Below are 54871 nucleotides of genomic sequence, written 5' to 3'. Positions count from 1 at the left end.
AATAATTCCCTCCGCGTACGTTAAGCAAAACTTATTTTACCATCTATTAAAAATGTTTTCCACAAGTGCACAAAAAGAATTCAGAATTAACAAGCTGTGGATATAATTTACAGGAAAATACACAAAAAAGTGAGTTATTTTGGGCTATTTTTGCTTATTTACAATTTTAACTGTGGAAATCTTTTGCTTTAATAGCAGTAAATTTCACGGAGCGTGAAACATATTATCCACATAGTGTGCAAAACTTTTTTAACAAGCTGTAGATTGTGGATAAACTTGTGTAAAATGCTGTGAGTTAGGAACATGTGGATAAGTTAAAGGCTGCTATTTTAAACAAATAAAACGAAGTTTAAATGGAAAGTTGCCTTTTGTCTTAACATAAAATAAAAGCTAATATCTAATATAATTAACAATTGTGACTTTTAAAATTCTTACTGCTAATAATATAAAGCTTATACTTGCTTGGTTATGAACCAGCGGATAGTTTTATGAATAATTTTGAAGAGATTTTCTAAGTCTATTAAAACTTGTAAATGAATAAAAAGCGTCTCTACTAAAATAAATTAGTAAAAACGCTTTTTACAATTTTCTAAAAATTAGTTTTTTAATATTCTGATGAACCGGTTGTTACATCAGTTTCTGCAGGCGTATCATTGACTTCTTCTACTAAACCGGAGAGGACTCTGCCGACTCTGCGGCCTGAATGCATTCCCTCGGCTAAGGCAGTACCTGATGATGGGTAATAATTTGCATTCCAGCCACCAGAGTTGCAGCCGACAGCATACAGGTGAGCAATCTTTCGGTCATCTTGATCAACTACTTCATAATTAGTAGTTACTTTTAAGCCGCCAATTGCACCAAAATTGCTGTCCTTGTGAGCATAAGCATAGAATGGAGCATGTAATTCTTGCAGGCCTTCTTTACGACCAAACTCTTTGTCCGCACCATTTGCGGCGTTTTTATTCCAGGTCTCTAGTTGCTGCGTTAAGTTTTCAGCTGGTACGTTGATTTTAGCAGCTAATTCTGCAATTGAGTCTGCTTTAAACATTTGTCTGGAATTAATATCCTTCTCCGTGTCTGCAGCAGATTTCCAAGGTGTAAATGGAGCAGAGAAAGTCGATGAATCGAAGATCTGCCAAGTCGGCTTATTCCAAATTAATTCTTGCTGATAGGTAGCACGGGTTAGGTAGCCGTAAGTAGTATCTTCGTTAACATAACGTTTACCATTGCCATTTACGTAAAACATTGGTGGCGTCGGCAAATTATCTGCTGCACCTACATTGCTCTTAAAATCAACATCCATAGAGCCGCCCAAACCTTCAGTTGCAGCGTTAAGTGCTAATCCCATCAAAATACCGTCGCCGGTATCATATTTAGAATTAGTCAAGGCATGATTTTTAATGTCACGATATTGCTGAGGCGCAAATTCTTTAGCTAATTTTTCGTTATAGTCAATACTTGCAGTAGCCAAGACTACACCTTTATTAGCGCGATAATAACTAGTTTTGCCTTTGCAATTTGTTACTACGCCAACAACTGATTTGTCAGTATAGCTGGTAGTTACTAAATTAATTACAGGAGTATCAAAGAAAATCTTTATTCCCAAACGGTCAGCTTCTTTTCTTACAGCGTCAATCATTACGCAGCCACTGCCTAAACCGCCACCGTGTTCATAAACGTGAATTCTTTGCGCAAAGTAATCTTTGTTTTCATAAGGAATGACTCTGTGGCCATAGACAGAGGTCCATTTTATTCCTAAACTTGCCAGCCATTCGATGTTATTAGCAGAATCCTCGGCTAATTCTTTTATTATTTGAGGATTTACTCTGCCTTCACCGGCTTGAATTAACTCTTGAGCATGTAGTTCAGGATTGTCATTTTGGTAGCTTGTAAATTCTTTTTGATATTTATCGCCAGAACCCTGAATAACGCCAGCGGAATAATTACTAGTTCCGCCGACCATACCAGTTTTTTCAAAAATAACTACGTTGTTGCCATGCTTTTTAGCTTCAATAGCAGCTGATAATCCGGAGATACCTGAACCAACGACAATCACGTCATAGGTATCATTAAATTGCACTTGAGAAGCGATATACTTGTTACTGTTTACTTTGGCATAAACCGGATAGTTTGGCTTCTTACTTGGTTTTACTTTAGGATTAACAGCATCGTCTGCAGTTAATTTTCCCTGGGCAACTTCCAAGGCTTTATTTACGCCATTAACAACTGCTGAAGTACTTACTGAAGCGGATGTAACAACATCAACATCGGTATTGCCTGCTTTTTCAATTCTGTTAATCATCGTTGGAATTGCATAGGATCCAACTGTATATGGCTGGACACCGTCAACTGCAACTTTGATTATTTTACCGTCCTTTAATGTAACGTTACTGGTTAATAAGCTGTGAAAGCCTTGAGCAGCACCTTTAAAAACACCACTTACCATAAAAATCTCCTTTTTTATATCAAAATTATTTAAAGCACTATGGAAAGCACTTGTCTACAAAGTCAATTTTATCATTAATAAGTAATAGAATGATTAAAAAAGTGTAAAGAATGTGAAATACTGAGTAAATCAAATTGATCTTAAAATAATGTTATTGCGGCAAGTAAGAGCATTCTTTGAAAAAGGTTTCAAAATCAATACCATGATATTATTTAGAGCAATTTGTGAAAGGTAAAACAAAACTCATAATTAAATTGGATAGTAAAGTTATGAGCAAGCTTTTTTTTGATACAATTAACAGTGCAGAATAATCTAATTATAAGCAACTGAAAATATTTCTTTTTATGAGGCACCAATATGAATTATCAAGATTATGTTGAACAAGGTTTAAAAGATGACGGCAATTTAAAGCTGATTCTTAAAGGAAATATAGAAAATAACGGCCATAATAAGATAGGGGTCGTCAGCGTTGTATACATTACAAAGGATGTTGAAAAAGCTAAACAAAGGATAAGTGAATTAAATGCTAGTAAAAAAGAAGAAGACTATTACATGGTTTATAGCTGCCCTTTAGATAAATATTTACCAGGTCTCGGGCACTATCCGTCAATTGAAATTACGCAAGATGACTTGTCCTAGGGTATATCTTTAGATATGAACGGGATAAAATTAAAATCAGGTCACATCTTTGAATAAGGAAAATGGAGATTATAAAGTTAGCCAAGCGCTTTAATGAAAAAGGTCAAGTCCTATTAGAACGAGACCGTATATTTAGGTGATAAATTCGCATTTTTTTGTCTTTTTACTTGGTTTTTTACTTTAATCATGGTATTCTAGGTATTAAATTGTGCAGTCTGCATACAAAAAATTGGAGGTGTAGTTTAATGACAACTAAAAGAACTTACCAACCTAAAAAGCGTCACCGTTCAAGAGTTCATGGCTTTATGAAACGGATGAGTACATCTAATGGCCGTAAGGTTTTGGCTAGACGCCGTGCAAAGGGTAGAAAAGTCTTATCTGCTTAAACCACTGAAATCCCAGTGGTTTTTTTAATTTATAAGAGTGGAATGAAACGTTTTGAGAAAGTCTTATCGCGTTAAAACAGAAAATGATTTTCAAACAGTTTTTAAATCAGGTAATTCAGTAGCAAACCGGGCTTTTGTTATTTATCAACTGGATAAACCAGAAAACAAGCATTTTCGCGTTGGTATTTCTGTTGGTAAAAAAGTCGGGCATACTGCTGTAGTTCGTAATCGCCTCAAACGTTATATTCGTGCAGTTCTTACGGAAAATAAACCTTTAATTAAGCCACATGTTGATTTTCTAGTCATTGCTAGACCGTATGCGCGTAATTTTAGATGGGATGATGTTCGTAAGAACCTCTTGCATGCACTCTTTTTAGCCAATATAATTGAAGAGATACCGAATAAAGTTGAGGAAAATTAGAGTGAAAGACATTTTAACTAAAAAGAATGTCAAGCGTCTACTTGTACTGCTGACAGTGGTTGCATTAGCAGTTGTTTTAACAGGATGTGCATCCACTGGCACGCTAAAACCAGTTTCACATACAAGTGGCAGCTGGTGGGATCGCTGGGTCATTTATTATATGTCCACGTTTTTGTTGTGGCTGTCGAAACTGATTGGCAACAATTACGGCTGGGCAATTATTATCTTTACAATCATTGTACGGCTAATTTTGTACCCGCTTAGTGCAATTCAGATTAAGAGCACTACTAAGATGCAAAAAATTCAGCCGGAAATGGACGCTTTGCGTAAGAAATATCCTGGCAGCGATACAGAGTCGCGTACTTTACTTTCGCAAGAAACAAATAAGCTCTATAAAGAAGCTGGGGTTAATCCCTATGCCGGCTGTTTGCCTTTAATTATTCAGATGCCAGTTATGCTTGCATTATACGGAGCGATTGCGCAAACTCCCCAGCTCATGACTGGCCACTTTATGTGGATGGATTTAGGTAAGCCTGACCCATACTTTATTATGCCGATTTTATCAATGATTTTGACATTTGCGTCAACATACATTAGTCAACTTTCAATGCCAAAGGAATCACAGACTTTGTCATCAAAAATTATGACTTACGGGATGTCAATTATGGTTGGTGTAATGGGGATTTACTTCCAGTCAGCTATTGTAGTTTACTGGGTAATTTCTAATTTATTCCAGGTAGTTCAGACTTTTATTCTGCAGAACCCAATTAAATATCGGCGTGAGCAGGAAGAAAAAGAGCGCCAGGAGCGTGAACGTAAACGGCAACTGAGAAGAACGTATAAACGGTTAAAACGCAGAAAATAATATTAATCTAAATTAATGATTTAGATAAAGTAGTCAAAGTGCTTTATCCATCATGATTATTCATGGTGGAATAATGCGCTTTTTTTATTGAAAAGGAGAAAATCATGGCACAAACTTTAACGGAGTTTGATACAATTGCAGCGATTTCAACGCCAATTGGTGAAGGTGGGATTTCTATTGTCCGCATGTCTGGTGAAGAAGCAGTTAAAATTGCCAATCAGGTTTTCAAGGGTGCGAATTTAACTAAAGTGCCAACGCATACTATTCATTATGGACATATAGTTGATCCTGCAAGTGAGCAGGTGATTGACGAAGTTATGGTATCTGTAATGCTGGCACCTAAGACTTTTACCAGGGAAGATATTGTTGAGATTAATTGTCATGGCGGCATTGTTGTTACTAATCGTATTTTGCAATTATTATTAAAAACTGGTGCGCGCATGGCCGATCCTGGTGAATTTACTAAAAGGGCGTTTGTTAATGGTCGCATTGACTTAACTCAGGCTGAAAGCGTAATGGATATTGTGCGCGCTAAAACTGATAAGGCCCGGCAAGTGGCTGAAAATCAGCTGCAAGGCGGCCTACTTGAGAAAATTAGGGTAATGCGGCAGGAAATTTTAGATACACTAGCCAATGTCGAAGTTAATATTGATTATCCTGAGTATGATGCAGATACTGTCACGGGCAAGCAGATGACCAGTGTTTCCCAGGCAGTTATTGCTAAAATAGATAAATTGCTCAAAACGGCAAGTGAAGGAACGGCGTTACGTAACGGTTTAGCTACTGCAATCATTGGGCAACCTAATGTCGGGAAATCATCTTTACTTAATTATCTGACTCAAAGTGATACAGCAATCGTGACAGATGTTGCCGGCACGACGCGTGACACATTAGAAGAATATGTCTCGGTTAAAGGTGTCCCCTTAAAATTAATTGATACTGCCGGCATCAGACATACTGATAATAAGGTAGAAAAAATTGGGGTTGAACGTTCCAAAAAAGCACTAGCAAAGGCAGATTTGGTTCTACTCTTGTTTGATTCAAGTAAGGAATTAACTCAAGAAGACTATGCCTTAATTGCTGCTACTAGTGGGAAAAAGCGAATTGCCATTTTGAACAAAACGGATTTGGGGCAAAAAGTTTCTGCTGCTCAGGTTAAACAGCTGACTGAAAGTCCAGTAATCGCCATTTCAATTTTAAAGGAGCAAAATCTTGCTCAGTTAGAAGATGCAATTAAGGAACTGTTTTTCCAGGGTATTGAGAATTCTAACGATCAAGTAATGGTAACCAACCAGAGACAAGTAGGCCTGCTGGAAAAGGCCAAAAAGCAGCTGCAAGATGTCGTTCAGGCGTTAAAAGACGAAGTACCTTTAGATATTGCCCAAATTGATTTCAACGGTGCTTGGGATACATTAGGCCAGATTACAGGAGAAAGTAGTCCGGATGAATTAGTTAATGAGTTATTTAGTCAATTTTGTTTAGGAAAATAGGTGGAAGTTAATGATTAAGAGTTATGACTCAAATGATTATGATGTCATTGTAGTTGGGGCTGGTCACGCTGGCAGTGAGGCTGCTTTAGCTAGTGCCAGAATGGGCCAAAAAACACTGCTGTTAACGATTAGTCTTGATATGGTAGCATTTATGCCCTGCAATCCATCAGTAGGTGGCCCAGCAAAGGGTACGGTAGTGCGAGAAATTGATGCTTTAGGCGGCCAAATGGGTAAAAATATTGATGCAACCTATATTCAGATGCGCATGTTAAATACGGGTAAAGGACCAGCTGTACGGGCCTTGCGGGCACAAGCTGATAAATGGCAATACCATGAGCAGATGAAAAAAGTGATTGAAGAAACGCCTAATTTGACTTTAAGGCAGGCGACAGTTGATGAACTGATTGTCGAAGATGGGGTCTGCAAAGGCTTAATTACTAATACTGGGGCTAAATATCACGCTAAAAGTGTTGTTTTAACCACTGGTACGTCAGCTCGCGGGCGCATTTTTATTGGTGAATTGAATTATTCATCTGGTCCTAACAATACTGTTCCAGCAATTAAATTATCAGAAAATCTGGAGAAATTAGGCTTCAAACTGCGCCGTTTTAAAACGGGCACGCCTCCACGTGTTAACAGCAACACCATCGATTACTCTAAAACTGAGGAAGAACCTGGTGATAAAGTTCCGCGTCATTTTTCTTATGAAACTAAAGATGAAGATTACCTCAAAAATCAGGTTTCCTGCTGGATGACATATACTAATAAGACTACACATAAAATAATCAACCAAAACCTGACCCGGTCTCCAATGTTTTCAGGAGAAATTAAGGGAGTGGGACCACGTTATTGTCCCTCAATTGAAACCAAAGTAGTTCGTTTTGCGGACAAGCCGCGTCATCAGATTTTTTTAGAGCCAGAAGGTAAAAATACTAAAGAAGTTTATGTTGGTGATTTTTCAACTTCAATGCCGGAAGAAATTCAGTTAAAAATGCTGCATTCGGTTGCCGGCCTTGAAAACGCGGAATTGATGCGGCCAGGCTACGCCATTGAATACGATGTAATCGATCCCTGGCAGTTAAAACATACCTTGGAAACTAAAAATATCAAAAATTTATTCACTGCGGGCCAAATGAATGGCACATCCGGCTATGAAGAAGCGGCAGGACAAGGTCTGATTGCTGGTATTAATGCCGCTTTGCGAGCTGCCGGTCAGCCGGGCTTTACCTTAGGCCGTGATGAAGCTTATATCGGTGTTTTAATCGATGATTTAGTAACTAAGGGGACAGAAGAGCCTTATCGTTTACTAACTTCACGTGCAGAGTACCGTTTGATTTTGCGTCATGACAATGCTGATTTGCGTTTGACGGATTACGGTTTTCAACTGGGCTTAATCTCTGAAGAGCGCTATTCCCAGTTTTTAGCAAAGAAAGAACAAATTGCGCAGGCTGCTAATGCTGTTAAAAAGATTACTGTTCACCCCACTAAAGAGGTACAAGACTACCTTGCAAGTATTGGGGAAGACAAGCTTAAAGCTGGAGTTAAAGCAGATGTTTTCTTAAGAAGGCCCAAAGTTAGGGTAGCGGATATCGAACGCTTGACGGGGATGCCTATTTCGAATGAACGTTATGTCAGAGAGCAGATTGAAATCAACGTTAAGTATGCTGGCTATATCAAAAAGGAGCAGCAGCAAATTAATAAATTACACCGTCAGGAAGCAAAGAAAATTCCTGCAGACATCGACTATAATGTAATTGATGGTTTAGCAACGGAAGCGCGCGAAAAATTTGCCAAAATCAGGCCAGAAACAATTGCGCAGGCTGAACGGATTTCGGGAGTTAATCCGGCAGACATGGCAATTCTAAGCGTTTACGTGCAAAATGGTCGCTACGCTAAAATTCATAAATAAATTTAGTAAAAACTTAAAACTTATAAAAAATATTTTTCTTTAAATAATGCACACAAAAGAATACACAAATTTTGTGGTAATGATCAGGTAATCACAAATATGATTATTGCTATTATCTAAAAGTTATAAATTAATTGCTTAACTTTGTGAAAATAATATTTTTACAAAGCGCTTACATCTTGTGATAATCGTTAATTTTGGTCACTTGAAATTGTGAAATTATATGTTTTAATACAATATGTAAGTAAACATGTATTTAAGGAGATGCACTTTAAAATGGCAAAAATTAATGGCGCAAATGCCATGCTCCAAGTTCTATTGGACTGGCATATTGATCATATTTATGGTTTTCCGGGTGGCTCATTTGATTCAACAATGAATGCTATCCATGACTTTAAGGGTAAGATGAAGTATATTGAGGTTCGGCATGAAGAAGCCGGTGCTTTAGCTGCTTCAGCTGAATATAAATTTACTGGCAAGGTCGGCGTATGCTTTGGTTCAGCCGGTCCTGGTGCTGTTCACTTGATGAACGGTTTGTATGACGCAAAATACGACAAGGTACCTATGGTTGCTATCGTAGCTAACGTCCCAACTGGTCGTCAGGATATGGATTTCTTCCAAGCTTTTGATGAAAAGCCTTGGTTTGATCCGGTTGCTGTTTGGGATCACCAAATTAAGCGTGCAGAGCAAATTCCTGCAATGATGGATGAAGCAATCCGTCAAGCATATGCTAAGAAGGGTCCAGCTGTCTTAATTCTTCCTAAGGACTTTGGCTGGGACAAGATTGATGATAATTTCCGTGTAAATTACAATGCATTGCAAGCAATTCCTAATTATGCAGCTCCAAGAAAAGACGAAGTTGAAGCAGCTGTAAAGGTTCTTGAAGAAGCAAAGAACCCAGTTGTTTACTTCGGTTTAGGTATGAAGGGTCATGGCGATGTCTTAGAAAAATTCGCTGAAAAATTCAAGACTCCATTGATGTCTTCAGTTATGGCTAAGGGTGTTGTTGAAGATAAATGCCCAGCTTACATGGGTTCAATTGGTCGTGTTGCTCCTAAGCCAAGTGACGATATTCAAACTCATGCAGATGCTGTTATCTGGGTAGGTAATGACTCACCATTCTCATTGTTCTTCTTTGACCCTAAGGCTAAAGTTGTACAAATTGATGTTGACTCAGAAAAATTAGGTAAGCGTCACGCAGTTGATGTTCCAATTTTGGCTGACGGTGCTAAGACTTTACAAGCTATTATTGATGCTGGTCAAGCTCGTGAAGAATCACCACTTTATAAGGCTGCTATTGCAGATCGTCAAAACTGGGAAGAATGGGAGCACAGCTTTGATGATTCTGACGAAATGCCAATTCGCCGTGAGCCAATCTTTGACATCATTAACAAATATGCTGATGATGATGCACAATTTGCTATTGATGTTGGTAACATCAACATTGACTTCCAACGTTTAGTAAACTTGCATGATGACCAAACTTGGGCAACTTCAGGCTTGTACGCAACTATGGGCTTTGGTTCACCAGCTGCACTTGCTGCTGCAACTGCTCACCCAGAACGCGAAGTTTGGAACTTGAGTGGTGATGGTGGTTTTGCCATGATGAGCCAAGAATTGTTGACTGAAGCTCGCTACAACATGCATATCTTAAACGTTGTCTTTACAAATGAAACTTTAGGTTACATTGAAGCTGAGCAAGTTGATGAATCACACCAACCATTATCAGGTGTTATTATGCCTAATAACGACTGGGCTAAGGTTGCTGAAGGTATGAACGTGAAGGGTGTAACTGTACGCACTAAGAAGGAATTCGAAGACGCAGTTAAGGAATTCAAGCAAATGGATGGACCAATGTTGGTTGACATTAAGTTCACTCATGACATGCCTTACTCAAGTGAATTGAATGCTCTTGATGATCCAGAATTTGTTAAGAAGTATCAAGCAGAAGCATTGAAACCATTTAGCTACTTTGCTGACAAGTACGGTGTAGTAGCAGATGTTGCTTCAGGTGCTTCAGAAGCTGAAGAAGAGGAGCCGGAGCCAGAACCAGAGCCTGACACAACTTCAGGTGCTTCAGCTCACTAATAGCCCTATATATTGGTTTGAAAAAAGCGAAACTTTTTGAAAGTTTCGCTTTTTTGCGGTCTTACAAGTATAATGATAGAGTATGAAACTTAAAAGATGGAGGACTATAAATGCAACAGTTCGGAATTATAGGCTTATCAGTAATGGGTAAGAACCTTGCTTTGAATGTAAGAAATAATGGCTTTTCCGTTTCTGGTTTTTCTATTGATAAACCAGAAGTAGATGCTTTTGCTAAATATGAAGATGATAAGTTGAAACCAACATATTCATGGGAAGAATTTGTTGATTCTTTGGAAAAACCACGTAAGATTTTAATCCAAATTGCGGCTGGTAAACCAGTTGATGAAACTTTACAAAAATTATTACCACTTTTGGATAAAGGCGATATTTTACTTGACGGTGGAAATTCAAACTTTCATGACACTAACCGGCGCTATCATGAAATGGAACAACATGGTATTCACTTTATTGGCATGGGTGTTTCAGGCGGTGAAGAGGGTGCTTTAAATGGTCCAGCTTTGATGCCGGGTGGAGATGAAGATGCTTATAAGAAAGTCGCTCCGATTTTAGAAGCAATTGCAGCTAAAAACTCTGAAGGTCATCCATGCGTCAGCTTTATTGGGCCTGAAGGCAGCGGTCACTATGTTAAGATGGTACATAACGGGATCGAATATGGCATTATGCAGGAATTTTCTGAAGTTTATGATATCCTACGTAAAGTTGCTGGCAAAACAAATGATGAAATGTCAGCTATTTTTGCTCACTGGAACGAGGGGCTGGTTAAAGCCTATCTAAGTGAGATTACGGCTGAGGTTTTAAAGCAAAAAGATAACCTAACCCCTGACCATGTAATTGATCATATCTTAAACGTGGCTTCTTATAAGGGTACTGGGAACTGGATGTTGGAAGACGGTGTTCATCTGGGAGCTCCAATCAGCGTTATTGCAGAAGCAGTTATTAGTCGCTTCATGTCTAAGGCCACTACTCGTGAAGGTAAAGAAATAAAGTGGAATGGTGAAGTCCCTCAAGATTTGATTGATAATTTGGGTAAAGCACTACAATTATGCCAAGCTGTTGCTTACGCCCAAGGCTTCCAACAACTAAAAATGGCTGCTGATGCATATAACTGGGATTTACGCTATCCTGCAATTGCTCAATCTTGGGAAGCAGGCTGCATTATTCGCTCATCAATGCTAAAAGATATTGAAAAGGCATTTGCTGAGGGTAAAAAACTCGATAACATGTTCCAAGATCCTTACTTTAAAGACTTAATGGATAAAAATATCCCAGCATTACGTAATGTAATTGTGCTGGCAACTAAAGCTGGTATTCCAACCCCAACATTAAGTGCATCATTGAACTACTTGGAATCAATTTTCAATCCTAGTCTACCTGCAAACTTAATTCAGGGTCAACGTGATTACTTTGGTGCTCACACTTACTTTAGAAACGACCGTGATGGTGTTTATCACACAGAATGGTATGAAGAAAAATAATGTTACACGTGTAACAACTAAAACCAGTTAAGTCGCGACTTTAACTGGTTTTTTGCTAGTGTTAAATAAAGAAAGTGGAGGTAAAATGAGAGATAAAAAAGTACAGATAAAACTCTTAGTAGAAGCGATACTAGTAGGGCTTGCTAGTGGCTTTGTCGTGGGAATTTTTCGCTTTGGCATTGCCAAGATGACAAAATTGTGGCTTACTCTGTTTCACGTGGCACATCAAAGTGCATTGTGGTTCATCCCAATTATATTTGGCCTTATTTTAGTTGGATTAATCGCAGGTTATTTTGTTAAGCAATATCCCCATGTTGGCGGCTCTGGTATCCCGGAAGTTAAATTGCAACTTGAAGGAAATTTAACCTTACAATGGTGGCCCACATTATGGCGTAAAGTTATTGGGGGTATTTTAGTAATCAGTACAGGCCTGTTTTTAGGCCCTGAGGGACCTTCTTTACAAATAGGCTCAACTATCGGTCAAGGTGTTGGCGAAGGCACTAAGGAGTCGAAAACTAATGCTCGAGTACTATTAGCTACTGGAGCGGCCAGTGGATTAGCTGCAGCTTTTGGAGCACCATTAAGTGGTGCGTTGTTTGTACTTGAAGAAGTTTTTCATAATTTCTCTCCCCGCGTTTGGCTGAATGCACTGGCTGGGGCATTAGTATCAGATTTTGTTGTATCAAATATTTTTGGTCAAAAGCCATCTTTGTCTCTCATTTATCGTCATACTTTTCCTGTAAAGCTCTATGGTTACTTGTTACTTTTAGGCTTAATTTTAGGTTTACTAGGTCACCTTTATAAAGTTGGTTTATTTAAGGGAAAAAAGTTATATGCTAAAATTACTTTCTTACCTAGTTGGCTATATGGATTAATACCTCTTATTTTATTGATACCAATTGCTTATTTTTGGCCCTTAATTACTGGTCCGGGAAATAGATTGATTTTAGCCTTACCACAAATTATTAAACAAAGTAGCTGGAAAATAGTTGGTATGTTACTGTTTTTCTTTATTGTGAGAATTATTTTTTCTATTATTTCTTATGATTCGGGCTTGCCTAGTGGTATTTTCTTGCCAATATTGACAATGGGTGCTGTAATCGGGGCCAGCTACGGCCTTATTTTGGTTCAATTACATTTATTGCCTACAAAATTAGTAATTAATTTGATTATTTTTGCAATGGCCGGGTTCTTTGCTGCTGTAATTCGAGCTCCATTTACAGCTATTATCTTAATTACGGAAATGGTGGGGTCGCTGCTGCATTTAATGCCTTTGGCTGTGGTAGCTTTTGTTGCCCTGCTGGTTGATGAATTGCTTAATGGAGACCCAATTTATGGCACACTGGCGCGAGCAATGGTTGCAAATAATAAGAAACATACTCCTGCGATATCAGGCAAAACTGACCAACTAACGGTACCAATTTATGAGGATAGTCAGCTCGCAGGCAAAAAAATCATGCAGATTAAGTGGCCTAAACATACATTGGTTAAGGCGGTGTACCATGATGGCCAGTATCTAATTCCCAACGGACAAACATTAATTAAAGCCGGTGATTCATTAGTTTTAACACTAGATGCTGGCCAACGCGGTAAAGTATTTGGTCAGATAAAACAAATGCAAAGAATAAAATATGATGGCTAAAAAGATTTCTGTTGTTTTTAACAATTAGATAAAAATTATAAATACTTAATTAAGGATTATTTCCTATATACAAAAGGAAACAATCCTTTTATTTTGTTTTAGATTATAAGCCTTTGGCATACTAACTATGGTTAAATTTTAGTAATAAATAAAAATTGTTCTATAAATGTAGAACTATTTTGGTTACTTATACTATTGAATTATAGCGCTTTCAAATATATTGTGTAATTAAGGATGCATCCATGAAAACAGAAGGGATGAAAAATGAATACAGATTTAATGTTGAGATATATTGAAGATACGCCGAATGCAATTACTGATCTTCTTGACACTTTTGAAAGAGTTTACTCAAAGGATAAACTTCCGGTAGCCAAAAATATAGTTTTTATTGGTTCAGGAAGCTCATTTAACACAGCGTGTCAGGTAACATTTTTTTATGAAAATTATCTAGGACTTAATACTCAAGTTTATTATCCTGATACTTTTTTAAGTATTAGAGAGTTAAATTTAAGTAAGCAAAATACTCTAATAGTGGTAATTTCTGAAACAGGAACAAGTACCTATACAAATATGGCCTTAAGCAAAGCCAGAAAAGATGGCTATAAAACAATTGCTCTTACACAATATAAAAATGCACCATTAGCAAATAATTGTGATTATTATTTTAATTTTTGTTGTGGTGAGGAAAACTGCAATGCAAAAACAAAAGGTTATACAAATAATTTAATATTACTTTACTTATTAGGAACTATGCTTGCTAATACATCTTTTGATAGTAGCAAGTTGATTAAAGAAATTGAAGAAATAAAAAAAGAGATCAAAAATTTAATTGAAAGTTTCCCGCTTTGGTTTAGTAAGCATCATAAATTAGTTAGAATGAACAACATTTTAGTTGTAGGAGCGGAGCCATATTTAGGTGCTACTAAAGAAGCAGCATTGAAGATGTCAGAAACTATGTTAGTTCAAAGTTCATTTACAACTGCTGAGGAATTTCCACATGGTTTTCACCGTCCAGTTAACCAAAATAGCAACATTTTTTTAATTAATAGTACTGCCTATCCATTGGAAAAAACTACTAATTATTTTCAAACAAAAATTAATAATATGATTCTAATTAATACCGTAGATAATCAAAATGGAGATTTCAATATAAAAAAGCATAAATATTACTTAGAGGCAATAACTATTGGAATTGTTTTCCAATTATTTGCTTACTATATACCTACATACTTAGGTTTAGATCCAAATCGTAATGCAAATGATGACTATGATGAGTTAATTAAAAATAGATTGACTTAGACGATTAGGTGATAGATATGGAAAGAAGAGCAAGATTATTAATTAAGTTAATAGAATCGAATAATTATCTTTCTAGTGCTCAATTATCTAATATCTTTTCAGTTTCTACAAAAACGATTTTTAATGATCTTGAAAAATTAGAATCAGTATTGTGTAAATTTCAACTAAATATTAAGAAAAAGCCTGGAACTGGATTAAAAATCACTGGTTCTTCAGAGCAGAAAGAGAAATTAAAAAATTATATCTTTGAAAATCTTTCAAGTAATAAATTTGAAATTACAATGCGACAAATTGATATTTGTTTGTATTTGTTTATTCATGAATCCTATGTAAAAGATATAGCTGCAAATTTTTTTATTAGCCGTAGCACTGTGAGTAGAGATATTAACCAGATAAATAATAATTTTCTTTCCCAATACAATATAAAGATAATAAAAAAACATGAAATATTTAAAATTGAAGGTGATGAAGTAACAAAGCGAAAAGTATTATCAAAACTCATATTTATGAAGTCAGACTTTAATTTGGAAAATGAGATATTAAAAAATGATGTACCACTATATATTAATAAATTGTTTAATATTGATCTAAATCCATTAATAGAATTTATTAATAAACTTGAATATGACTTTAATATTAAATTTACAATTGAATCCAAAAAAAACCTACTAATACATTTAGCAATATCAGTGAAAAGAATAAAACTTGGAAAAAATATTACATCTGTTGGAAAGATCAAAGATAAGCTCACTAATTATGATGTATATATTCCGATATTAAAAAAAGATATTTTAAGTATTGAAAAAAGTTACAGTATAACTTTTTCTGAAGAGGAATTGTACTTAATTCTTTTGTATATTTTTAGTTCCAAAGTTTTAGACAAAAATAATTATGATGCAGACAAAGATTTTAAATTAAAAACTAAAAAATTTGTACAAAAAGTTAGTGAGGAGACAGACTATAACTTCAATAGCGATAAAGAATTGCTTAATTCATTGTGTGTGCATTTAGAAGTCGCAGAATTAAGAATAGATTTTGAATTAGAGATCTATAATCCTTTTTTAAAGTATATTCTTGAGCATGATTTGTACCTGTTCATAGCCGTACAAGATAACATAAATATTATTTTTGATAAAAAGGTGCCAGATTCAGAAGTTGCTTTTATAGTTACGCACTTTATGGCTTCAAAGGAAAGATCAATCAAGAAAAAGAATGTTTTAATTGTATGTTCAAGCGGAATTGGCATTTCTTCGTTACTTAAAGAAAGAATTATAAATAATTTTCCTAAATACAATGTTATTGGCACTGCCTCTATAGGTGAAATTAAACAGTACAAAAAAGTTGATCTCATAATATCTACGGCAGATCTTAAAAAAATAACTGATAAAAAGTATGTAGTCATAAAGCCTTTTGATAACATCAAAAACATTAATAATATTATTTCTCAAATTAATGGTAAACAGCAAAAAGTATCTATTAAATTTTCCAATGATCATTGTTGGTTTTTAAGCGAAGTTAATAACAAACAACAAGTATTAGAGAAAATTTCAAAAATATTGAGTGATAAGCAATTAGTTTTTCCCAATTATGTAAACGTTATAAAAAAGAGAGAAAGAATAGGCTCTACTTATATTGGCGAAAATGTAGCTTTAGTTCATGGTATATATAAAGAAAAGCATTTAGTCCCTTCTTTGAATATTTTTAAACTAAAAAAAGCAATTAATTGGTCAAAAAATGAAAAAGTAGATTTAATAATAAATTTTGTTGCAACTAAAAACTCTGAGAAAGATTTTAAATTTATTTTTCAAAGAATGGGTAAGAGCATAGATGATATCCAGTTTTGGAATAGTTTAAAAGCTATCCCTTTAAAAAAAATACCAGAAATGTTAAATGAAAGGTTTAGATTATAGAGATGATCAATACTGACATAGTATTTTTAGATTTAAATTTAAAGACTAAAAAGGAAATAATTGATTTTCTGATTAAAAAACTAAAAGAGCACAATTATTTAAATTCAAGTTCAAAAGATTTTAAAAATAAAATTCTCATAAGAGAAAACGAAGTAACTACTTATATGGGTAATTCAATTGCCATACCCCACGCAAAGTCAAGCGATGTTAAAAAGCCATTCATTACCTTTTTAAGGTTACAAAAACCTCTTGAGTGGAACAAGGATACAAAGAGTTGGGTGAATATGATTTTTATGCTGGGAGTACCAAATAAAAAGAGTGATATACATTTAAAAGTATTGTCGAGTTTAGCAAAAAAATTAATAAATAAAGAGATTTTGAATGCTCTAGCAAAAACAAAAAGCGAAAGCGAAGTAATAAAAATTTTAGACGAAAAGGGGTAAAGAAATGAGCGTACTTAAAAGAGAAGTAAATAGAATTAAAGGGGCTCTAATGACAGGAGTGGGATATATGATTCCATTTGTTATTTTTGGGGGTATTTACATTGCTCTTGCCACAGCTCTAAGTACAAGCGGGAAAGGTATCGCTATTACTAATCCGATCCTAAAAACTTTAAATTCGTTTGGCACAACTTCAATGCAATTAATGGTACCTATATTGGCAGCCTTCATTGCTTTTGGCTTTGCTGATAGAGCAGCAATTATGCCAGGATTTTTAGGGGGCCTTATAGCATATAAAAACGGCGCAGGATTTTTAGGAGGTATTGTAGCTGGTATCCTTGCGGGATATGTAGTTATGTGGACTAAAACTCTTTGTAAACCCATACCAGCAAGCTTAAAGGCATTAGTACCAATTTTTATTGTTCCATTGATCGATGGTTTAATAGTAGTTGTCATAATGAAATATATTGTTGTTGCTCCGGTTGCCGGAATAATGAGCTCAATGACTGCGTTTTTAAAATCTATGTCTAATGGTAACGCAATTTTATTAGCAGCAATCCTTGGCTTCATGACAGCGTTTGATATGGGAGGACCTGTTAATGTAGTAGCATGTTTATTTGCTTGGGCGTATTTTGATCAAGGTATTTATACACTGGCTGCTCCAGTTGCTGTCGCAATTTGTACTCCTCCTCTTGGAATGGGATTAGCAACTTTGTTTGCACCTAAATTGTGGGATGAAAGTCAAAAAAGTGCTGGAAAGGCAGCGCTTTTAATGGGAATTATTGGTATATCAGAAGGAGCTATTCCTTTTGCTGCTGAAGATCCTTTAAAGGTAATTCCTGCAAATTGTATTGGTGGAATAGTTGGAGCAATCATTGCGATGCTTGCAGGATGTGAAGAATATGCCCCTCAAGGAGGTATTATAGTTACTCCTGTTGCGACACATAAAATAATGTTTGTCATTGCAATTTTGATTGGGTCTATAGTAACAGCTATATGTATTAATATTTTTAAAGTTGGTTTAAAAGGTAAGAATAAATAAATTTGGAGGTAAAAATTATGAAAGTTGTTGGTGTAACTTCTTGTTCAACTGGTATTGCTCACACTTATATGGCAGCTGAGGCTTTGAAAAAAGCTGCAAAAAGTCTCGGATATGAAGTTAAAGTAGAAACTCAAGGAAGTGTAGGTACTGAAGACAAGTTGACTGAAGATGATATTAAAAATGCTGATATAATTATTATTGCTTCAGATGTGCCTATTTCTGGGAGAGATAGATTTGAAGGACTTGATAATGTATATGAATCTGGTTCTGAACCATTTATTATCAATGCTGATCAGGAATTAAAGAAAGCAATTGATTATTTAAAGAAATAATATATTAAGAAAAATATTATGACTAAAAAGCGCGTTACAAACAAACGTGCTTTTAGTTTTTAAATTTTATTTTTTTAGATATTTAGGTGAAGTTTCTGGTGCCCAGATTAAATAAATGACAAAAGCAACCAAGAGAACGCAGGCACAAACAAGCATTGCCAAGTTTGGCCCGCCTATTTCTGTTAGAATTGGCAATAAAAATGTCCCCGCAGCCACGCCAATACGACTGATTGTAATATAGGTTCCCACACCACCGGCTCCAATTAATCCAGTCCACATGTTACTAATTTGAATATATTTGGCGCTACGCCAGTAATTCCTAGTGAAAAGCCACTAGCAAGCCCTAACGCAATGGCAGTCAATACGCGTAAATGAACTTTTGCAAGAGGTGCCTTTTTATAATCTTTTTTAATTGTTTTTGTCTTTTCTTCTTTCATAATAATAGATTAAATACGAGCTACTTAATCTACCTTACAACTTCTCTTTCATTAATGAATTAAAAAAAAGTTTATTTTTGTAAAATTAAATTGAATATAACTAAAACTAAAGCCGCAAGGAGCCAAATACTAAAATTTACCACTGCTTTTGCAGCATTTTTATTATCAAGACTAGTGTGATTAATTAAATATTCAAAGGCAAATATCAAAAAGCTGAATGTGGCCAGCCACAAAATGGCGCAGAGTCTTCCAGCAGTTGAATAAGGGAAAAAGCCAGAATTAAGACTGGCTAGTAAAGCAACAACAAAAAACGTAACAGTGCCAATATAGCGGCTGAACCATTTCTCTTTAGTGTTGGACATGATAATTTACCTTCTTTCATGAATAAAATGTAAATATTTTTATGAATTATAATAGCAAATAAATAAAAAATAAAGTGTAATTTATCAATTAAGCATAAACAAAAAGGCCACTTCTAAAAGTGGCCGTTGTAATTAGACAGATATTCTTACATATTTGTGATCAAGAAAAAGATAACAAATACAACTAATAAAATATACATCATTGGTGAAACTTTTTTGGCCTGTTTTGATGCAATCATGGTAATTGGATAGGCAATCATGCCAAGAGCCAAGCCATCAGAAATGCTATAAGTTAATGGCATACCAACTACCGTCAAAAATGCTGGAAGGGCAATTTCAAACTTATCCCAGTCAATTTTTTTCAGGTTTCCTGCCATGAGCACCCCAACAATAATCAATGCTGGAGCAGTAACAGTGGTGGGAATAACCGCCAAAAGCGGGCTGAAAATCATTGAAATCAAGAAAAAGATTCCTACAAAGATTGCAGTTAAACCTGTGCGACCACCCATAGCGATGCCGGCACTAGATTCAACAGATGTACCAAGTGGTGCAGTTCCTAAGACTGCTCCTTCAACCATGGCTAACGAATCCGATAGGAACGCTCTACCAATTCGTGGTATTTTACCATTTTGATCAACCATTCCTGCTTGTTCACTCATGCCAATCAGCGTTCCTGCAGTGTCGAAGAAAGTAACCAGTAAAAAGGTTAAAACTACCATGAATAGTTGGGGAGTATTAATATCTTTTAAATGAAATACAGCTTGACCAAAGGTAGGAGCAATGCTTGGTGCGCTGGCGATAATACCTTTAGGAACAGCTACTTGGCCAATAATAACCCCAAAGACAGCTGTTACTACCATACCGATAAAAATGGAACCTGGCACATTCATTGCCATTAAAATCACAGTTAAAACTAAACCGAAGAGGGTAATCCAAACGGCTGGTGAATTAAATTTGCCCAAAGTAACTAAATTTGAATCACTATTGACAATTAATTTGCCGTTTTGCAGGCCAATAAAGGCAATAAATAAGCCAATACCAGCCGAAATAGCATATTTCAAATCCTGTGGAATGGCATCGACTACTATTTCACGAAGTTTCAAAACTGTTATTAAAATAAACAAAACAGATGCAACTAAAACAGCAGCTAAGGCAGTTTGCCAGTTAATGTGCATTCCGCCACAAACGTTGTAAGCAAAAAATGCAGCACTGCCAAGTGTGGGAGCCAAGGCTACAGGATAGTTAGCAACCAGACCCATAATAAAACAGCCTATTGCAATTGAAACTGCGGTTACTGTAAAAGCCGCTCCCTTATTAATACCTGCTGCGTGTAAAATGTTAGGGTTAACAAAAAGGATGTAGGAGAGACTGACAAACGTAGTTAATGCAGCTATTAACTCGCGCTTAACAGTGGTATGAGCATCGTTTAAATGAAAGACTTTATCTAATGTCGTCATTTTTCCTCCAAAAAATATTAAAATTATAAAGAACTAATATAACTAGTATATAACTTATTTAGTATAAAAATCCATTTTATTCAAAATTATTTCCCAGGTAATAAAAAAAGCAAATCTGTATAGATTTGCTTTAACAGCTTACCACATACCAATTAGTTTCATCCAGGCTAATCCGATTATGCCATAAACTAAGATATAGAAGATACCGAATATAAAACTAAGTTTCCACCATTCATTTTGCTTAACATATCCTGAAGAAGCTAAAACAGAAGCGGCAGGGCTGGAATAGTGAGTTGTGGAACCCATAATTGCTGAAAAAAGCGCTAAAAACTGTGCTGCCAGTAATTTTGGTGCTCCTGCTGAGATTGCTACGGTTAAAAGAGGCAGATACATTGCTGAATTATGAGCCGTGGCACTGGCAAATAGATAATGAGTATAGAATAGAACTAGTGCTAATACTACTAAAACTACTAGCCAGTTGAGGCCCTTCATTGCACTAGAAATACTTGTTGATATCCACCCAATTAAACCAAACTGAGTTAGTTTTTCAGCCATAAATACTAAAATAGACAACCAAATCAGAATGTTCCAAGCTCCGGTTTCGCTTAACAGGTCTTTAGGTGTTAATACACCTGTAAGCAGTAAAAGTGAAACAGAAATGAATGCAATCAATGTAGCATCTATTCCTAAAGTACTGGAAAGCATCCATAAAACTAAAGTAATTGCAAAAATAACTGCCATTAATTTTTCAGGCAAAGTAAGTTTACCCATTTTTGCCAGTTCACCGTCAGCCCATTCTTTAGCGTTAGGAGTTTCCTTGATTTCTGGTGGGTAAAGCTTATAAACAAAATATGGTACAACAAGTAAGCAAATTGCTGCAGGCACAATGCTGGCCGTTAACCATGGCATCCAGCTGAGAGTCACACCTGCTTTACCAGCAAGTGCAACAGCAATTAAGTTAGGTGCGCAAGCAGTCATAAATAATGATGAAGTAATAATGTTAACTTGAAATTCTGTAAAAGTTAGATATGCTCCCATCTTTTTACGAGATGGGTCATTGGGCTTAGAGTCAAATGTATTTGCTAATGATTGAATTAATGGATATACCACGCCACCTGCTCTGGCACCATTTGAAGGAGTTGCAGGAGAAACTATTAAATCAATAGCACCAATAGCATAGCCTAAGCCTAAGGATTTATGACCAAACCATTTAACAAAATATAAAGCAATTCTCTGACCTAAGCCCGTTTTTACAATACCACGTGAAATCATAAAGGCCATAACGATTAGCCAAGCAGATGAATTGGCGAACGCGTCAATTGCTCCTTTTGCGACGACCTTCCCGTTAACAATTTTGTCGGCAAGGGGTGCAAGCCCGAGGCAAATAGTAAGAGTAAAGCCTATTAAAGTAACACCGCTAATAGCTATAGGTAACGTAATACAACCAATGATTGTTCCAATAAATATTGCCAGCATATGCCAGGCTTGGACTGATACTCCGGCAGGACGAATTGGAGTCGTAAACCAGAATATCAAGCCAAACAATAGTGGCAATATAAATTTTTTATAATCTATCGTCTTCATAAAAGACTCCCTTCTAAATAAAAAAGCAAATATATTAGGCGAATAAACACCCTTATATTTGCTTAGTTTAACATATTATTCTTTTAAAACAATCAGTAAGTTTAAAAATTCAATACCCATAAGAATACGATGAATACGAAGAAAAGTATCCACATCATTGGTGTAACTTCTTTTATTCTCTTAGCAGCAACCATACATATAGGATATGTTATTAAGCCTAGAGCTAAACCATCTGAAATTGAATAGGTTAAAGGCATACCGATTAAAATTAAGAAGGCAGGAACGGCAATTTCCATTTTATCCCACTGAATATGAGCGGTGTTTTGAGCCATCAAGACACCAACAATAATTAGTGCTGGAGCCGTTACGTGAGTTGTAAATAAGCCTAAGAGTGGACTAAAGATCATTGATATTAAAAAGAAAATTGCTACAAAGACGGCTGTTAAACCTGTTCTGCCGCCAACAGCAATACCAGCACTAGATTCGACAAATGCACCAACTGGTGAAGTTCCTAAGACTGAGCCAACCATCATGGCCGTGGAGTCTGAAGCCAGCGCTTTACCTACCCGGGGCATCTTATTGTCTTTCATAAAACCGGCTTGCTGGGCTAAGCCAATTAAAGTACCTGCAGTATCAAAGAAGGTTACTAAAAGAAAAGTAAGAACAACAACCCACATTTGTAAAGTATTAATGTCTTTAACATGAAAAATTGCTTGACCAAATGATGGAGCGATGCTTGGTGCAACAGAAATTATTTTAGTTGGTAAAGAAATTTGCCCTGTGATTACACCAAAAATGGCTGCTAAAACCATTCCAATAAAGATAGCACCTGGTACATTTAAGATCATTAAAATAACAGTAACAATTAAGCCAAAAATGGTAATCCAAACAGCTGGATCATGAAGTGATCCCAAACCAACTAAAGTTGATTTGTTTGCTACGATTAAGCCACCGTCTTGCATTCCTAAGAAAGCGATGAACAAACCAATTCCAGAAGAAATGGCAAATTTTAGATCGGAAGGAATAGCGTTAATTATCATCTCTCGCAACTTAAACATAGTAATTAAAATAAAGATGATAGATGCTACGAAAACAGCAGCTAAAGCTGTTTCCCATGAAACATGCATGCCTATGCAAACTGTATAAGCAAAAAAAGCATTGATGCCCAAGGCAGGAGCTTCCCCAATCGGGTAATTAGCAACAATTCCCATAATTGCAGTACCCAGAGCACTAGCTAAAGCAGTTGCTGTAAAAACCGCACCTTTATTCATGCCACTGGCTCCCAGAACGCTAGGATTAACGAATAAAATGTATGACATACTGATAAAAGTAGTTAATCCAGCTAGAAATTCGATTTTAACACTGGTTTTATATTTATCGAGTTGAAAATAACTCTTTATAAAGTTCATCTAACCTCTCCCAAAATTATTGTTCGCGTTTTATATCAAAATCAACGCCTAAAATAGTTTATCATTCATTTAAAGCAATGTAAACCCGAATTATATTAGCAAAAAAGCCATAGAATAACTATAATCTTTAACTAAGTGCTTTCGGCTAAGAATTGACCAACTAACAGTTTGATCGGTAAAATGAACATAGGTAAGTAGTAGATTATGCATACTGTTAGGAGAAAAAATGGGAATACTAATTTTTTCGGATATAGATGGCACATTAATTAATTCAAAGCAAGAAGTTACACCGAAGACTAAACTTGCCATTCGTAAACAAATTATTAAAGGCAATGTATTTGTGCCAGTTTCTGCACGTATGCCTAAGGCAATTATGTCTGTTGTGGGAGAAATTACCAAATCATGTCCAATGGTAGCCTATAATGGTGCTTTGGTTTTAGATGAAATGGGTCATATCCTTGATTCTCTTTTTATGTCTTCTTCAAAAGCTGCCAAAATATGTTCTTATATCGAAGGTAAAAATAATGGCGTTGTGTGGAATGTCTATAGTGACGACAACTGGTATTATTTCCCAGGTAATAATAATGATTTGGTTGAAAATGAAGAAAAAATTGTTAAATTTAAAGCTCAACCTAGTTCGATTACTGAAATAGCGCAACTCAAAAATGTACATAAAATTTTGCTCATGGGGACACCAGACTTATTAGATGCTACTCAAAAAGAATTAAGGCGGCTCTATCCAGAACTCTATATAGTGAAATCTGCCGCAAATTTATTGGAGGTCGTTGTTAAACGAGTTTCTAAAGGTCAAGGGGTAAAAGTAATAGCCCAGGCTTTTGGCATGGAACTGAAAGACTGCTGGGCTTTTGGGGATAATTATAATGATGAGAAAATGCTTCAATCAGTAGGTCATCCTGTAATAATGGGGAATGCACCAGAAGACTTGAAAAAGAAATTTAGAACTACTTTAGATAACAACCACGATGGAATAGCTGCGGTACTTGATAGTTTAAATTAATCCTTTTTCGTTTGAAGTAAAGGAGATTCGGCTTTGTTGCCAAACCATTTGTGGTTAATCTTTGTTAAGGTACCATTTTTTGCCAGCTTTTCTAAGGCGTAATTAATTTTCTTGTGCAAGGTTAAGTCGCTTTTTCTCATGCCTACGCCAAATTCTTCTTTTGGAAAAGGACTTTCGATCTCAGTAAAGTTTTCAGGATGTTTTTGTCGCGAAATGTAATAATTTGCATAGGTACTATCAATTAACAACCCTTGGATGCGACCTGCATTTAGATCTATAAAAGCATTAGTGAAGGAATCATAGAGAATCGGGTCTTGATTTTTAATATGATTTTTAAAAACTTTTGGATATTTCATTACGTCATTATAGCCGGAAGAGCCGGTTTGAACTCCCAAAGTCTTATTTTTCATTGCGGCAATGGTATTAATTTTATTCTTTTTAAGACTTACTAATACTTGAGAAGTATATAGGTAAGTCTTACTAAAACTTACCTTAGCTTCACGCTCAGGGTTTTTGCTAAAACCATTCCATATGAGATCAATTGTGCCGTTTTTTAATTCAGTAGTATTCATGGACCAGTCAATTGTTTGAAAACTAACGTTAATACCGTATTGTTTAAATACAGCATTTGCAAGGTCAACGTCGTAACCAATTAACTGACCATTTTTTTGCCTAAAGTCCATGGGCACAAAAGTATCATCTACACCAACTGTAACATAGCCTCGTTGCTTGATATGAGACCAGTTGTCAACTGCGTTAGCTTTTCTATTAACTGATATGCCACTACAAGCAGAAATAAATAAAGTACAGATGAGCGTTATTATGAGGGTTAAGAGGCGCTTGGTTTTCACTTATATTACCTTCTTATCATCTAATGCTTTCACTTTGAATACCTGATCGGCCACTTGGCGAGCAAATTCCATGTCATGGGTAACAATAATTTGCGTCATGTTGTTATTATTTTTAAGTTTTAAAATTATTTCTCCAACTTTTGTTCTTAAAGCAGGATCTAAAGCAGAAGTGGGTTCGTCATAACATAGAATATGGGGTTCCATTGCTAGCGCACGTACAATAGCTACTCTTTGTTGCTGACCTCCAGAAAGCTGATAGGGATAGAGTTGTTCTTTACCTGTTAAATCTAATTGTCCAAGCAATTTTTGCGCACGGGTTTGTGCTTGATCTGCACTTTCTTTTAAGACTAGTGTTGGTGCCAAGGTAATGTTTTCGATTACAGTTAAATTGGGGAAAAGCTCATAGCTTTGAAAAACTACTCCGATAATATGACTTTTGCTATCAGGAGCGGCTGGGTCAAACTTTTGCCCATCCCACAAAAAATCACCGGAATCAATTTTTTCTAAACCACTTAAGCAGCGCAGCAAAGTAGTTTTTCCTGCTCCAGATGGTCCTACAATGGCTAAAATTTGTCTGTCAGGAATAGTTAAGTTTAACTTGTTTAAAATCGTACGAGAGCCAAATTTTTTGGTAATGTTTTTAAGTTCTAGCATAGTATTTCCCCTAATTTACTTCCACTTTGCAAAATTGTGTTCAATTTTTTTCAGCAAAAATGATGCGATACCTGTCATTAATAGATAAATTATACCAACTATCACTAAAGGAATTAGTGTTACATCTCTTGCTGTAGCAACATTGCCGGCACGTAAGAGCTCACCCAAACCAATGACATAGACTAAAGAAGTGTCTTTAACTAAGTTGATCACTTCATTACCAATTGAGGGTATAACTATTTTGCTGACCTGAGGAATAATAATATGGCTCAATGTTTGCCAGTAATTTAATCTTAAAACGCGAGCACTTTCGTATTGACCTACAGGGATTGATTGAAAGCCACCACGGAATATCTCAGCAAAATATGCCGTATAGTTTAAAATAAAAGCGAAAAGTGCTGCATCATAGCGTTCAAAAATAATGCCGACTATAGGCAAACCATAGAAAATAAAAATTAATTGCAGTAAAAGAGGGGTACCCCTCATAATCCAAATGTAAAATTTTAAGATTAACCTTAAGGGCTTAAAATGCGAAAGCAAGCCTAGGCTGACTATAATTCCCAAGGGAATAGAAACAATTAAAGTCCAAAAGAATAAAATTAATGTCATCTTTGCACCTGAAATTAAAGAGGGCATAATTGAAAGGATATAGTTCATTTTTTCTCCTTTTTACTGAAATTAATTTGATTAGAGAGGCTAATAGGGCAACTCTTTTAATACCAGCTAAATTATATAAATTGATTAAAAAAATATGTGAAAAAATATATGTTTTAATCATAACATAGTTTTCGAAATTTTATTTAATTAATATGGAAATTTGTAACCTGCTTCTAGTTAGTTTAAAAGGCATAACATGAAAAGAGCCACTAGCTGTAGCTAATGGCTCTTTAAAATAATTGATTTATTGCTCTTCTATTTGAATATTTGTAGACTTGTCCCAAGATTCAGGTAATTTGCCCATTTCTTTTAGTTTGGCAACGATCTGATCCAATACAACTTCTCTAGCATGGTCATCAGTCATGAAGTCTAGTTTGTCACCATCTATTTCCATTTTAGGAGAGTAATCATATTTTTCATACCAGGGTTTGTAGTAACGCAAAAGTCTCTTATAATAATCTTCCAGCGTTGCGTCATAACTCAGCTGTTCGTATGGTCGACCACGTTTTTGAATCCTTTTAATCATAGTGTCATATGAAACCTTAATATGAACCAGCAGATCAGGATTTTTCTTTGGCATATGCTTAAGCTCACCCATCATATTATTAAGCAGTTCGTAATATGTATCAACTTCTTCTTTGGTGGCCCGACCAATGTCGGCGTTCATTTGGAAGAAAAGGGCATCTTCATAAATTGAACGATCAAGAACGTTATTATCATCAGTTAATGCATCCTTGATACTACGAAAACGAGTGTTTAGGAAAAATACCTGAAGTAAGAATGCGTATTTTTTAGGATCAGCATAAAAAAGTGGCAATACAGGATTGTTATCGACACTTTCATAAAAAGGTTTAGTTCCTAAATATTTAGCTAAAATACTGGTTAAACTGGATTTACCGGCTCCAATTGGCCCGCTTAAAACAATAACTGTCATCACGTTCCTTCTCTATTCTAAATTGCCTATTGCGTGCAATTTGTCATCAATCTGATTTAAAACTTCTTTTTTGGCATCTTCATCGCAGATAAAATCGTACTTATCTCCATCAATTTTAATTTTAGGAGAGGCATCGTATTTCTCATACCATGGTTCATAGTACTTAATTAACCGTGCGTAGTAGTCTTTTAAACTGGGATCTGTGCTAATTTGTTCAAATGAACGTCCACGTTTTTTTATGCGCTTAAGCATAGTGTCTAGAGAAACGTGAATGTAAATTAGTAAATCTGGCTTTTTGCTGGGATTACCTGGGGTATCTTCCATCATATTTTCGAGTAGACTATCATATATCTTAAACTCAGTTGGATCAGCTACTTTACTGTCCGCGTTCATTTTGAAAAAGAGTGCGTCTTCATAAATCGAACGGTCTGAAACACTGTTTTTCTCTCGGATTGCCTGGTTGATTTGTGCTAAACGATGGTTAAGCAGATAGATATTAAGCAAAAAAGTATAGCGTTTCATGTCTTGGTAATATAAAGGAAGAACAGGATTATTATCTACTCCCTCATAAAAGGCTTGTGTACCTAAGTGCTCAGCTAAAATACTAGTTAAACTGGATTTACCGGCTCCAATTGGCCCACTTAAAACAATAACTTGGATCACGTTCTTTCATAAATACAATATATAGATTCTTATTTAGTTTAATACGAGATATAGTGGTATACAAGCAAAAAGTAAATTAAAATTTTAATCAAAAAGTCAAGTAATTTTGTATAATACAGAAGTAAAAAGTTGTAGTTATTGTCAAAATTGAAAATTTGAACTTATGATTTTAAACTGTGTTACACGTGAAACCAAAAAATCTGACTGATAAATCTTAATTAATTATTTGGCAGAGGATTGATGCCGACATTATTCGGTGTTAAGCCCTTTATGCTTTACTTTGATTCTTTCGATGCTGTGATAAATAAAGTAGTCAATAATTTCTCGTTTTGATTGCATTAAGTATGATAAATGATTTTGCAATTATAGAACGAATTATTTTGTTTTTTAATGGCTCGAAAAAGTTGCAGTTGATATTTATATACTGTTGCGATGGGAAAAATTCTAAGAATAAAAATTAAAAACAAATTGTATTAATGTTAAAAAAGATATAAGATAGCAAGTAAATTATAAAATTATTAGCAAATGATGGAAATAAGAGCGCATAACTGATATCTTGAAAAGATTTTTATCTTTAGATAGTACGACTCATACTGTGAGTAACAGTGACGAGCTTTTTGAAGAAGTAATGCAAATATATATTATTTATTATTAAGCCAAATTCATTTTAGTATTAGCCTTTAAAACAGGCATTTAGTTAGGAGATAGATAATGGAAAATTCTCTAACAAAATTTTCGCTTTGGACCTACATTAAACGTAATTCAGGCATGTATGTGATTCTGGCTATTTTCTATTTTGGCCGGAATTTGGCACAAACTGCTGCCAGCGTTTTTAAAGGTAATGCACTTACTGCTTTGACTCAGCATAACCTAAACGGCTTTATTGTTGATACAGGTTTAAACTTGCTTAGCTGGGGCTTTTTTCTGATTTTCTTTTTTTGTAGTTCACGATATTCTGCTGTAATCATCAAGGCTGTCGATAATTCCATTAGGAACGCATTGGCCCATATAATTGGCCGCCAAGAGTATGAAGACTTCAACAAGCACACGGAAGCTGACTATGTTTCCTGGTTTACTAACGATATTAACCAAATTAATCAAGATGGCTTTTTCAGTTTAGAGCAAACATTTAGCAGTGCACTCTTGGGCATTATTGCCAGTGTCATCCTGTTTTCTTACCATCCACTCTTATTTGTAACCACTTTGGTTTTTGCTGTTGTTATGATTTTATTTCCCCGTCTTTTTAAGAAAAAGTTGGAACAACTGTCGCAAAAACAAAGCAGGCAAAATGAAGTATTAACGTCAAAAATAACTGATGTTCTTGAGGGTTTTGTCAATCTGCTCACACTTGGTCAGCAAAAATTGCTCAATAAAATAGTTCTTGCGGCATCAGATAAGACTGGACAGGCTCGGGTTAATTACATTACGGAAATGTCATTCTCTAATGCGCTGATTAACCTGATAAGTATATCTGCTCAAACTATTTTAACTGTTGAATCCGGATACCTGGCCTTTCACAACCAGATTCCAATTGGAGCTATTTTAATTGTTGGTTCAATGTCCGGGAATGTTTTTGGCAGCTTGACAGAAATCAGTATTGATCTAACTTCAATTCGGGCAGTTCAACCTATTTTTGACAAATATAATAAATTAGCTAATACGCGGGAAAAAACAGGGGACAAGGATGTTGCTCCTTTGACCCAGCAAATTGCATTTAGCGATCTTTCGTTCAGCTACCCCAATAGTGATAGACCGATTTTAACGAATGTTGCTGGCAGCATTAAACGAGGCGAACGCGTGGCCATTGTTGGTCCGTCTGGTTGTGGCAAGTCAACCCTGGTAAAATTAATCGGTGGTTTGTTAACAGGTTACCAAGGTTCGCTAACTTGGGATAACAATGAATACCGCGAGCTTAGTCTGCAGTCGCTACATAAGCAGATCGCTTATATTGACCAGTCAGCCTATATTTTTGACGGCAGCCTGCGTTATAACATCACTTTAGATCGTGAGACAACTGAAGAAGAGCTGAAGACTGCGATTAAGCGTGCAGGTTTGGAAAAATTTGTCGCTGACAGCGCTAGCGGGCTTGACACTGTTTTAAAACACGCCGGTAACAACATTTCGGGTGGACAAAAGCAACGAATTGCACTGGCACGGCAATTGCTGGGTAATCCGCAGGTTATTTTGGCCGATGAAATTACTTCCGCAATTGATGAAAAAGATGGCCAGAAAATTGAACAAAGTCTGCTTGATTTGGACAACGTCACTTTAGTCTATATTTCCCATCACTTGCGACCTGAAATTAAAAAGCAGTTTGATCAAGTAATCGAATTGGGATGATAGAATAATACTTCTTTTATCAACCAATTAAATAAGTTGTGAAACTCTAGTCTTTTAGATTATGAGCATAGTGTTTTATGCAGATACTCTTAAATGCAAATGTAGCTATTACCTAAGATTCTGCAGAAATAAGCGGTAAAATTGATTGTTTCTTAGGAGATATAATATTTCCAAGCACCGCCTTTTAAATGGGAATGATAAAAATGAATGATGAATAATTTTTTAAATTAAGAAAAGGATTATAATTAAAAAATTGTATTATGTTATGTAAAAAATATGCAAACGTTTATAAGCTGCTAGTTGGCCGAGTCACGACCAACATCGCCGACAGCCTGTTCTACATGGCGGTGCTCTGGTACTTCAAGGAGACCAGGCACTCACCTTTCATGGTAGCGGTCCTGTTGACCGTTACTTCCGGGATTGACACGGTCTCGTTCGGCCTGGGCCCCCTGATTGACCGCATCCCAATGAAGAATCTGCTGAACTATTCCACCATCATCCAGGCCGCAATCAGCGCCGCGGTGGTGGGGGTGTTGCAGCTGGGCCAGGGCGGCATCGGGGTTGACGCCGTGGTCTTAATTCTTTACACGGCCTCCACGGTTCTTTCAACCATTATTTACCCGGCCGAAACCAAACTGCTGCCGCTGTTTGTCGCGGAAAAGGACATGCTCCACTTCAACGGCATGTTCCAGGTGACCTACGGCGTTTTGGACTTAGTTCTGGACGGTTTTGCCACCTTTCTGATTGCGACAACGTCAATCAGCATGACCGTGGTCATCTCCGGCGTAGTTTTTGCGCTGGCCCTGCTGACCTACGGGCGCCTGCAGATTAACGCCCTGGCCAAGGACGTCTTGGAGAGCGAGGAGTACTTCACCGGCTCCTACTGGAAGGACCTACGCATCGGCTGGCAGACGCTGAAGGATGAAAAGAACATCCTGGAACTGATCCTGCCGCTGTGCGTCGTCAACTTCTTCTACGGCATTTTCGACGTGGGCCTGCCGTATTTTGGGCAGAGCTACGTTCATGACTCGGCAATCGGCTACGGCGGCCTGCTGATGGCCTCGTCTCTGGGCGGCATCGCCGGTGCATTCCTGGTGCAGCACTTCAAGCTGGGCAAGAAGAGCATGGAATTGTTCATCGCAATTTGCTTTGTGGGTGCTGGCGTATTCCGCCTCCTGGTTCCGCTGACGGCGGGCCTGAGCGTCCTGCTCATCCTGCTGAACTCGGCCGTCTCCTCTTTGTGGCTCACCATGATGAACACGGACTTTGAGGCCCTGGTGCAGGTCAGCTTCTCGTCTGCGGTGCTGGGGCGCATAGAGACCATCAACGACAGCATCCTGTCCGTCATGATCCCGCTCGGGACGATGGCGGGCGGACTGGTGGTTGACCGGCTGGGCGCAATCAGCACGCAGTACATTTACGGCGTTACGCTGCTGCTCGCGGCGGTCTACTACCTCGGCGTGGTCAGGCACAAGGCCAAGAAGTAAAAAGAATCCGCATGGCATTAACATGATTATTCATCAGATTCTGTTGCTATAGTTTGGCGATGTTTTGATTGAGCATTCAGACTAAAATTAGATATGCCCCTTGAAATTAAAGTAGTTTAATAATTTCTAGTTAAGGACTAACTTCCGATATTAAATCGGGGTTAGTCCTTTCAGCTTGCTTGTTCCAGTGAAGTAAAGTTCTTGAAGGTCTGTTCAAAGCCGTAGAACATATTCCACTTTAAGGTGCCAAAGAAAGCCTACCACACACCCGATGAATTATATGAAAGAAGATTAGATTGTATCTATCAGATCAAGTAGGGTGTTCAACTTAAAATTGCAATTTTTTAAATTAAGAAAGATACTAGATCTTTTTAAAAATCAAGCTCCGACAGCTATTATTGAAGAGAATGTAAATAGCGTTGAAAATTATAAGGCAGAATCTGTTGATGAGTATAATAGAGCAAAAAGTTATCTTGGCGAAAATAATAATTCGTTTAAATCTTTTCATGTAAGTGTGGATTCAGCAAAAGATTTCTTGTGTTTATTGAATTTGTTGGGTGCAATACATGCAAATTTTAATATACGTTCAAAGCCTTTTATAATAGAAGGAGAAGAAAATAGTAAGTCGCTAAAAAAGGTATGATTAAGCCTGACCTGATTAAGCGCAGCTTCAGTTCGGTTTATCCCAATCACAAATGGTATTCAGATGTGACGGAGTTCAAGCAAAAAACACGGCATTAGTCTATCATTGTCACTCAAGGGCAATTCGCTTGATGATGTTTTAATGAAAGGCTAATTCGAGATACTCAAACGAGAAAAGTTTTATGGTTTTAAAAAGCAGTTTAAAAATCTCACTAAACTGGAAGATGCAATCAGAGACTACATTGAGTATTACAACCAGAGAAGAATCAAAATCAAACTAAAAGGACTGACTCCGATTGAATATCGGCAATTAGTCCTTAGTTAACAACTAATATAAAGTGTCCTAATTTTAGGGTTAACATCAAAAGTGGTCTAGTCTTTTAAATTAAGCGATTACTGTTGTTTAGGAATAAGGCAATCTTTGCTATAATTAAACTTGAATTGATAGCAAATTGTTTTGAGGGCGGTTGGCTGTTTCACTTGAAAGGAGAGGGTGCTTATGGCACGAAATCTTTTAGAAAGGTGTTCAGCAAGTGAGCGTATTCCATGCGCTAGAATTAGCGCTGGCCTTTGCCTCGTTTATTATTGTCTTGTTGACCTATATCGACAAGCACAGGTAAACAAAAAGACCGTCCCACCAAAAACTTTGACAATTATGGGATTGGTCTTTTTTTGATTAATCACTAAATAAGTCAACCGCCTTTAAAGCGGACGCTTGAAATTCAGAGAAGAGGTCTTGCTTTGCAGGGCTTCTTTTTCTCTATAGATATATTTTAGCATGATTAAACTGATCTTGCACAAGAATTTGATTAAGTTATCTGGGTTATTCCTAATTTTTCTCTATACGGTTTGAATGTTATCCGAAGTTAACAACTAATAAAGTGTCCTAATTTTAGGATTGACATCAAAATTATGCTTATTATTTAACTCTAGATTCTTTAGATTCCTTTTTCTTTTCTTCGGCTTTATCTTGAACTTTGTCTTTTTGATCGGTAATTTTTTCCTTTGTATCCTGAGCAGCTCCAGTGATGCGGTCTTGTAAGCTGACAGAATCTTTTTCGTGTTGCTCTTTAGTTTTAATATCAACTACTGTGACGTTAACTTCAACAGTATCAAGACCGGTCATTTCTTTAACTTTTTCTTGAATTTTTTGCTTTATTTGATCGTATAGCTTAGTAATATCAACGCCATATTCTGCAACAATTTCAATGTCAACAGCTACTTGTTTTTTACCAACTTCAACATTTACACCAGAAGTGACATCATCGCTGTTGACAATTTTATCAGCGATATTTGAGAAAAAGCCACCGTTAACAGTTAACAAGCCTTTAATATCTGATAAAGCAATGCCAACAATTTTTTGAATTACTTTTGAATCGTATTTTAAGTCGCCTTTAACTTCTGGTTTTGAACTACCTTGATTTGAACTTGATTGTACCATATTGCATATACTCCTTATATAAATTATTTATTTTGCAGCATTTTTTTGAACACTGGCCAGTAATGTCCAACCAAAAAGCCGCAGACTAACATCACGATGACAAAAATAGTTTTGAAAAATCCCAGTACCAAAAAGCATAATGCTAGTAAAACACCAATTACAGCACCGCTTATTTCTGGGAGGTATTTTTTGTATTCTTCTTTCATCTTAACCTCCTTTATTGAACGCGCTTTTCAGGTTTATCACCCTTGTGATAATTGATAAACTTGATGTTAATTTTTGGTTTTTGCTCAATTCCTAGCAACTGCTTCAGATTCTTTTTTAATTCTTCAAGATAATCGTCAAGTAGGACGGCAATGTTTTCACCTGGACCCAAGTCACCGCCAATTTTAATTTTAATCCGGCGTCCTGTTAACTTAGAACTGACTTTTGCATTATTTAAGTAAGGCAAGTCAGCAAGTGAATTCATTACATAGCTATTAATGGCTTTTGAAGTAACCTTAACTTGACCATCACGTTTATGAATTAAATTAAAGTTTCTCTGGACTGGCCAGAATAGGATGACAATTAAACTAACAATTAGTATTATAAAAACAATTAGACTGATACCAATTAAATACCAGGCAAATATCGGGTTAAGAGTACCTAAATGAGGTAATTTAATCTTTAAATACTTTTGCCAAAAACTACTGGTTTCCCATATTAAGTAACAAGGCACAGGTAATAGTAATAACATGCATAATACCAATAGCCACTTTTTACTCTTTTTCAACTTATCACCATCCTCTCAGGGTTCATCTTAATAATAATACTGATTATTTTAACAGACTACTAATATGCACCGTATGTATACAATAATAGTTTGTAAAACTGCACACAAAAAGGCGGTGTTTTAATGCACCGCCCTTTTTAAATTAATATCAGTTAATTAATCGTTGTAATTTGTGCTTAACTTGCTTGCTGCAGCTTGATCAACAATCAGAGTTACATTTTCATGCTTTTGCAAGATTGAAGCTGGGACTTCTTCAGTTACTGGACCTTCAACCATCTTTTGCACCGCTTCAGCTTTATTATCACCAAAAGCCATAATGACGATTTCTTTGGCAGACATAATATTTGCAATACCCATGCAAATTGCTGATTTAGGTACTTCGTCAATATTATTGAAGAAACGAGAATTGGCTTTAATAGTATTCTCTGTTAATTGCACTTCGTGGGTAACAGAATCAAATGGTGTACCTGGTTCATTAAAAGCAATGTGACCATTTTGACCCAATCCTAGTAATTGAATATCAATTGGATTTTCAGCGATAATTTTATTATAGTCAGCGGCAGTTCCTTCTGGATCTTTAATAGCTTTAATTCCATCAGGAATATACGAGTGTTTGAATGGTTTTTTAGCAAACAGATTCTTTTGCATAAAATAGTGATAACTCTGATCATTATCAGGAGTTAAACCTACATATTCATCTAGATTAATACTAATTAAATTGCTGTTATCTAGATTACTCTCGGTCCATTCCTGGTAGAGAGTTACAGGAGTCGATCCAGTTGCTAAACCAATTACTTTGCTGCCGTTTGCGATACTATTCTTAAATATTGCAAAACCTTTTTTACTACCGCTAGTCTTGTCACTTGAGATAATAACTTTCATTTTATTTGCCCCTCCATAGTTGTTACCCCAATTATAAATTGGTATATGCCAATTTGTCAATAAACTTAGTAATAATAGCAGGTATTGTTTTTGGTAAATAAAAAAAGTTCAACTAATGCTTGTTTCACATGTAACATTAATTGGACTTTTTTTAAAATTTTATTCGCTTCTTAAAGCAATAGCAGCATCTTTTTTAGCAGCCATACGTGCCGGCAGGTGTCCGCCAACCATTGTCAAAACAGTTGAAATAAGGATTAGTATTAAAGCATGTATTGGATTAAGTTGAGCAACATTAGCTAAATCTGTGATGGAGTATAAAATACTGTTAATAGGGAAGACTAGCAGCCAGGCAACTACTACTCCCAAAATTCCGGAAAAGACACCTAGAATGAATGTTTCAGCATCAAACACTCTGGTGATATCTTTCTTACGAGCACCCAAAGCCTTTAAAATACCAATTTCTTTTGTTCTTTCAAGAACGGAAGTGTAAGTTAAAATACCGATCATGATCATTGAAGTTACTAACGAAATGGCAGCAAATGCAACCAACACAGTAGTAACACCGTTAAGTAAGCCACCAGTCATTGAAGTAACAGCTCTTGACATGTCAGTGTAGATAATCTTATCTTTCTTCTTTTTGCCTTGATTCCATCTATCTAAATAATCAAGGACTTTATCTTTAGCATCAAAATCGTTAGGATAAATCATTATACTCGTTGGAATGGTTGAACCACCAATTGATTGCAGCATCTGTTTCTTTTCTCGGGCATTCATATCCTGTCCGGTCATTACATTTTGCTCTGTCTTCTTCTGGGCGCGCACTATTTCTGATTTTTTATTCTTCTTGATGATTTTTTGAGATAGCTGATCGCTGTACGCAATTCCGGAAGACAGGAGAGCCATAGAATTCTCATCTTTTGGCCTAATGACACCTACAATTTGCATTTGGGTTTTACTGTTGTCATACATAGAATTACTGATTTTTTGCGGAATAAACATTCCTGTTGGCAATTTTTGGTAATAGTCATCGTTGTCAACAACTTTAAATTTCTTCCCAACAAATTTTTGATAATTTAACTTCTCACCGGCCTTAGCTTTCAAGCCCAAGTTTTTAATAATATTAATGTTTAATTTGTTTTCATTATCTGTTACTAAGACCAAGTCTGTAGCCTTATGTGGCCATGCACCAGACAAAAGTTGATAATTTTCTTTAAGGAAATTGCTTTTACTGGAATTAAGTGTAGTAGGAAACACTGATGAGCCTAATCCGGTGGCACTAATTGCTTGCATTCGCATTTGTGCAGCTGCTTGAGAGCTATCTGAACTAGTTGAAATAGGAGAGAATTGGACACGCTTAATTTTATTTTTGCTGCGAGTGAGTAAATTCATGTTAATCCCGCGCTGATAGGAAATATTGTTAGCATAATTGGGATTTATTTTTTTGATGTAATTAACGTATTCTGGATTAATCTTATTTTGATGAGTTGATTCCTGCATCTTATCTTTTTCAACGGTTAAATAACCCCGGTTTTTAACATTCTTTTCAGATTCATCTCGGTCTGTAACACTGCTGGCATCAGTAGCAGTTTGGTTGATTGTCACAGGATATTTAGCCAAGGCTTTACTCATGGTCGTGTCAATTTGCTTTTGAAAACCATTGGATAATGCTAAGACGACAGCAATAGAAATAATACCGATACTTGAAGCAAAGGCAGTTAAAGTTGTTCTGCCTTTTTTAGTCATAATGTTGGTAAAGCTTAATTTGATAGCATTCCAATATGACATTTTTGTATGCTTTAATTTAAAAGTATCTTTTTCTTCTTTAGGAATAAAAGGGTTGGAATCATTTAAAACTTTTCCATCCTGAAAGTTAACTATTCTAGTAGCATATTCCTGAGCTAGTTTCGGATTGTGCGTAACCATAACTACCAAGCGGTCTTTTGACAGCTCTTTAATTAACTTCATAATCTGCTCAGAGGTTTCAGTATCAAGGGCGCCAGTGGGCTCGTCGCATAGCAAAATATCGGGATCATTAGCTAAAGCCCGAGCAATAGCTACACGTTGCATTTGACCACCAGATAATTGGTTAGGATTTTTAGAAATATGTTCTTTCAAACCGACTTGAGTTAAAGCATCCATTGCTCTTTTGTGTCGTTCTGTGGCAGAAACTCCTGATAAATTCATTCCTAATTCAACATTGGCAATAATCGACAAGTGTGAGATTAAGTTATAATTTTGAAAAACAAAGCCGACAGAATTATTTCGATATGCATCCCAGTCAGTTTCCTTGAAGTTCTTAGTAGATTTGCCATTAATAATGAGATCGCCACTATCATAGCGATCAAGTCCACCGACAACATTTAATAACGTGGTTTTACCGGAACCACTGGGGCCTAAAATTGCAACAAATTCTTGGTTACGAAATGATATAGAAACATCATCAAGTGCATGAGTTACCGTATCACCGACATGGTATGATTTGCGTAAATCTTTTAATTGCAGCATATCTTTTTCTCTTTCTTTTAATAATTAATTAATAACAGATAGTTTAACATTTATGAAAGAGCAACGCCAAAATATGTTAATCAAAAAATTTAAATTATTTAATGGATAATGCCAGTAAAATCAAATAGAGCATAAATAGCAAAGAAAAGAATGATTAAAAATATGGCAATTAGATGTCGTTTCTTTTTTAACAGTAAAACTGCAGCGAATTCACGTACAATTGCATTAGGCAGAAAGTAAAGACGAGTATAGCATCCTACACCATTTGCATTTAGACCAGCTGCTTTTGCATAGAGAGAAGCTCTAAAAATATGGTAATTATTGCTAAAAAATTTTGCCTTGTAATTTTTACTGCCGAAATCTTTTGCAGCTACTTCGGCTGAAAATTTCATATTTTGGTAGGTATTTTTGGAATTATCCTCTAATAAAATGTCTTTTGGTTCTATACCACGTGCTATTGCATATTCAGTCATTGCTTGAGCTTCTGAAACTTTCTCATCTCCGCCTTTACCGCCAGACATAATTAATTTGGGCATTTTCCGTCCCTTAGTAACTTGCTTTTGAGCATATTGAATAGCACGATTAATACGACTGGCTAATAGTGGGGTAACTTGTTCACCGTGAGCCAGTCCAGCTCCTAAAACAATTAAATAGTCTTGGTTATATTGTCTAGGAACAATTTGATAAAAAGTTAAATTTACTAAAAAGTTATAGGCTACAAAAAGAAGGTAATCCAAAATAGCTGTCGGTGCATATAATAAAATTCTAACCCAAGAGGGTAAATTTCTAAAAGGTCCAACTAGAGCAACTAGCCAAACAACAATTATGCCAATACCAATAAATAGAGTTAATAAATTTGATAGGGTATGACTTTCACGTTTCCAAACTATATAGGCATTCCATAAGAAAAATAGCCACGAAAAAGCTGCTAACAAAGTAATTGTTGCTATGAATAGCACTATCAGAATTTCATATGTCAGTATGAGTGGTCTTAAACTGGTAGAAAGAATCATCACAGTCAGCCAAACACCAAATGCCAGTAAAAAAATAGTGAAAAGAATGCCATTAAGCAATCTTCTAGGTTCTTTTAGCCAAGAAATTAAAAAAACTGCAAAAGTTGCAAGCATAATAAGTGAAAGAATTATAAACGAACGGTTTTGGTTTAATACTTCAAAAAATCTAATCATAATATCCTACCTTAAGTATAAAACTAAGTCTATTATAATAAAGATGAATAAAAAGTCATAGTAAATTAAAATATGATAGAATAATAAAGTTATTTCCCGGGAAATAGCTGAACAGCATAAGTGAAATATTTGAACTTTAATAGCGAAATCAGATCTGTTCCAGGTTAAGACGATATTTTGTACAAAAAACTAATTAAAGTTGCTTTTACTTATAGTTTGAAAAGGGTGGCATGAATGAAGAAATTTTTCTATTTTTTGGGGAATGTAATTACAATAGTAGTCTCTTTTATAATTTATAGCGTAGTGCAACAGTTTTATTTTTATCCTTACAGGTTAAGTAAAGAACTGCATTTAGAAAATGTTTCCTTTACACTTCTAACTGCGCTAATTACGATAATAGCCTTATCAATAGTGCTTTATTTATATAATCTGCAGTTGCGACATAATAACGAGCGCAATTATAATAGTAGACCGCACTGGCAGTTTAAGAAGATATTGCTTTCCCTTTTTGGCGTAATAATGTTGATTATAGTCAGTGCAACCATACAACTGGCACTGGGCTTTAATTCGGAGCAGACTTCAACTAATCAGAATCTTTTAGATCAATTTTCTCACCAAGCAGGAAATTTTTTTCCAGTAATGGTGATATTTATAGGTCCAATATTTGAAGAATTTATTTTTCGCGGATTATTCCTTAACACTTTCTTTTATAAAAATACTAATTTAAATAAATGGTTAGGTATTCTTTTTAGTGGACTTATGTTTGGATATGTTCATGATCCTGGATTTACGAAATATATATTGGTTTATTGGGCATTAGGTTGTGTATTAGCCTGGGTCTACACAACTACTAAGGATTTGCGTTATTCAATTATATCCCATATGCTTTTTAATGCCTTAGGTTTCATATAAAAAACCTGATAAACTACGTTGTTTAGCAAACGTCAATTTATCAGGCTTTTTTAGATTTTAACAATTTGGCTTATTTTGCAGGACTAATTCCTGTTTGCTCTGGATTTTTAGGAGTAGTTTTTGCTAAAAGGGCTAGGCTAATCGAAATCATATCAACAACTTCTTGCAAAATGGCACCCCAAAAAGCAGGGATAATACCAGTAAATGCAATCAGTTCAATAATAACTACAATTGTAATAGCGGTTAGCACATCAATATTAGCAACTTTCATGGTATGTTTAGAAATTGCCACGGCATCATTAATTTTAGATAAATCATTAACCATGATAATCGCATCTGCACTTTCACTGGCAGCAGAGGCACCTTTAACTCCCATAGCAATACCAACATCAGCAGCTGATAAACTAGGAGCGTCATTAATACCGTCACCAGTCATGACTACGGGACGCTTTTCTTGAGGTACATTTTTAATGGCAGCTATCTTCTCAGCAGGCAACAAACCATAGCGAATATCGTTGACACCGACAGATTCTCCAATTTTATCAGCTACATCTTTGTGGTCACCAGTCAACATCATAATGTGTGCGCCACTTTGACGTTTCAAGCGTGCAATTGTCTCAGCACTTTCAGGCCGAACTTGATCTTTAAATGTAATATAACCAGCATACTTATCGTCAATTGAAATATAAACTGCTGTAGCATTAACTGTTGCAGCTTTTTCTTGCGGTTTAACATAGTCTAACTTACCAACTTTGACTAGGTGCCCTTCGACAGTACCGCTAATTCCTTGGCCAGTTGATTCTTTGATATTTGTTGCCGGTTTTAAAAGATTTTTATCAGCTACATTGACTAGTGAATTGGCAATAATATGGCTTGACTGTTGCTCAACGCTGGTAGCATAACTTTGCAGGGTTGCTGGACTATAACTACTGTCGCTAGCAGGTACGATTTCATCAATAACCAGCTGATTTTCTGTTAGAGTACCAGTTTTATCAAAAGCAAAAGTTTTTGCTGTAGCCAGTTTTTCTAAAGTAGGTCCGGACTTAACTATAATATGATGTTTAGACATGGAACTCATGCCGGATACTAGTGCAACGGGCGCTGCAATTAACAATGGGCAAGGCGAAGCGACAACCATAACTTCTGCAAAGTTAACTGGGTTACCAGAGTGAATCCAGGCAGCAATACCTATTACCAGGGAAATAATGGTAAAAGGTACAGCGTATCGGTCAGCCATTTTGACAAACTTAGCCGGTTTTGCCTGCGATGATTCAACTAGTGAAACAATTGTCTGGTATTCAGAGTCACTTGCTTTTTTGGTGACGGCCATTTCTACTGCTACGCTGCCATTAATTGAGCCGGACATTAATTCATCTTCAGCTTTTTTAGTAACTGGAACAGATTCACCAGTTAGTGATGACTGATCAAAACTTGATTCACCACTAACTACTTTGCCATCAACTGGAACTTGTTCTCCAGGTTTAATTAACACGTGATCACCAATTTTTAGTTGTTCAACGTCAACAGAAACGAGCTCATTGTTCACAATTTTGTTGGCGATAGTTGGGGAATTACTTAAAAGAGAGCGTAACTCTTTATCTGCTTGTCCAGTGGCATAGTCCTCTAATGTTTGACCGCCAGTCATCATGACCAAAATCATCCATTCAGCCCAAATGTCACCAATCAGTATAGTAGAAACGACTGCAATAACAGCTAAAATATCAACACCATAGCGTCCGGATTTAAAATCACTGGCAATTTCAGCAAGTAAGGAAATGGCCATCATGATGCCCACAATGTCGATTAACACTGCTTGAATAGGAAATTGTAAGTTTCCTATTTGAAAAAGACTTTTAGTCTTCAAGCCAAATTGGCAAAAAAGCCCTACTATCCCAATTGCTAATACAAGAATAAATTTCCATTGGCGTTTAAAACTCATTAATAGCTTCCTCCCGTAAATTAAACTAATTATTATGTTTTCTATTTTAACACTAAATACTTAATTTTATTTAGAATAGGTCTAAATTAGATAAAAATTAATACAGTAAAAAAGAAGGCATTTCTGATGTGAGCCCTAAAATTAGAACAAATTTGGGGATCAGATCATTTTTTACCTTCTTTTACCTAGTGATCTTTTAGTTTAATAATCTTGTTGAACTGAGGTTCAGTTTTTACCGGCTTAGTTTTAGGCACGAATTTAGAATTTTTGATATTGGGGCTCTCATTTTCAGCCTTAGATGGTTGAATGTGAAAAATTTTAGTCCGTCCCAAAGAATCTACTATGTCCGTAGATGACATTGTAATAAAGTTGTCATTGTCACCATGATCATCGGTTTCAACAAAATAATGGTTAATTTTAGCAATTCCTTTTTCCGAAAAATTTTCTTCATGTGCCAGATCGAGAAGCAGGGCATGCAAACGAGTAGCGGATACTAGTTCATGTTGCAGTATTATAAAAATCCACGAGAAATTAGAATCCATTGATTTAAAACGCTTAGTAACTTTGTCTTTATAAAACGCTTCAGTGATTTTAGCGGCTTCTTCCATATTATCTGAGTTTTGTGCCAGTTCCTTTAGTTGGGATACTAGTTCAGACTTTTCTTTAAGTGAAAGCTCTTGATCATTTGGGTAAGTCCAATTTTTTATAATTGCGCTTATCAAAAATGTCAATTGCGCAGAAATTGTTTTACTTGCCATAATAGTGCTCTTCTTTTCTGATTATTTAAGGAATATCCATCAATTCTTGTTAACTAGTTTAGTAAAACGTTATTTATTTTTATAAAATAAAATGATTATAATTAATAAATATGTATATATCAAAAAATAAATATCAAATTAAAATCGATTTTTAACATTGTATTAACCAAATAGCTGGATTACCAAATAAAAGTACTGGTGTTTCCCTATTAATGATTATTATAGCTTAATTTGTAATAAAGTACACTAAAAAGGAATAAACAAAAATAAAATTCCAGTATATTTTATAACAGCTTACCTTTGATAATCGGAATAACTTTATATTCTTTCTCAAAATTATGAGAAATGTAATTAAAAGCTTTAATCCATTCACGCCTGGTCAACAGTCCTTGAAAAACTCCATAATCATCGACCACAGGCAAAAAGGCATTGTCAACTAATAAATGAAGTTGGGTTTCCAGTGTAGTCTGAACAAAGTTTATTTTGTCAAATTTGGTTTGCATCACATCTCGCACTAACAACTTGTTTAAGGGTTCGAGTGAAATGCTATCTGTTTCCATCATTTTATCTGTAATCATTGCTAAACTTAATAGACCAACAACGCGATTTTGCCGATCAAGAACTGGAATTTTTGAATATTTAACCCGAGTTAAAATCATAAAAGCATGGTATAAAGGATTGTCGTCTTCAACAAAGGCGATCCGGGAAGCAGGAATAATGAATGAACCTGACTTTTCTTCCAGTAAGTGTTTTATTGTGGGTGAGAACATTAGATATAAACCTTTCATAGAGTAATAAGCAGCTAAATTTATACTATAACAAAGAAAAAAGGCCCGCAAGTTGTGCGGGCCTGTTAGTTTTCATCTACTTTGAAGGAGTAAGAATGAATGAAATAAAAAAGTGGGAGTATGTAGTAAGTTTGCTATTTGCTTACTACATTTAAAATGATATCTCTAAAATATGAAGTTAAAGTAGAAAAACTCTTATAAAAGTGTAAAGAATTTCTTTAGAACTGTTTAAGAGCATAGAAAAACTCACGTAACGCACGTGAGTCGAAAGGGATAGATATGAAAATGACCTGTAAAGTCATTTCGGTTTTTTCATTATTATACTTGGAGGAGTATGAATGAAAAACAAAAAGTTGAGTGTGATATAAGAAAAATGGATATCTTTCCTATATCACAATTATAGTATAACTATAAAATGTGAAAAAAGTATGACGAAAATCTCAAAATGCAAATTTTGAGTGACTACAAAATTGTTTGTTACAAAACTCCTTGTTATAATTAGTTTTACTTTATTTAAAAGAAGTGAAATTTAAGGAGAAAAATGGGAAAACAAGATTATCGTAAAAAGATCGTTTTTTGGCTTCGTTTTTCAGGGTGGCTTTGCCTGTTGCCAGCATCTGGCTGGCTTTGGCTGTATCAGATGTTTAGTCAAGGTGCTTTAGGATACACGCTTTTAGGAGAGCTTATTTTTACAGTCTTATTTGCTGTTTATATTTTAACAACCGCACAAAGCGAACGCTGGCTAAAGCCAACAAACATTTTTATTTTACTGCTGCTTACCGTGCTTTTTGGTTCATTTATCATTTTAATTCCGCTTTGTTTTGCTTATAATGATTGCCGAAAGCTGAATAACGGATAATAAGGAAAATATTTAAATTTGGTAAAAGTTTAAAAGGTTTTTTTTAGTTGCAAATCTTTAGTAGTACTATATTCGATAGTACATTTTATTAATATTGAGAAAGATATGAAATTATGACTAAAAAAGAAAAAACGGATTCACACGCTAAACGTATTGGTAAGTTTATTTTGACGACAATTATCTATTGCGTCATTTTAATGGTACTAATTTATTTGTACCAATATAGTGGCTTAACATCTGTTCACTTTATCTACAATGAATTTTAAAGCTGGTACAATAATATGATTGAAAATGTAATTAAAAAAATTGATGCAGTTGCTCAAGCAGAACCTGAACGCATAGCATATGACTATTTAGGTAAAACTAATACTTATGGTGATTTAAAAAAGCGCTCAGATGAATGGGCTCATAAAATTGTAAGTTTAAATCTTTCTCCTCAGAGTCCAGTAATGATCTGGGGCGGGCAGGACTTCGAAATGATTGCCAGTTTTTTGGGTTGTGTCAAGTCTGGACATGCTTATATTCCCATTGCCAGTTACTCTAATGCTGAAAGAATTGTTATGATCCAGGAAGTTTCTCATGCTGAAGCAATTTTAGCAATTGATGAACTGCCTGAAATTGATTTGCCACCAATTAAAGTAGTGCATCCTGCCGATGTCGAAAAGGGAGATTTTGAACCTGATCCTGCCAGCTTTGTTAAAGGTGATGACAATTTTTACGTCATTTTTACTTCAGGCACCAGTGGCAAACCTAAAGGCGTGCAAATTAGTCATAATAACCTGCTCAGTTTTATTAACTGGGAAATGACGGACTTTGATCTGCCAGAACACCCTTCATTTTTGTCTCAAGCACCGTATTCATTTGACCTCTCAGTCATGAGTCTTTATCCTGCTTTAGTCGGGGCAGGAAAGTTGGTGGCTTTACCGCATGAAGTTACGCAAAACTTTGCTCAATTGTTCCAGACTTTGCCTAAACTACAATTTAATGTCTGGGTCTCAACGCCGTCATTTGCCCAAATGTGTTTTTTAGATAAAACCTTTGACGAAAAGCACCATCCAGACTTAACTCACTTTATGTTCTGTGGTGAAGAATTGCCGCACAATGAAGTGGTAATGTTAAAAAAGAAATTCCCCCAGGCGCGAATTTTTAATACTTATGGCCCGACTGAAACCACAGTCGCAGTTACTCAGGTAGAAATTACTGACGCTGTCTTAAAGAAATATGATCGTTTGCCAATCGGCAAGGTTAAAGCAGATACCAAAATTATTATTGATAAAACTAAAGGTGACCAGCCTGATGAAGGCGAAATTATTATTTCTGGACCAAGTACTTCTAAGGGCTATATGAATAATTCGGAAAAAACGGCCAAGGCTTTCTTTAAAAATCCGGGTGACCAATATCCGAGCCACCGTTCAGGAGATGAAGGATTCTTTGACCAGGATATGCTCTTTTACCGCGGCAGAATTGATTTTCAGATCAAGTTTAATGGCTATCGTATTGAACTAGAAGAAATCAACCACTATATTGGTATGAACAAGTTGGTTGATCACGGCGTAGCTGCACCAAAATATAATCAGGATCATACAGTTAAGCAAATTGTTGCCGAAATTAAACTAAAAGATGGGGTAAAAGAGCAATATTCTGAAGCAGAGATTACTAAGATGATCAGAGCAGATTTAGCTAAAGAACTGATGCCATATATGATTCCACAGCGCTATGTTTACCGTGAAACATTGCCGGTCTCGCAAAATGGTAAAGTTGATATTAAGGCCGTCATTAAGGAGGTCAACGAGTAGTGAACACTAATTTCATTAACTTGCAGCCTTATTCCAATCCGCATTATTTCGTATATTTGATGATTGGCTTAATACCTATTATCATCGGACTGTATTGGGGTCACCGCTTAAAAATATATGAGGTTATATTCTCACTAGTTTTCTTATTCCTCATTTTTGATGGTGAAAAATGGCAACAGGGCGTTAGTTTAATCATCTATATTTTGTTTCAGTTGCTGGTCACTTATGGCTATCTTTATTATCGCCGTCGTAAGAACAGTCAAAATAGAACCTGGGTCTTTTACCTAGCTGTAATTTTGGCAATTGTACCCCTGGTTTTAGTGAAACTGCAGACTGCTTTTCCGCAAGCTAAAATTCCAGGAGTGTTGGCTTTTTTGGGTATTTCTTATCTGACCTTTAAGACAGTTCAGGTCGTGATGGAAGTCCGCGATGGTGCCATTAAAGAACTTAATCTGGGAACGTATTTGCGCTTTCTCTTATTCTTTCCCACCATTTCTTCCGGACCAATTGATCGCTACCGCAGATTTGCCAAAGAATGTGACACGGTGCCAAAGCGTGAGCAATATTTAAACGATTTAGAGCTGGCAACCCGCTATTTATTTCAAGGATTCTTATATAAATTTGTTCTGGGCTGGTTCTTTGGTACCTACTGGCTGCCTCGAATTACCCGAGCAGCAATGATAACAGGTACGGCTAATGGCGGTTTAAAACTTTCCTGGTGGGTAGTAGCCTATATGTACTGCTACAGCATGTATTTATTCTTTGACTTTGCTGGCTATTCCTTGTTTGCAGTGTCGATTTCCTACTTTATGGGTATTCACACCCCAATGAACTTTAACAAGCCGTTTATTTCGCAAAATATCAAAGAATTCTGGAACCGTTGGCACATGACCCTGTCCTTCTGGTTCCGGGACTACATCTACATGCGCTTCACCTTCTTTGCAATGAAGAAAAAGCTGTTCAAGAATCCGGTCAGGCTGTCGCAGGCCGCTTACCTGCTCTTATTCCTAGTGATGGGCTTTTGGCATGGGCTGACCTGGTATTATATTGTTTATGGCTTGTTCCATGCTTTTGCCATCATCATCAATGATTGTTGGTTGCGGTTTAAAAAGAAGCATAAAGATAAGCTGCCATCAAATAAATATACGAAATGGCTGGCAATTTTTGTCACTTTTAATGTAGTTTGTTTTAGTTTCCTGATTTTTTCAGGTTTTCTCAGTCAGTTATGGTTTGGCTGGCAATAGGCAATGATTTTATTTAAGGAGTTTTAACATGGATACCAAAAAAGAAGTTTTAGCAATTTTACAAGATTTAACTGGTGAAGATTTAACAGACAGAATGGATGAGAATATTTTTGCCAACGGTCTAATGGATTCAATGGCCAGTGTCCAAATGCTGTTAAATTTGCAGGAAAAATTCCAGATAGATGTACCAGTTTCTGAATTTGACAGAAATGAATGGGATACGCCCAATAAAATTGTGGCAAAGGTGGAAAATTTAGAAAATGAATAACAAACGCCGGCTGTGGCAAATTTTCGGCCCGGTTCTTTGCGCTTTTATCTTGCTGCTGGTCATCTTTCTAATGCCGTGGGAGCGGACTTTTTCTAAGGATGCCATTTATCAGGCGGCTAATTCGCAAACTAATACTATTTTTAAGGGCTCTTTAATGAAACAAGATGCTTATAAAGATGGTTATGTGCCTTTTTATGGGTCAAGTGAATTGTCACGGCTTGATCCATTGCATCCCAGTGTAATTGCGCAAAAGTATCACCGCAATTACCGGCCATTTTTATTAGGCGGGCCAGGCAGTCAATCCTTAGCACATTTTTTGGAAATGCAGGGGACTGCTAAACAGCTTAAGGGCAAAAAAGCCGTAGTCATTGTTTCACCGCAATGGTTTACTAAAAAGGGTCAAAATCCGGATGCCTTCGCGCTGTATTATTCACCGCTGCAAGCCTGTAATTTTCTCTTAGGTATTAAAAAAGACACGGTGACTAACCGCTATGCGGCTAAACGTTTCTTGCAGATGCCAGAAGTGAAGGGTGTTATCAAACTGGGTATGAAAAGAATTGCCCGAGGGCAAAAATTAACTGGGTTTCAGCGTTTTTACTTAGAAAATCAGCGGCGCATGCTTAACAATGAAGATAAATTCTTCAGCACTTTCCAATTGCGCGATCGCATTAAAAAGATTAACAAGCAGGCCAAGTTATTGCCGAATAGGTATTCAGTCAAGGCTTTAGACGAAGTAGCAAGTGAGCAGGCTGCAATAAACACCAATTCTAATAATTTTGGTATTAACAATCGCTTTTACAAAAGGCGTTTGAATAAACGTTTATTAGCTAAATTAGAAGATAGTCAACGTCACTTTAATTACACCAAATCGGTAGAATATAGCGATTTCGAGTTGATGTTGCACCAATTTGCCAAACAGCATACCAATGTGTTGTTCATTATCCCGCCGATCAATGAAAAATGGTCTAATTACACTGGCCTGTCACAAACCATGTACCAGAAGGCTGTTTCTAAGATTAAGTACCAACTGGCCAGTCAAGGTTTTGATAATGTCACTGATTTGTCCAAACGCGGCGGTGAACAGTACTTCATGGAAGATACCATTCACTTGGGTTGGCGCGGCTGGGTAGCTGTTGACAAGGCAGTCAAGCCATTTTTGGCCCAAGGTGATCTGCCACGTAATTATAATATCCATAACTATTTTTATAGTAAAAAATGGCAAAAAAAGCCATATCAGATTAGTTTAACAGATGAAAATCCGTTAAATGACAATTCAAAAGAATCTTTAAAAGAAAAATAGTGCGCCAGCAAGTTGATGCCCTGGGAATTAAGGGCTCAATCCTAGTCATTAAAAATGGCAAAATAATGCTTAACTATGCTTTAGGCAATAACACTGACACTAGTTATCTAATCAATTCTGTACAGAAATCAATGACAGCCGCAATTATTATGCGGCTCGTGCAGGAAGGCAAGTTAAGCCTGCAGGATAAATTGAGTAAATTTTATCCGCAAATTTCTGGAGCACAAAAAGTCAAAATTAAAAATCTCTTAGCTATGACAGCAGGTCTTGATCTTAAACCAGGAGCAAAATTGGGCAGAAAGCATTTTGTTTCTGACTCTGATAATATTCAGCATGATGCAGCTAAAACTATTTTTGAACCTGATTTATTAAATAAGTGGCACTATAGTTCACTGAATTATGTGTACTTATGCGGCATTATGAGTAAAGTAACTGGACAAAGCTACGAGCAGTTATTCCGTGATACATATATCAAGCCCTTAAAGCTGAGACAAACAGAATTCTTATGGTCAAAGCCAGGTAAAATTATTTCCAGTCATTTAGTACCTGGAATGATTTACCGCCAAGGTCGCTATGACGTGGTTAAGCATAAGGTGGCATTAAGGGGAGCTCGTAATGAATTAGGAGCTGGTTCAATAGTGATGTCCAATCATGACCTAGCGAAAGTAATACGATACCTGCTTTCTGGTAGTTTGTTAACCCAAAAGAGCCGTAAATTACTTTACCAGTCTGGGCCACCGGCTTATTATAATGGTGGTTTTTATAATAATATAAAATTAAAAACTAAAACGGCTAATGGTGCAGGAGAGGGTTATTATACCTTCATGCGCAGTACTAATAATGCCAAAACGATAGTGATTATACAATCTAATAAAACACGTGAAGGTGAATTTAACCAGTTGAAAAGTCAAATTAATCAAATCATGCTCGAACTGCTTGGCCGTAAGGCTGACAGTGCAAATATAGTTGGTTGAAACTTGTTTTTTGGTTAATTGCATGCTAAAATTCTGTTGTGTCACCATAGGGAAGTAGTCATTTTCTCCGGTAGCGAAAATGTAAAATTTCTATAATGTGGTCAGTAATGGTGACACAAACACTGTGTGAGCTTAGTTCCGATGTTGGTGGAACTAGGCTTTTTGTATACATGAAAATAATGATAAATACATTTATAATGAGCAATAAAAATATAGGGGTTTTATATGAGCAATTTACGGGACAAAGTATACATATTGATAGAAAAAAACACAGAAAATTATGAAGAGTGGCCTCAAAATAATGCAAAAAAAATTGCTGAGCAATTTAACTGTAGTAGAAATTTAGTATCTCAATATTTAAATGAATATTGGGAAAAAGGTGTTTTTGGAAAAATAGTTTCAAGACCAGTACTCTTTTTCAAATTACCGCAAGTCGAGATTAATGCTAAAACATTTAAAAGCCTTCATGCGGCCAGAGTGTGGAATGCGAGTCATTCTGTTAGTCCATTGGATGCCATTATAGGAAGTGAACGAAGTCTATATCAAATAATCAGTCAAATTAAAGCAGCTATACAATATCCCCCTCATGGCTTACCTATTTTGATAACTGGTGAAACAGGAACAGGAAAGAGCTACTTAGCACAGGTTATATACAAACATTTACAAAAAATGAAGTTTATAACTAAAACCGCCAGATTTGTTTCGGTTAATTGTAGTGAATATTCAAATAATCCGGAACTCTTTTTATCAAATTTTTTTGGCTATGTGAAAGGAGCTTTTACTGGTGCTACACAAAACAATAAAGGCTTAGCAGAAATAGCTGATGGTGGGGTTTTATTTCTAGACGAGATTCACTCATTAAGTAAAGAGTGTCAAGAAAAACTCTTTCAGTTTATGGATACCGGCACTTTTCATAGACTTGGTGATAATGAGCATTGGTCTAAATCGAACTGTAGGTTTGTATTTGCTACTTCGGAAAATCCTGAAAAGAAAATTTTACCAACATTATTGCGTAGAATTCCTGTGAAGGTTTTTCTACCGGCTTTTAATAAAAGGAGTGAACAGGAAAAGAAAGAACTGATCCAGTTCTTCTTAAAAAATGAGCAAAAAAAAGTAGGTAAAGAAATTTATATTACAAATAATTTAGTTAGTTTTTTAATACATTATACTTTTAAGGGTAATGTAGGAGATTTAAAAAACGTAATTCAGCTTTCTTGTGCAAATGCTTTAATACAACAAGTTGAAGAAAATAAATTAAAAATTACATTAATGGAGTTGCCTGAAAAAGTCGGTTTTGAAAATTATAAAGAATTAAAAAACACTAATAATTCTCGTTTTATTGCAGTAAGTAACTTAACCAAAAATGATCAAAAAAATTCAATAGAACATATAATTACAGATTTATACACAATAGATATAAAGAAAAAACCCAGCGAAAAACTTTTTGACTGTTATCAGAAGTATTTTAAAAAGCGGTTTATTAATATTTCCATTTCTGATAGTGAAACATTAAATAGCTTTTTTGGACTTAAATTTCAACAGTTTACTAGGCATATTGAAGATGACTACAAGATTAGTGTTGATACATTTTTTTACAAAATTATCTTATATTTATTTGATAAAAATAACTACCATTATGATTTTAAGGAAGTTGATTTTCAGAAGTGGTCCAATTTTAAAAATGATGTTAACAAGTATTTAGGATATGAAGTTGGCTTAGTAAGAGAATTCAAAAATGAAGTTGATTTAACGTCAAATGAAGGCGAAGAATTATTATTTATAATATTGTTCAAGTTGATGGTTGAAGAACATAAGTCTCAAAAAAGATTATCGCTGATTGTTGCTCATGGTGCTAATACCGCTTCTTCAATTGCACAAACAGTTAATACTATGGTTGGTGATTATATTTTTGATGCCATCGATATGCCACTGGACGTTACTAGTAAAGAAATTGCCCTGCGGGTCAATAATTATTTGAATAAAAGAAAGAGTTTTGCTGATTTGCTGCTTTTAGTTGATATGGGGTCGCTTGAAAAGATATCATCACAACTGGAAATAAGCAATAACAAAAATTTTGCATTAATAACTAATGTATCTACAGGAATAGCTCTAGATGTTGCAAATCAGATAAAACTTAAAGTTGATACAGCTTCGATTGTACAGAATGTGAAGAAAAATCAAACAATCGATGTGTTCTTTCAAAAATCTGTTAAAAAACAAGATATGATTGTTTGTACTTGTGAAAGCGGATTAGGGACAGCCACGAAATTAAAACAAATCATGGTAAAAAGTTTTCCTAAGAATTCTAAAATAGTAATAGATTCCTTTGATTACTATTCCATTGCTAAAGAGAATTACATTTCAGAATTACGAAAAAACTACAATATTTTGTTTATAGTAGGGACACTGGATCCCCAAGTTAAAGGGGTAACTTTCTTTTCAATAGAGGACTTGATTTTAGGTATAAATGTTAAAAAAATAACTAATAAATTGGCTGTTTATTTTGATCAGAAGCAACTTGAGATAATTAATAATAATATTTTAAAGAACTTTAGTCTTACTAACTTAACGGACCAACTAACAATTTTGAATCCGACGAAATTATTAGAACAAGTGACGGATGCGATATATATTTTACAAACGAAACTAAATCTTTCTTTAAAAAACAACACCTGCTTTGGACTGTATATTCATATTTGTTGTTTAATTGAAAGACTGGTCATGCAAAAAGGGATGGCAGATGAAATAAATTTAAGTAAAACAAGTAGTAATAAGTTTAAAAATTTTTATAAAGCATTTAAGAATTCATTTACTGTCGTTGAACAGTATTATAGTGTCGAAATACCGGAAATAGAAGTAAAATATGTCTATGACTACATCAAAGAAGCTTGATCCAACAAGCTTCTTTTTTTGGCACAATTTTTGCTTATATAAAAATGTAACGTCTTTGGAGGTTTCTTATGACTGTTGTAATGGCGAGAATTGATAATAGATTGCTTCATGGAATAATTGTCACACAGTGGGCGCCCATTTCTAGTGCTAACCGAGTAATGGTAATAGACAATGAAATTGCGTCTGATGATATAGCGAAAGCCAGTATGCGCTTGGCTCGTCCAGTACATATGGCTGTTTCTATTATTTGTGAACAAACTGCATTAAATAACTTTACTAATGGACAATATAATCGTGAGAAAGTATTTGTAATTGTTAAAAAGCCAGATATAATTTTACACCTCATAAATAAGGGGATAAAAATTCATTCGCTGACCATTGGCTCAACGATTATAAGAAAAGATGCTGTCCGGCTTTCTAGCCGAGTATTTGCAACAAAGGAGGAACTTGAAATTTACCAGAAATTAGCACAAAAAGGTGTGGCGATTTCTGTTCAATATGTTCCCGCAGATAAACCTAAAGATATTACTGCAAAAATAAAAGATGAAAGGTTGTGAAATAATAGTTGAATTTGCTAATTAGTTAAATTAATTAAGAAAGTAGTGATAGATGAAAATGTACTCAAGCATAATTAATAAAACTATTGATCCCAATTTTAATATTAGTTTTATAAATAAAAAATTTAAAACAACTAACAATTTTAGTTATTTTAAGAATAATTTGAATGAAAGAATAAGTTCTTTCTCTTATGACGTTTCAAATCAAAAAGCTTTAGGAAATATAGATGTATATGGAGAGATAAAACAGTTAAATTTTTTTCAAGGAAACTTTTTGGTAGAACAAAAACCAGGAGTGTGGGTTCATAAGCAATATACTACATCAAAGAATTTACATTTTGCAGTTACCATAAACGGAAAACATATTAAATTTACTGACCAAAATCATGATTTTGATACGGACTTAATTGCAGATTCTTTACCAAGGTTTATTCATAAGTATCAGGAATATAACATTGTTTTAATACCTTTTTGTCCAATTCTAAAGGATAAAAAGCCTAGCATGCTCGTATATCAGATATATATTGAAAACTTAACCGATCACAACTTAACTATTAATCGGTTTGAAGTACCGAAATATCAAAAAAAGTATTCAGATCAGTTTAATGTCATTGTGGCTCAGGCCAATTTGGTTAACGAAATTGTTAAGCCGCATGAATACAAAACTTTTTCTATCGGATTAATTGATCCCAATGCTCACAGTGAAATCAATATCTTTGAAAAAGCCGATACAGTTAAATGGCTAAAAGATACAATTGAATACTATAAGAATATTTACGGGGATTTGCAACTGGAAGATAACAGATTGCCGCACCTCTTTAATCGTGCAATATATCAAAGCCTGTCAGCTTTTGCTGAGAACCAAAAAGGAGAAAGTGTTGGTAGTCATTGGGGAAG

Annotated in this window: 51 protein-coding genes and 2 pseudogenes (1 of these 53 only partly in view); 31 read left to right on the top strand and 22 right to left on the bottom strand. The window is 35.6% G+C overall.

The features are described from left to right. Window positions 1-604: 604 nt before the first annotated feature. Window positions 605-2446 (bottom strand): FAD-dependent oxidoreductase, encoded by a 1842-nt coding sequence (locus JF75_RS09915; RefSeq protein ID WP_052726923.1) that lies wholly within the window; start codon window positions 2444-2446, stop codon window positions 605-607. Window positions 2447-2803: 357 nt separating this feature from the next. On the opposite strand from JF75_RS09915, the gene JF75_RS09910 reads away from it, so the two are divergent. From JF75_RS09910 to JF75_RS09845, 14 genes are all read left to right on the top strand, one after another. Continuing rightward, window positions 2804-3085, top strand: a complete 282-nt coding sequence (locus JF75_RS09910; RefSeq protein WP_046332872.1) for a hypothetical protein — start codon at window positions 2804-2806, stop codon at window positions 3083-3085. Window positions 3086-3330: 245 nt separating this feature from the next. Further along, window positions 3331-3471, top strand: a complete 141-nt coding sequence (gene rpmH / locus JF75_RS09905) for a 50S ribosomal protein L34 (protein ID WP_003549412.1) — start codon at window positions 3331-3333, stop codon at window positions 3469-3471. A 52-nt stretch (window positions 3472-3523) separates the two neighbouring features. Beyond that, the gene (gene rnpA, locus JF75_RS09900; RefSeq protein WP_046332871.1) at window positions 3524-3892 is read left to right on the top strand and encodes a ribonuclease P protein component; all 369 of its coding nucleotides are present in this window, start codon (window positions 3524-3526) and stop codon (window positions 3890-3892) included. Window position 3893: 1 nt separating this feature from the next. Then, window positions 3894-4757: a membrane protein insertase YidC gene (locus JF75_RS09895; RefSeq protein WP_046332870.1), complete on the top strand. Its 864-nt coding sequence runs from the start codon at window positions 3894-3896 to the stop codon at window positions 4755-4757. A gap of 104 nt (window positions 4758-4861) precedes the next feature. Continuing rightward, complete coding sequence (gene mnmE / locus JF75_RS09890) at window positions 4862-6247, top strand: tRNA uridine-5-carboxymethylaminomethyl(34) synthesis GTPase MnmE (protein WP_046332869.1); 1386 nt, start codon at window positions 4862-4864, stop codon at window positions 6245-6247. A gap of 10 nt (window positions 6248-6257) precedes the next feature. Further along, on the top strand, window positions 6258-8156 hold the full coding sequence (gene mnmG, locus JF75_RS09885; protein ID WP_046332868.1) for a tRNA uridine-5-carboxymethylaminomethyl(34) synthesis enzyme MnmG: 1899 nt from the start codon (window positions 6258-6260) through the stop codon (window positions 8154-8156). A 276-nt stretch (window positions 8157-8432) separates the two neighbouring features. Further along, on the top strand, window positions 8433-10244 hold the full coding sequence (spxB, locus tag JF75_RS09880; RefSeq protein ID WP_046332867.1) for a pyruvate oxidase: 1812 nt from the start codon (window positions 8433-8435) through the stop codon (window positions 10242-10244). A gap of 110 nt (window positions 10245-10354) precedes the next feature. Continuing rightward, window positions 10355-11740 (top strand): NADP-dependent phosphogluconate dehydrogenase, encoded by a 1386-nt coding sequence (gene gndA, locus JF75_RS09875; RefSeq protein ID WP_046332866.1) that lies wholly within the window; start codon window positions 10355-10357, stop codon window positions 11738-11740. 85 nt (window positions 11741-11825) lie between these two features. Then, entirely contained in the window at window positions 11826-13382 is a 1557-nt protein-coding gene (locus tag JF75_RS09870) for a ClC family H(+)/Cl(-) exchange transporter (RefSeq protein WP_046332865.1), read from the top strand. 264 nt (window positions 13383-13646) lie between these two features. Beyond that, window positions 13647-14681 (top strand): SIS domain-containing protein, encoded by a 1035-nt coding sequence (locus tag JF75_RS09865; protein WP_046332864.1) that lies wholly within the window; start codon window positions 13647-13649, stop codon window positions 14679-14681. A gap of 17 nt (window positions 14682-14698) precedes the next feature. Then, entirely contained in the window at window positions 14699-16591 is a 1893-nt protein-coding gene (locus JF75_RS09860; RefSeq protein ID WP_046332863.1) for a BglG family transcription antiterminator, read from the top strand. Window positions 16592-16593: 2 nt separating this feature from the next. Then, complete coding sequence (locus JF75_RS09855) at window positions 16594-17034, top strand: PTS sugar transporter subunit IIA (RefSeq protein WP_046332862.1); 441 nt, start codon at window positions 16594-16596, stop codon at window positions 17032-17034. 4 nt (window positions 17035-17038) lie between these two features. Continuing rightward, window positions 17039-18073, top strand: a complete 1035-nt coding sequence (locus JF75_RS09850; RefSeq protein ID WP_046332861.1) for a PTS fructose transporter subunit IIC — start codon at window positions 17039-17041, stop codon at window positions 18071-18073. Window positions 18074-18090: 17 nt separating this feature from the next. Further along, a complete protein-coding gene (locus tag JF75_RS09845; RefSeq protein WP_046332860.1) occupies window positions 18091-18405 on the top strand; it encodes a PTS fructose transporter subunit IIB in 315 nt (104 codons plus the stop codon). Between the two features lie 66 nt (window positions 18406-18471). On the opposite strand, the pseudogene JF75_RS09840 reads toward JF75_RS09845, so the two are convergent. From JF75_RS09840 to JF75_RS09820, 6 genes and pseudogenes are all read right to left on the bottom strand, one after another. Further along, window positions 18472-18663 (bottom strand): annotated as a pseudogene (locus tag JF75_RS09840) (MFS transporter); the annotation flags it as partial. Window positions 18664-18668: 5 nt separating this feature from the next. Next, a complete protein-coding gene (locus JF75_RS10625) occupies window positions 18669-18842 on the bottom strand; it encodes a hypothetical protein (protein WP_167334220.1) in 174 nt (57 codons plus the stop codon). Between the two features lie 71 nt (window positions 18843-18913). Beyond that, entirely contained in the window at window positions 18914-19204 is a 291-nt protein-coding gene (locus tag JF75_RS09835; RefSeq protein ID WP_046332858.1) for a hypothetical protein, read from the bottom strand. 146 nt (window positions 19205-19350) lie between these two features. Then, a complete protein-coding gene (locus JF75_RS09830) occupies window positions 19351-20661 on the bottom strand; it encodes an NCS2 family permease (protein ID WP_046332857.1) in 1311 nt (436 codons plus the stop codon). A gap of 138 nt (window positions 20662-20799) precedes the next feature. Continuing rightward, on the bottom strand, window positions 20800-22245 hold the full coding sequence (locus tag JF75_RS09825) for a DASS family sodium-coupled anion symporter (protein ID WP_046332856.1): 1446 nt from the start codon (window positions 22243-22245) through the stop codon (window positions 20800-20802). 101 nt (window positions 22246-22346) lie between these two features. Continuing rightward, window positions 22347-23654, bottom strand: coding sequence for an NCS2 family permease (locus tag JF75_RS09820; RefSeq protein ID WP_046332855.1), 1308 nt, complete (start codon window positions 23652-23654; stop codon window positions 22347-22349). Window positions 23655-23880: 226 nt separating this feature from the next. On the opposite strand from JF75_RS09820, the gene JF75_RS09815 reads away from it, so the two are divergent. Then, on the top strand, window positions 23881-24672 hold the full coding sequence (locus JF75_RS09815) for a Cof-type HAD-IIB family hydrolase (RefSeq protein WP_046332854.1): 792 nt from the start codon (window positions 23881-23883) through the stop codon (window positions 24670-24672). On the opposite strand, the gene JF75_RS09810 is transcribed toward JF75_RS09815, so the two are convergent. From JF75_RS09810 to JF75_RS09790, 5 genes are all read right to left on the bottom strand, one after another. After that, on the bottom strand, window positions 24669-25523 hold the full coding sequence (locus JF75_RS09810; protein ID WP_052697125.1) for an amino acid ABC transporter substrate-binding protein: 855 nt from the start codon (window positions 25521-25523) through the stop codon (window positions 24669-24671). The two genes, JF75_RS09815 and JF75_RS09810, sit on opposite strands and share 4 nt — an antisense overlap. After that, window positions 25524-26177: an amino acid ABC transporter ATP-binding protein gene (locus JF75_RS09805; RefSeq protein ID WP_046332853.1), complete on the bottom strand. Its 654-nt coding sequence runs from the start codon at window positions 26175-26177 to the stop codon at window positions 25524-25526. Between the two features lie 15 nt (window positions 26178-26192). Continuing rightward, on the bottom strand, window positions 26193-26834 hold the full coding sequence (locus JF75_RS09800) for an amino acid ABC transporter permease (RefSeq protein WP_045928853.1): 642 nt from the start codon (window positions 26832-26834) through the stop codon (window positions 26193-26195). Between the two features lie 244 nt (window positions 26835-27078). Further along, window positions 27079-27768, bottom strand: a complete 690-nt coding sequence (locus JF75_RS09795) for a deoxynucleoside kinase (RefSeq protein WP_046332852.1) — start codon at window positions 27766-27768, stop codon at window positions 27079-27081. Between the two features lie 12 nt (window positions 27769-27780). Then, window positions 27781-28431 (bottom strand): deoxynucleoside kinase, encoded by a 651-nt coding sequence (locus JF75_RS09790; RefSeq protein ID WP_046325735.1) that lies wholly within the window; start codon window positions 28429-28431, stop codon window positions 27781-27783. A 711-nt stretch (window positions 28432-29142) separates the two neighbouring features. Between JF75_RS09790 and JF75_RS09785 the strand changes: the two genes are divergently transcribed. After that, window positions 29143-30771 carry an ABC transporter ATP-binding protein gene (locus tag JF75_RS09785; RefSeq protein WP_046332851.1) on the top strand — a complete coding sequence of 543 codons (1629 nt, stop codon included), beginning with the start codon at window positions 29143-29145 and terminating at the stop codon, window positions 30769-30771. A 260-nt stretch (window positions 30772-31031) separates the two neighbouring features. Then, entirely contained in the window at window positions 31032-32258 is a 1227-nt protein-coding gene (locus JF75_RS10470) for an MFS transporter (protein WP_084605794.1), read from the top strand. Between the two features lie 170 nt (window positions 32259-32428). Here the strand turns inward: JF75_RS10470 and JF75_RS10840 are convergent, their stop codons facing one another. Further along, window positions 32429-32488 carry a hypothetical protein gene (locus tag JF75_RS10840; RefSeq protein WP_417498495.1) on the bottom strand — a complete coding sequence of 20 codons (60 nt, stop codon included), beginning with the start codon at window positions 32486-32488 and terminating at the stop codon, window positions 32429-32431. A gap of 104 nt (window positions 32489-32592) precedes the next feature. Between JF75_RS10840 and JF75_RS09775 the strand changes: the two genes are divergently transcribed. The 3 genes and pseudogenes from JF75_RS09775 (at window position 32593) to JF75_RS10835 (ending at window position 33520) form a co-directional block, all read left to right on the top strand. Further along, window positions 32593-32901 (top strand): hypothetical protein, encoded by a 309-nt coding sequence (locus JF75_RS09775; RefSeq protein ID WP_141639337.1) that lies wholly within the window; start codon window positions 32593-32595, stop codon window positions 32899-32901. A 153-nt stretch (window positions 32902-33054) separates the two neighbouring features. After that, a pseudogene (locus JF75_RS10465) lies at window positions 33055-33225 on the top strand (IS3 family transposase); the annotation flags it as partial. Window positions 33226-33433: 208 nt separating this feature from the next. Next, window positions 33434-33520, top strand: a complete 87-nt coding sequence (locus JF75_RS10835) for a putative holin-like toxin (protein ID WP_366938454.1) — start codon at window positions 33434-33436, stop codon at window positions 33518-33520. Window positions 33521-33819: 299 nt separating this feature from the next. On the opposite strand, the gene JF75_RS09770 is transcribed toward JF75_RS10835, so the two are convergent. The 6 genes from JF75_RS09770 to JF75_RS09745 all read right to left on the bottom strand — a co-directional run bounded on the left by JF75_RS09770 (window position 33820) and on the right by JF75_RS09745 (window position 39690). After that, on the bottom strand, window positions 33820-34350 hold the full coding sequence (locus JF75_RS09770) for an Asp23/Gls24 family envelope stress response protein (protein WP_369792478.1): 531 nt from the start codon (window positions 34348-34350) through the stop codon (window positions 33820-33822). A 14-nt stretch (window positions 34351-34364) separates the two neighbouring features. Continuing rightward, window positions 34365-34547: a DUF2273 domain-containing protein gene (locus tag JF75_RS09765; RefSeq protein ID WP_045928847.1), complete on the bottom strand. Its 183-nt coding sequence runs from the start codon at window positions 34545-34547 to the stop codon at window positions 34365-34367. Window positions 34548-34558: 11 nt separating this feature from the next. Then, window positions 34559-35113, bottom strand: a complete 555-nt coding sequence (amaP, locus tag JF75_RS09760; protein WP_141639336.1) for an alkaline shock response membrane anchor protein AmaP — start codon at window positions 35111-35113, stop codon at window positions 34559-34561. A gap of 156 nt (window positions 35114-35269) precedes the next feature. Beyond that, complete coding sequence (locus JF75_RS09755) at window positions 35270-35995, bottom strand: glucosamine-6-phosphate deaminase (protein ID WP_046332847.1); 726 nt, start codon at window positions 35993-35995, stop codon at window positions 35270-35272. Between the two features lie 159 nt (window positions 35996-36154). Further along, complete coding sequence (locus tag JF75_RS09750) at window positions 36155-38500, bottom strand: ABC transporter ATP-binding protein/permease (RefSeq protein ID WP_046332846.1); 2346 nt, start codon at window positions 38498-38500, stop codon at window positions 36155-36157. A 98-nt stretch (window positions 38501-38598) separates the two neighbouring features. After that, window positions 38599-39690, bottom strand: a complete 1092-nt coding sequence (locus tag JF75_RS09745; protein WP_379859269.1) for a YdcF family protein — start codon at window positions 39688-39690, stop codon at window positions 38599-38601. Window positions 39691-39921: 231 nt separating this feature from the next. Between JF75_RS09745 and JF75_RS09740 the strand changes: the two genes are divergently transcribed. Further along, the gene (locus tag JF75_RS09740) at window positions 39922-40599 is read left to right on the top strand and encodes a CPBP family intramembrane glutamic endopeptidase (protein ID WP_046332844.1); all 678 of its coding nucleotides are present in this window, start codon (window positions 39922-39924) and stop codon (window positions 40597-40599) included. A 70-nt stretch (window positions 40600-40669) separates the two neighbouring features. On the opposite strand, the gene JF75_RS09735 is transcribed toward JF75_RS09740, so the two are convergent. From JF75_RS09735 to cbpB, 3 genes are all read right to left on the bottom strand, one after another. Next, window positions 40670-42538 carry a heavy metal translocating P-type ATPase gene (locus JF75_RS09735; RefSeq protein WP_046332843.1) on the bottom strand — a complete coding sequence of 623 codons (1869 nt, stop codon included), beginning with the start codon at window positions 42536-42538 and terminating at the stop codon, window positions 40670-40672. A gap of 185 nt (window positions 42539-42723) precedes the next feature. Further along, the gene (locus JF75_RS09730) at window positions 42724-43296 is read right to left on the bottom strand and encodes a hypothetical protein (protein ID WP_046332842.1); all 573 of its coding nucleotides are present in this window, start codon (window positions 43294-43296) and stop codon (window positions 42724-42726) included. A gap of 284 nt (window positions 43297-43580) precedes the next feature. Beyond that, window positions 43581-44066 (bottom strand): cyclic-di-AMP-binding protein CbpB, encoded by a 486-nt coding sequence (gene cbpB, locus JF75_RS09725; protein ID WP_046332841.1) that lies wholly within the window; start codon window positions 44064-44066, stop codon window positions 43581-43583. 559 nt (window positions 44067-44625) lie between these two features. Between cbpB and JF75_RS09720 the strand changes: the two genes are divergently transcribed. The 10 genes from JF75_RS09720 to JF75_RS09680 all read left to right on the top strand — a co-directional run. Continuing rightward, window positions 44626-44943 (top strand): hypothetical protein, encoded by a 318-nt coding sequence (locus JF75_RS09720; RefSeq protein WP_046332840.1) that lies wholly within the window; start codon window positions 44626-44628, stop codon window positions 44941-44943. Between the two features lie 113 nt (window positions 44944-45056). Continuing rightward, on the top strand, window positions 45057-45209 hold the full coding sequence (locus JF75_RS10460) for a teichoic acid D-Ala incorporation-associated protein DltX (protein ID WP_084605792.1): 153 nt from the start codon (window positions 45057-45059) through the stop codon (window positions 45207-45209). A 15-nt stretch (window positions 45210-45224) separates the two neighbouring features. Next, window positions 45225-46739, top strand: a complete 1515-nt coding sequence (dltA, locus tag JF75_RS09715) for a D-alanine--poly(phosphoribitol) ligase subunit DltA (protein WP_046332839.1) — start codon at window positions 45225-45227, stop codon at window positions 46737-46739. Further along, window positions 46739-47983, top strand: coding sequence for a D-alanyl-lipoteichoic acid biosynthesis protein DltB (gene dltB, locus JF75_RS09710; RefSeq protein ID WP_046332838.1), 1245 nt, complete (start codon window positions 46739-46741; stop codon window positions 47981-47983). The genes dltA and dltB overlap by 1 nt, the downstream gene beginning before the upstream one ends. A gap of 28 nt (window positions 47984-48011) precedes the next feature. Then, the gene (gene dltC / locus JF75_RS09705) at window positions 48012-48251 is read left to right on the top strand and encodes a D-alanine--poly(phosphoribitol) ligase subunit DltC (protein ID WP_038524744.1); all 240 of its coding nucleotides are present in this window, start codon (window positions 48012-48014) and stop codon (window positions 48249-48251) included. After that, window positions 48244-49551: a D-alanyl-lipoteichoic acid biosynthesis protein DltD gene (gene dltD / locus JF75_RS09700; protein WP_046332837.1), complete on the top strand. Its 1308-nt coding sequence runs from the start codon at window positions 48244-48246 to the stop codon at window positions 49549-49551. The genes dltC and dltD overlap by 8 nt, the downstream gene beginning before the upstream one ends. Then, window positions 49551-50525, top strand: a complete 975-nt coding sequence (locus JF75_RS09695) for a serine hydrolase domain-containing protein (protein ID WP_046332836.1) — start codon at window positions 49551-49553, stop codon at window positions 50523-50525. Before dltD ends, JF75_RS09695 begins: the two co-directional genes overlap by 1 nt. Window positions 50526-50750: 225 nt before the next feature. After that, window positions 50751-53417, top strand: a complete 2667-nt coding sequence (locus JF75_RS09690) for a sigma 54-interacting transcriptional regulator (protein ID WP_046332835.1) — start codon at window positions 50751-50753, stop codon at window positions 53415-53417. A 68-nt stretch (window positions 53418-53485) separates the two neighbouring features. After that, window positions 53486-53974 carry a PTS sugar transporter subunit IIB gene (locus JF75_RS09685; RefSeq protein ID WP_046332834.1) on the top strand — a complete coding sequence of 163 codons (489 nt, stop codon included), beginning with the start codon at window positions 53486-53488 and terminating at the stop codon, window positions 53972-53974. A gap of 274 nt (window positions 53975-54248) precedes the next feature. Next, window positions 54249-54871 carry the start of a glycoside hydrolase family 125 protein gene (locus JF75_RS09680; protein WP_141639335.1) on the top strand. Its footprint extends 1279 nt past the window's final position, so only the first 623 of its 1902 coding nucleotides appear in the window; it begins with the start codon at window positions 54249-54251; its stop codon lies off the right edge, out of view.

This window comes from Lactobacillus kimbladii (assembly GCF_000970755.1).
In the GTDB taxonomy this organism is placed as follows: domain Bacteria; phylum Bacillota; class Bacilli; order Lactobacillales; family Lactobacillaceae; genus Lactobacillus; species Lactobacillus kimbladii.
Note: the sequence above shows the minus strand (reverse complement) of the source record. Positions and strands in the feature narration are given on the sequence as shown.

Coding starts and splice junctions, on each gene's coding strand:
- JF75_RS09915 (WP_052726923.1), bottom strand. CDS start 2,446: ATGGTAAGTGGTGTTTTTAAAGGTGCTGCTCAAGGCTTTCACAGCTTA.
- JF75_RS09910 (WP_046332872.1), top strand. CDS start 2,804: ATGAATTATCAAGATTATGTTGAACAAGGTTTAAAAGATGACGGCAAT.
- rpmH (WP_003549412.1), top strand. CDS start 3,331: ATGACAACTAAAAGAACTTACCAACCTAAAAAGCGTCACCGTTCAAGA.
- mnmE (WP_046332869.1), top strand. CDS start 4,862: ATGGCACAAACTTTAACGGAGTTTGATACAATTGCAGCGATTTCAACG.
- mnmG (WP_046332868.1), top strand. CDS start 6,258: ATGATTAAGAGTTATGACTCAAATGATTATGATGTCATTGTAGTTGGG.
- spxB (WP_046332867.1), top strand. CDS start 8,433: ATGGCAAAAATTAATGGCGCAAATGCCATGCTCCAAGTTCTATTGGAC.
- gndA (WP_046332866.1), top strand. CDS start 10,355: ATGCAACAGTTCGGAATTATAGGCTTATCAGTAATGGGTAAGAACCTT.
- JF75_RS09870 (WP_046332865.1), top strand. CDS start 11,826: ATGAGAGATAAAAAAGTACAGATAAAACTCTTAGTAGAAGCGATACTA.
- JF75_RS09865 (WP_046332864.1), top strand. CDS start 13,647: ATGAATACAGATTTAATGTTGAGATATATTGAAGATACGCCGAATGCA.
- JF75_RS09860 (WP_046332863.1), top strand. CDS start 14,699: ATGGAAAGAAGAGCAAGATTATTAATTAAGTTAATAGAATCGAATAAT.
- JF75_RS09855 (WP_046332862.1), top strand. CDS start 16,594: ATGATCAATACTGACATAGTATTTTTAGATTTAAATTTAAAGACTAAA.
- JF75_RS09850 (WP_046332861.1), top strand. CDS start 17,039: ATGAGCGTACTTAAAAGAGAAGTAAATAGAATTAAAGGGGCTCTAATG.
- JF75_RS09845 (WP_046332860.1), top strand. CDS start 18,091: ATGAAAGTTGTTGGTGTAACTTCTTGTTCAACTGGTATTGCTCACACT.
- JF75_RS10625 (WP_167334220.1), bottom strand. CDS start 18,842: ATGAAAGAAGAAAAGACAAAAACAATTAAAAAAGATTATAAAAAGGCA.
- JF75_RS09835 (WP_046332858.1), bottom strand. CDS start 19,204: ATGTCCAACACTAAAGAGAAATGGTTCAGCCGCTATATTGGCACTGTT.
- JF75_RS09830 (WP_046332857.1), bottom strand. CDS start 20,661: ATGACGACATTAGATAAAGTCTTTCATTTAAACGATGCTCATACCACT.
- JF75_RS09825 (WP_046332856.1), bottom strand. CDS start 22,245: ATGAAGACGATAGATTATAAAAAATTTATATTGCCACTATTGTTTGGC.
- JF75_RS09820 (WP_046332855.1), bottom strand. CDS start 23,654: ATGAACTTTATAAAGAGTTATTTTCAACTCGATAAATATAAAACCAGT.
- JF75_RS09815 (WP_046332854.1), top strand. CDS start 23,881: ATGGGAATACTAATTTTTTCGGATATAGATGGCACATTAATTAATTCA.
- JF75_RS09805 (WP_046332853.1), bottom strand. CDS start 26,177: ATGCTAGAACTTAAAAACATTACCAAAAAATTTGGCTCTCGTACGATT.
- JF75_RS09800 (WP_045928853.1), bottom strand. CDS start 26,834: ATGAACTATATCCTTTCAATTATGCCCTCTTTAATTTCAGGTGCAAAG.
- JF75_RS09795 (WP_046332852.1), bottom strand. CDS start 27,768: ATGACAGTTATTGTTTTAAGCGGGCCAATTGGAGCCGGTAAATCCAGT.
- JF75_RS09785 (WP_046332851.1), top strand. CDS start 29,143: ATGGAAAATTCTCTAACAAAATTTTCGCTTTGGACCTACATTAAACGT.
- JF75_RS10470 (WP_084605794.1), top strand. CDS start 31,032: ATGTTATGTAAAAAATATGCAAACGTTTATAAGCTGCTAGTTGGCCGA.
- JF75_RS09765 (WP_045928847.1), bottom strand. CDS start 34,547: ATGAAAGAAGAATACAAAAAATACCTCCCAGAAATAAGCGGTGCTGTA.
- JF75_RS09755 (WP_046332847.1), bottom strand. CDS start 35,995: ATGAAAGTTATTATCTCAAGTGACAAGACTAGCGGTAGTAAAAAAGGT.
- JF75_RS09750 (WP_046332846.1), bottom strand. CDS start 38,500: ATGCTGCAATTAAAAGATTTACGCAAATCATACCATGTCGGTGATACG.
- JF75_RS09740 (WP_046332844.1), top strand. CDS start 39,922: ATGAAGAAATTTTTCTATTTTTTGGGGAATGTAATTACAATAGTAGTC.
- JF75_RS09735 (WP_046332843.1), bottom strand. CDS start 42,538: ATGAGTTTTAAACGCCAATGGAAATTTATTCTTGTATTAGCAATTGGG.
- JF75_RS09730 (WP_046332842.1), bottom strand. CDS start 43,296: ATGGCAAGTAAAACAATTTCTGCGCAATTGACATTTTTGATAAGCGCA.
- cbpB (WP_046332841.1), bottom strand. CDS start 44,066: ATGTTCTCACCCACAATAAAACACTTACTGGAAGAAAAGTCAGGTTCA.
- JF75_RS09720 (WP_046332840.1), top strand. CDS start 44,626: ATGGGAAAACAAGATTATCGTAAAAAGATCGTTTTTTGGCTTCGTTTT.
- JF75_RS10460 (WP_084605792.1), top strand. CDS start 45,057: ATGACTAAAAAAGAAAAAACGGATTCACACGCTAAACGTATTGGTAAG.
- dltA (WP_046332839.1), top strand. CDS start 45,225: ATGATTGAAAATGTAATTAAAAAAATTGATGCAGTTGCTCAAGCAGAA.
- dltC (WP_038524744.1), top strand. CDS start 48,012: ATGGATACCAAAAAAGAAGTTTTAGCAATTTTACAAGATTTAACTGGT.
- dltD (WP_046332837.1), top strand. CDS start 48,244: ATGAATAACAAACGCCGGCTGTGGCAAATTTTCGGCCCGGTTCTTTGC.
- JF75_RS09690 (WP_046332835.1), top strand. CDS start 50,751: ATGAGCAATTTACGGGACAAAGTATACATATTGATAGAAAAAAACACA.
- JF75_RS09685 (WP_046332834.1), top strand. CDS start 53,486: ATGACTGTTGTAATGGCGAGAATTGATAATAGATTGCTTCATGGAATA.